Source organism: Hamadaea sp. NPDC050747 (genome assembly GCF_040654195.1).
GTDB lineage: Bacteria > Actinomycetota > Actinomycetes > Mycobacteriales > Micromonosporaceae > Hamadaea.
Window position 1 is genome coordinate 71163 of the sequence record NZ_JBFAHM010000010.1, and the last position, 56782, is coordinate 127944.

Here is a 56782-nt window from a genome sequence, read left to right on the forward strand (position 1 = left end):
GCCCCTCCCCCAGCCCCGGGCCCCGCCCCAATCCGCCCTGGTGTCATCTGGTTTGTGGTTCTAATTTTCAATCAAGATTCGACCGAGAACCCTGATCCAGCCCTGAAGGACTACGGGGAGAGCAGGCTCATCCGGTACTCGATCCGGTCGTCCTCGACGAGGACCGCGGTCGCCGCGCCTGCCGCGACCGCCTCTTTCCAGGTCTGACCCAGCCACGATTCGGCGTCGGCCTGCCCGCCGAACGATTCGGCCGGATGTTCGACCGGCTGGCCGTCCGCGTCCTCGTACCGCCATGTCCACGCCATCGCCGTGCCTCCCTCGCTGCGGGCAAGACCAACAAGCCACTAGATTACGTGCCATGGCACAAGAAGCTGACCGCACTCCTGGCGGCTCGCGCAAGCACTCCCCGGCGTGGCCGGCCGCGCTGGTGCTCGGTGGCATCCGCTCCGGGAAGTCGGACTTCGCCGAGGCTCTCGCGACCGAGGCCGCGTCCGGCGGTGCGGTCCGCTATGTGGCGACCGCGCAGACCGATCCCGCCGACGAGGCGTGGCAGCAGCGCATCGAGGCGCACCGCGCCCGCCGGCCGGCCGAGTGGACCGTCGAGGAGATCGACGATCCGACCGATCTGCTGGTCGCGCTGCGTACGGCGGAAGCGGGTGAGGTGCTGCTGGTCGACGACCTCGGCGGCTGGGCCGCCCGGCTGTTGCCGCTGTCGAAGGAGGAGCGCCGGGAACGGATCGACGCGCTCGGGCGCTCGGTGGCGGCCTGTCCGGCTCAGGTCGTGCTCGTCAGCCCGGAGGTCGGGCTCAGCCTCGTCCCCGCCACGGAGTCCGGCGCCGACTTCGCCGACCTGGTCGGGGAGATCAACCAGATCGTCGCCGACGCGACCGAGCGGGTCGCGCTGGTCATCGCCGGGCAGCCGACCTGGCTGAAACCGCAGGGCGGCCCGGTGGAGGAGACCGCGCCGGCCCGGCCGGTGATCACCTCACAGCCCGCGCAGGCCGTCGAGATGGACGTCCCTGAGGTCATCACGCCGGTCGCCGAGCCGGACACCGCCGGGGGCGCGCTCACCGAGCCGACGATGACCCTCCCGATGATCGCGACGGGGCTGGTCATCCAGGCCAACATGGAGCTGCCGCTGCCGGACGAGGAGGCCGAGCGGGACGCCAAGGCGCGCCTTTCCGCGCTGGACCTGCCCGGCTCGGGCTTCGGCAAGCTGGCCAAGCCGATCCGGTTCGCCGCGGCGACGCAGCGGGCGGCGACGCCGCACCCGTGGCGTTCGGTGCGCATGATGCTTCTGTACGCCGACCACGAGGGCAATATCGCGGCCGGCGTGGACCCCGGCGACTCGGCGCACTGGGCGGCGCAGGCGCGCGCCGGAGCCGGTCCGATCGGGCTGCTGGCCGCGCGTACGGGGGCGACGATTCAGGTCGTCGACGCGGCGACGGCGGGCGACATCGAGTGGGTCGACGCCGCGACCCCGGAGGCGGTGGAGGCCGGGCTGCGCCACGGCTGGCGGCTGGCCGAGGAGGCGGTGGACGCTGGAGTCGACCTCATCGTGCTCGGCTCCTGCGGAGCGGGTGCCGACACCGTCGCGGCGACGCTCATCTCCGCGATGACCTCGGCCGAACTGGCCGCCCTGCTTGGCCGCCGGGTCAGCGCCGACGGCAGTGTAGACGACAACTCCTGGATGCGGCGGTGTGCTGCCGCCCGGGACGCGCTGAACCGACTGCGGGAGGACTCGTTCTCCCCGAAGATGCTGCTGGCCCGGATCGGCGGCGTCGACTTCGCCATCGCGGTCGGCATCCTGCTCGGCGCCACCGCCCGGCGTACGCCGGTTTTGATGGACGGCCCGGTCGGGATCGCGTCCGCGCTGCTCGCCCGGGATCTCGCCGGACAGGTGCGGCACTGGTGTCTGCTGCCCGACGCGGGCGGCGATCCCGCGACGCTGCAGGGCGCCGACGTCCTCGGCCTCGAACCCTTCCTCGACCTGCGGCTGGGCCTCGGCGAGGGGGCGTCGGCGCTCGCGGCGCTGCCGCTCATCCAGTCGGCGATCAGCCTCGCCCAGACCGCGATGATCGCCGGCGCACCCGCTACCGGGCGCGTCGCCGTCGCCGGGGAGGGCTTGACCGAGCCGCCAGAAGTGCGGTCAGCGACCGCTGACGGCGTACCAGTCGAGGAAGAGAAAGAAAAGGCGGACCTGGATGCCGCCGACGGCCTGGCGTGACGCGCTGCGTCTGGCGGTGACCACGTTCACCGTGGTGCCGGTGCCTGACCGCGCTTCTGGCGGCTCGGGCAAGCCCTCCCCGGCGACCGGTGTCCTGGACCGGCGCGCGGCCGGGCGGGCGATGGCGCTGGCGCCTTGGCTGGGCGCGGCGCTCGGGGCGGTGCTGGGCGCGGTGCTCGTGGGTCTGCGCGAGGTCACCGCCGCGCCGATCGCCGGGGCGCTCACCGTCGGCCTGGCCGCGCTCCTGACCCGGGGGCTGCACCTGGACGGCCTCGCGGACACGGTGGACGCTCTGGGGTCCTATGGCGACCGGGAGCGGGCGCTGCGGATCATGAAGTCGCCCGAGGTCGGGCCGTTCGGCGTCGTCGCGTTGGTGCTGGTCCTGCTGCTCCAGACGCTGACCCTGGCCGAGGCGCCGTTCTGGGCCGTGGTCGCGGCGTTCGCGGCCGGCCGCTGCGCGATCACCCTGGCCTGCGCGCGGGGCATCCCGTCCGCGCGGCCCGACGGGCTCGGCGCCTTCGTCGCGGGCTCGGTCCCCCGGGTGGTCGCGCTGCTCACCGCGCTCGCCGTGGCGGCGCTGGCGATTCCCGCGGTGCCGGGCCGCCCGTGGCAGGGGCCGGCTGTCGTCGCCCTCGCCCTGTTCGCGCCGCTCCTGCTGCTTCGCCATCTGGTACGCCGACTGGGCGGCATCACCGGAGACGTGTTGGGCGCGGCCACTGAGCTGGTGGTGACGCTGGTGCTGATCGGCTTGACCCTCTCCTAGAACACGTGTTCTAATCGACGTATGCGATGGCTCGGCCAAGCTGCTTCTTCAGCTGTACCCCCCACTGACTTCCCGGCTGCGTCGGCGACCCCACCCCTGCCGCCGACGCAGCCGGGATTGTTCGACATCCCCGGTGCCATAGCACGGACGTTCGACACGCCGGGCTTCGCCGGGATGACGTTCTACGAGATCAACGCCAAGTCGCTCCTCAACCGAGTGCCCAGTCAGTCCCAGGTCCCGTTCGAGTGGACGGTCAACCCCTATCGCGGCTGCTCGCACGCCTGCGTCTACTGCCTCGGCGGCGACACCCAGATCCTGATGGCCGACGGCCACACCCGCCCGCTGGCCGAGCTGCGGGTCGGGGACAAGATCTACGGCACGGTCCGGTTCGGCTCGCGCCGCCGTTATGCGGTGACCGAGGTGCTCGACCACTGGATCACCTACAAGCCGGCGTTCCGGGTGACCCTGGCCGACGGCACCCAGCTCGTGGCGAGCGGCGACCACCGGTTCCTGACCACCAATGGCTGGCGGCATGTGGCCGAGGGCGACCGGCTGGCCGGGTTCGGCCAGACCCCGCCGAGCGGCCCGCTGGAGGGTGCGTACGTGGGCGCGGCATCGACCCTGGACGTCGTGCACGTGGAACCGCTGGAGAAGCGCCAGAACCTGTTCGACATCACGACCGGCTCCGGCGACTTCATCGCCAACGGCGTGGTCAGCCACAACTGCTTCGCCCGCAACACGCACACCTACCTCGACCTCGACTCGGGGCAGGACTTCGACAGCAAGGTGATCGTCAAGGTCAACGCCGGTCAGGTGCTGCGCCGCGAACTGGCCCGGCCCTCCTGGACCGGAGCGCCGATCGCCATGGGCACCAATGTGGACTGTTATCAGCGGGCCGAGGGCCGCTACGGGCTCATGCGGGAGATCCTGGCCGCGTTGCGCGACTTCGCGAACCCGTTCTCCATCCTGACCAAGGGCACGCTGATCCTGCGCGACGTCGACCTGCTCAAGCAGGCCGCCGAGGTGACCTCGGTCCGGCTCGCCCTCTCCATCGGCTTCCTCGACGAGACGCTGTGGCGCTCGGTCGAACCCGGAACGCCCAGCCCGCAGCGCCGCCTCGACGTGGTGCGCCGGCTGTCCGACGCCGGTTTCGAGGTCAACGTGCTCATGGCGCCGATCCTGCCGGGGCTGACCGACACCGAGGAGTCCATCGCCACCACCGTCGAGGCGATCGCGGCCGCGGGCGCGGCCGGGGTGATGCCGATCCCACTGCATCTGCGTACGGGGGCCAAGGAGTGGTATGCCGCCTGGCTCGCCCGCAACCACCCGCATCTGCTGCCCCGCTACCGATCGCTGTACGGGTCGCGGGCGTACTTGAGTCAGGACCAGCAGCGCGTCATCAGTGCGCGGGTGCGGGCCGCCGCCCGGCGCTGCGGACTCCTGCCGCCCGCCGCACTCCGGACGACCTGACGCAGGTCGCTCAGGCGCGGCGCGGCCAGACGGTGCGGAGTGCGACGAAGACGAGGAAACCGGCGAAGAGGCGGTCCGCCACCGACTGCGGCAGGCGTACGGACAGCTGAGCGGTGGCGAGCGCGGCGAGCATCCCGGAGCAGCCGATCCACAGCGCCTCGGGCACCGAGCCCAGCCCGTTGCGGAGGTTGCGCCAGCTGCCGAGGGCCGAGGTCGGCAGGATCACGAGCAGCGACGTGCCCTTGGCCAGGACCGCGGAGAGGCCGTAGCCGAGCTGCATGAGCGGCACCATGGCCGCCCCGCCGCCGACGCCGGTCAACGCGGCGAGGACGCCGATCGCGACCGCCGCCGGGATCAGCCACACCAGCCGCCAGCCGTGATCCACCGCCCCGGTCGGCTCGGCGGTGCCGAACGCCATGCGGATGGCGATGCCGAAGGCGAAGACCGCGAAGATCCACCGCAGTACGCCGAGCGGCAACTTCGTGAGCAGGTGAGTGCCGATCCACGCCCCGATCAGTGAACCGGCGATCAACGGGAGCGCCACCACGACGTCGACCTCGCCGTGGAGGGCGTACCCGATCATGGCGGCGAGCGACAGCGGGCCGATCGCGAGGAACGAGGTGGCGACCGCCTGCCGCTGATCCCGGCCGCACCAGGCGACCAGGGCGGGCACGACGACCGCACCGCCGCCGACGCCGAACAACGCGGACATCACCCCGGCGAGCAGGCCGATGCCGACGAGCACCGGACGACGAGCCGTCATCGCGCCTGGTCGTACTGCTGGACCAGCTTCTTCGGCGCAGTACGCCGCCACGCCTCGACGACGAGGTCGTGCAGTTCGTCGGGGTCGGCCTTCGCCAGGTCCACCCGGACCCAGCCGAACCGGCCCACGTAGGCGGCGACGGCGTACACGTCGGGTTGGGTGGCGAGCAGCTGCTCCTGCTCGTCCTTGCTCGCCTTGACGGTGCAGTGCGGGCTGTCCGGAGCCCCGGAGGCGAACATCTTGCCGTTGACCCGGAGCGTCGGGTGGCCCCATTCGGCCACCATGACCTCCGCTCCGCCGGGCAGGTCGAGAACCCACTGCTTGAGCTGCTCGTACGTCACCGTCATACCGGCGACCCTAATGATCTCAAGACCCGGGACGAGACGGGGGTTGCCGCTGGGAGCGCTCTCAGTCGATGATGTCCGCCATGGAGAGCGTCACGAAGCGCAAGCTGACGCCGGACGACATCCGGCAGTTCATCCGGGCCGGACTCGGGCCCGACGCCGAGGTCGTCACGCACTCGGAGTTCACCGAGGGCTTCTACGCCGCCGTGCACGCGGTGACGCTCGCCGACGGGCGGCAGGTGGTGCTCAAGGTCGCCCCCGATCCGGCCCTGCGGCAACTGCGGTACGAGGTCGACCTCATGCGGACCGAGATCGAGTTCTACGAGAAGGCGGCGGCGGCCGGCGTGCCGCTCCCCCGGCTCTGGCACGCCGATCCCGACACCGGCTTCATGATCATGGAACGCCTCGGCGGCGGGCTCTTCTCCGAGGTCAAGAAGGACCTGAGCGCGGCGGAGATCCGGGAGGTCCGGCAGCGCATCGGCGAACTCAGCGCGCGGCTGCATCGCGTACGCGGAGAGCTCTTCGGATATCCGCGCCGCGACGGGCGTACCAGATCGGCGAGCTGGCGCGAGTCGTTCCTGGCGATCATCGCCGACATCCTGGCCGACGCGGAGGAGTTCGGCCGCGACCTGACGCGGCCGGTGAGCGAGGTGCGGGCCTTGTTCGACCGGCACGCGGCCGCGCTGGACGTGGTGACCGAGCCGGCGTTGGTCCACTTCGACCTCTGGGACGGCAACATCTTCGTCCGCCGCGAACCGGGCGGGTGGGCGGTCGAGGGCATCATCGACGGCGAGCGGGCCCTGTACGCCGACCCGATCCTGGAACTCGTCTCGCTGATCACGTTCTGCGGGCCGGAAGAGGCGGCGGCGGTCGTCGACGGGTATCTCGGGCGGCCGTTGACCGACGAGGAACAGCTGCGGCTGTGCCTCTACCGCGTCTACCTCTGGCTGATCCTCGTCGTCGAGCTGGCGGTCCGGCTGTACCCGCCGGAGGAGGAGCAGCGCGTGCTCGACTGGGTCCGGCCGAACCTGGCTGCGGACCTCTCCACCCTGGACGCCTGACCCTCTCGGCACCCTGCCTCTCGGCACCCTGCCTCTCGGCGCCCTGCCTCTCGGCGCCCTGCCTTTGGGCGCTGGATCAGGGTTCTCGGTCGAATCTTGGGGCAAGATTCGACCTGGAACCCTGATCCAGCCGCAACGGCAGCCGGTCGGCAGCACCCGACGGAAACGGCGGCGCCCGATGGTGGCGGCTAGCGGACGGACGGGGTGACGAACGGCGGCCGGGTGATGGTCATCGTGGACCGGCGACCCCGGATGTCGACCTCGACGGTGTCGCCCTCGACCAGCCCGGCGGCGGTGTCGATGAGGGCCAGCGCGATGCCGGCCTTGCGGGTCGGCGAGAAGGTGCCACTGGTGATCTCGCCGACGATGTCGTCGCCGACGTAGACGCTCATGTGCGGGCGCGGGATGCCGCGGTCGTTCGCGACCAGGCCCCGGAGCGTACGCACCGAGCCGGCCTCCTTCTCGGCCAGCAGCACCTCACGGCCCCAGAAGGCCGGCTTGTGCCAGCCGACGGCCCACCCGGCCCGGCCCTCGACCGGGCTGATCTCCGGCGACAGGTCCTGACCGTGCAGCGGATAGCCCATCTCCGTCCGCAGCGTGTCCCGGGCGGCGAGGCCACAGGCGCGCGCCTCGATCGGCGTACCGAAGAGGGCGTCCCACACCTCGGCCGCTCGGCCGGCCGGGACGACCAGCTCGTAGCCGTGCTCGCCGGTGTATCCGGTGCGGCACACGGTCAGTTCGACGGGCTGGTCCCCGACGTTCAGCGTGGCCACCTCGAAGCTCATGTACTCGTGGTCCGTCGGCAGGCCCAGCGCGGCGAGCAGCTCGGCCGACTTCGGTCCCTGGACGGCGAAGACGGCGTAGTCGGGGTGCTCGTTCGTGACAGTCAGCCCGGCCGGCGCGGCGGCGGTCAGCCGGCGGACGACCTCGGCGGTGTTCGCCGCGTTCGGGATCAGGAAGACGTGATCGTCGGCGAAGAGGTACGCGATGATGTCGTCGACGACGCCACCGGTCCGGTCGTCGCAGCACAGCGTGTACTGCGCCTTGCCCGGCTTGATGCGGTCGAGGTCGTTGGTCAGGCAGGCGTTGACGAAGGCCGCGGCGCCCGGTCCGGTGATCCGGGCCTTGCCCAGGTGCGACACGTCGAACACGCCGACGGCCTCCCGGACCGCGGTGTGCTCCTTCAGCACGCCGCCCCCGGCGTACTCGAGGGGCATCTCCCAGCCCCCGAAGGGGGCGAACTTGGCGCCCAGCGCCACGTGCCGATCATGTGCGGGCGACCGGAAAAGAGGCTGGTGAGCGGCGCTGGTCACGTCAGACATGGGGACGAACTTACCCGCTGCCCCCGATGTGGTTAGAGTCGCAGGGTCAGGATCTTTGCCGGGGAGCGCTCGCGCGAGCCGCAGGGAGTGCAGTCTGTGATTCGGAGAACCCGGGTGACCACCTCTATCGCACTGAGCTTGTTCGACACCGATCCCGCCGAGCTGGCCGTGGACGCCGTCGTCATCGGGGTGCACAGCCCCGGTGAGGAGGCCGAGTCCCGGGATCTTCTGCTGGCCTCGGGCGCGCAGAGCGTCGCGGCCGCCTTCGACGGCCGGCTGAGCGCCACGCTGAGCCTCCTGGGCGCGACCGGCTCGGCGGGCGAGGTCACCAAGCTGGCCACGCTGGGCGCCATCACCGCCCCGATCGTGGTCGCCGTCGGGCTGGGCCCGGAGCCGACCGGCGCCGCGCCCACCCCGGAGACCCTGCGGCGCGCCGCCGGCAACGCCGCCCGTGCCCTGGCCGGGACGGCCGACATCGCGTTCGCCCTGCCGCTGTCCGACGACGACTCGGTCTCGCACATGCCGTCGCTGCGCGCCGTCGTCGAGGGCGCCCAGCTCGGGGCGTACAAGTTCGCGGGGTACAAGTCGAAGCCGCAGCCCAACCGCAAGGACCCGGTCGACTCGATCGCCGTGCTGGTGCCGGACGCGAAGGACGACGCGGCCCAGGCCGAACTGGACCGTGCCGCGATCGTGGCGGCCGCCGTCTACCGCGCTCGCGACTGGGTGAACACGCCGGCCAACCAGCTCCGCCCGCCGGTGCTGGCCGAGCAGATCGCGGCCGCGGCCAAGGACGCCGGGCTCGAGGTCGAGGTGCTCGACGAGGCGGCGCTGATCGAAGGCGGTTACGGCGGCATCCTCGCCGTCGGCCAGGGGTCGGACGCCGAGCCCCGGCTCGTGCGCATCGCGTACCGGCCGGAGGGGGTCGCCGACCCGGTCAAGGTGGCGCTGGTCGGCAAGGGCATCACCTTCGACACCGGCGGCGTCTCCATCAAGCCCGGCCAGGGCATGTGGGAGATGAAGAGCGACATGGCGGGCGCGGCGGCGGTCGCGAGCGCGATGGTCGCCATCGCCGCCCTGCGCCCGGCCGTCCAGGTCACCGCCTACGTGCCGATCGCCGAGAACATGGTCTCCGGGTCGGCGTACCGGCCGGGTGACGTCGTCACGATGCGCGGCGGCAAGCGCGTCGAGGTGCTCAACACCGACGCCGAGGGCCGGATGATCCTGGGTGACGCCATCGCCCGCGCCTGCGAGGAGGAGCCGGCCTACCTGCTGGAGACCTCGACGCTGACCGGCGGTCAGGTGGTGGCCCTCGGCAAGCGGGTCTCCGGCCTGATGGGCACCGAGTCGCTGACCGCCCGGATCAAGGCGGCCGGCGACGCCGTCGGCGAGGCCGCCTGGCCGATGCCACTGCCCGACGACATCCGCAAGACGATGGAGTCCGAGGTCGCCGACATCCTCCAGGTCAGCGCCGGCATGGAGCGTTCCGGGCACATGCTGCAGGGCGGGATCTTCCTGCGGGAGTTCGTCGCCGAGGGGGTCGACTGGGCGCACATCGACATCGCCGGCCCGGCGTTCTCCGGCGACACCAACGGCTACCTGACCAAGGGCGGCACCGCCGTGCCGCTGCGTACGCTGCTGTCGGTGGTGGACGACATCGCCGCCAACGGCTGACAGTCTCCGGTTTGGCCGCGTTTTCCGGGATAACGTCCTCTCCCGCTGTCGGTGAGGCCGCGTTATCCCGGATAACGCGAAGACCACGCACGCTCAGGCGGTCCGGCGCTGCCGGGCGTTGTAGTCGCGAATCCGTTGCGGGTACCCGGTGAGGTGGACGTCGTAGACCGGGATGTTCAGTGATCGGCCCCACCGCCACGCGACCTGCGGCGATCCGACTCGCCGGCGGGTCCACTCTCCATCGTGGGCGATGAGGATGACCGTGGTCTGAGTCACCGTCGTCTGGGGCTCGATGTACGCCTCGACGCCGTATTTGTTGCGGGCAAACCACTCAAGGTGCGACAAATCCACCGGTTGTTGCCGGGTGACACTCCCCGAAGGCGTCTGGTCGCCGTCGAGAAGCCGCCGAAGCCATCCCACTGACGCTCCTCATCCGTTGTCGAAGCGGGTTCAAGAGTACGCGGGGGTAACGTGTCCTTGGGCACCTCTGTGCGCGGGGTGGGCCGCCGAGTGACAAGATGACCGGCGTGGGGTGTGCTCTCACGAAGGGCCGCCCGGCCGGTAGCGTTGCACTCGGTGGGAGATGACGTGAGCGACACGTTCGATGTGGTGATTCTCGGCGGCGGAAGCGGTGGTTACGCGACCGCATTGCGCGCGGCTCAGCTGGGCTTGAGCGTCGCCTTGATCGAAAAGGACAAGCTGGGCGGCACCTGCCTGCACCGCGGATGCATTCCGACGAAGGCGCTGCTGCACGCCGGTGAGGTCGCCGACCAGACCCGCGAGGCCGCCGCCTTCGGCGTGAAGGCCGAGCTGATCGGCGTCGACATGAGCGGCGTGAACGCGTACAAGGACGGCGTGGTCGCCGGCCTCTACAAGGGTCTGCAGGGCCTCGTCAAGGCGGCCAAGGTGACCTATGTCGAGGGCACCGGCAAGCTCGTCTCGGCCGACACCGTCGAGGTCAACGGCCGGCGCTACACCGGCCGGCATGTCGTGCTGGCGACCGGTTCCTACTCGAAGACGCTGCCCGGCCTGGAGCTGGACGGCGAGCGGGTCATCGCCAGCGAGCACGCGCTGACCATGGACCGCGTCCCGGCGAGCGCGATCGTGCTCGGCGGCGGCGTCATCGGCGTCGAGTTCGCCAGCGCCTGGAAGTCCTTCGGCGCCGACGTGACCATCGTGGAGGCGCTGCCCCGCCTGGTCGCCGCCGAGGACGAGGACATCTCCAAGCAGCTCGAGCGGTCGTTCCGCAAGCGCGGCATCGGGTTCAAGACCGGCAAGCCGTTCGAGAAGGTCGAGAAGACCGACTCCGGCGTCAAGGTCACCATCGCCGGGGGCGAGACCCTGGAGGCCGAGGTCCTCCTGGTCGCCGTCGGCCGTGGCCCGTCGACCGCCAACACCGGTTACGAGGAGCAGGGCGTACGCATGGAGCGCGGGTTCGTGCTCACCGACGACCGGCTGCGGACCAACCTCCCCAACGTCTTCGCGGTCGGCGACATCGTCCCCGGCCTGCAGCTGGCCCACCGCGGCTTCCTCCAGGGCATCTTCGTCGCCGAGGAGATCGCGGGCCTGAACCCGGTCGCGATCGTCGAGTCGGGCATCCCGCGCGCGACCTACTGCGACCCGGAGATCGCCTCCGTCGGCATCACCGAGGCGCAGGCCAAGGAGAAGCACGGCGCCGAGAACGTCGCGACCTACAACTACAACCTCGCGGGCAACGGCAAGAGCAAGATCCTCGGTACGCAGGGCTTCGTGAAGCTGGTCCGGGTCAAGGACGGCCCCGTGGTCGGCGTGCACATGATCGGCGCCCGGATGAGCGAGCAGGTCGGCGAGGCTTCCCTCATCGTCAACTGGGAGGCGTTCCCGGCCGAGGTCGCGCAGCTCATCCACGCGCACCCCAGCCAGAACGAGGCGCTCGGCGAAGCGCACCTGGCTCTTGCCGGGAAGCCGCTGCACGCCCACAACTGAGCTGTCTACGATCGTCACAGAGAAGATCGAATAACGAGGAGTCTGGACTCATGCCGGTATCGGTCACGCTTCCCGCACTAGGGGAAAGCGTCACGGAGGGCACGGTCACCCGGTGGCTGAAGAGCGTCGGCGACCGGGTCGAGGTCGACGAACCCCTGCTGGAGGTCTCGACCGACAAGGTGGACACGGAGATCCCGTCGCCGAGCGCCGGTGTCGTGACGCAGATCCTGGTCGCGGAGGACGAGACCGCGGAGGTCGGCGCGGTTCTCGCCGTCATCTCCGACGACGGGGCCGCTCCGGCCGAGCAGCCGGCGGCTCCGGCCGCCGAGCCGCAGCAGGCTGAGGCGCCCGCGCCGCAGCAGGCCGAAGCGCCCGCGCAGCCCGCAGCGCCCGCCCAGCCGGAACCGGCGCAGCCGGCCGCTCCGGCCGCCGGCCAGAGCGGCACCGACGTGACCCTCCCGGCGCTCGGTGAGAGCGTCACCGAGGGCACGGTCACCCGGTGGCTGAAGAGCGTCGGCGACTCCGTCGAGGTCGACGAGCCTCTGCTCGAGGTCTCGACCGACAAGGTCGACACCGAGATCCCGTCGCCCGTCGCCGGGACGCTGCTGGAGATCAAGGTGGCCGAGGACGAGACCGCTCCGGTCGGCGCGGTGCTCGCGGTCGTCGGTGCGGCCGGTGCCGCGCCCGCCGCCGCTCCGGCTCCGGCCGAGGCCCCGCAGGCGCCGAAGCCGGCCGCGGAGGCGCCGAAGCCCGCGGCTGAGGCTCCGAAGCCCGCCGCCCAGCCCGCCCCGGCTCAGCCCGCGGCGAACGCCCAGCCGCCGGCCCCCGCTCAGCCCGCGGCGAACGCCCAGCCCGCTCAGCCTGCGGCCGGTTCGCAGGTCAACGGCGAGGCCGGTGGCTATGTGACCCCACTGGTCCGCAAGCTCGCGGCCGAGCACGGGGTCAACCTGGCCAGCCTGAACGGCACCGGCGTCGGCGGCCGCATCCGCAAGCAGGACGTGCTCGACGCGGCGGAGAAGGCGAAGGCCCCGGCGGCCGCGCCCGCCCAGCCGAGCGCTCCGGCCGCTCCGGCCGCTCCGGCCAAGGCACAGCCGAAGGCCGAGCCGAGCCCGCTGCGGGGGCGTACCGAGAAGCTGACCCGGATGCGTCAGGTCATCGCCAAGCGCATGGTCGAGTCGCTGCAGGTCTCGGCGCAGCTCACCACGGTGGTCGAGGTCGACGTGACCAAGGTCGCCAAGCTGCGCGAGCAGGCGAAGAAGGACTTCCTGGCTCGGCACGGCGTCAAGCTGTCCTTCCTGCCGTTCTTCGCGCTCGCCGCGGTGGAGGCCTTGCGCCAGCACCCGTCGGTCAACGCGAAGATCGATGTGGAGGCCGGCACGGTCACCTACTTCGACGTCGAGCACCTGGGCATGGCGGTCGACACCGAGGACGGCCTGATGGTCCCGGTGATCCACAACGCCGGTGATCTCAACCTGGCCGGGCTCTCCAAGCGCATCGCCGACATCGCCGAGCGCACCCGGAACAAGAAGCTCACCCCGGACGAGATCTCGGGCGGCACGTTCACGCTGACCAACACCGGCAGCCGGGGCGCGCTGTTCGACACGCCGATCATCAACCAGCCGCAGGTCGCGATCCTCGGCACCGGTTCGGTGGTCAAGCGGGCGGTCGTCGTGGACGACCCGGACCTGGGCGAGCTGATCGTCCCGCGCTACATGGTCTACCTGGCCCTCTCCTACGACCACCGGCTGGTGGACGGCGCCGACGCGGCCCGCTACCTGACCACGGTCAAGGAGCGCCTGGAGGCGGGCAACTTCGAGTCGGACCTCGGTCTGTAGACCGTCGCTCGATCAGCCCCCGGCCCACATGGCCGGGGGCTTTTCTATAGCTTGGTCTCATGAGGATCGTCGTCGCGGGGGCCTCGGGCTTCCTGGGTCAGCCGCTGGTCGCGCACTTGCGGTCCGCGGGTCATCAGGTCACTCAGCTGGTACGCCGCGAGCCCACCCGTCCGGGCCAGGTGCGTTGGGAGCCCACCCGTCCGGTACGCCTGCCCGACGGGACGGACGTGGTGGTGAACCTGTGCGGGGCCGGGGTCGGCGATCACCGGTGGACGAAGGCGTACAAGGATCTGATCTACAGCAGCCGGGTGGTGCCGACGGCCACGCTCGCCACGGCGGTCCGGGAGCAGGGCGTCCCGCTGTTGGTGAACGCCTCCGGCGTGGCGGCGTACGGGGATCGCGGCGACGAGGTGTTGACCGACGGGTCGCCCACCGTCACCGGTGACTTCCTCGCCGATCTCAGCGTGGACTGGGAAGGTGCGGCGATGGCGGCCGCTCCGGCCCGGGTGGCGATCCTGCGGACGGGGCTGCCGTTGCATCGCAGCGGCGGGCTGCTCAAGCCGCTGTTGCTCGCGTTCAAGCTCGGGGTCGGCGGCAAGCTGGGCAGTGGCCGGCAGTGGCTGCCGTGGGTGTCGCGGGCGGACTGGCTGCGTGCGGTCGGGCACGTCATCGCGACCGAGGAGCTGACCGGGCCGGTGAACATGGCCGGGCCGGAGGCGGCCACCAACGCGGAGTTCACCGAGGCGCTCGGTGGGCTGCTGCACCGGCCGACGATCATGCCGATCCCGGAGTTCGGCGTACGCCTCCTGATCGGTGAGTTCGCGAACGAGGCGTTCAAGAGCATTCGGCTCGTGCCGGCGGCGTTGGAGCGTACCGGTTTCGACTTCCAGCACCGGACGGTCCGCGAAGGGCTGGTCGCGGCGCTGCGCGATTGATCCACTCGGGGTCTGGCGCCACCGAGCCGTTAAGAATATTCTGCGGCTTGGCCATTCTCGTGAAACATTCACGAGATCCCCCTCCCCCGAAGGAAACGTTCATGGCACTCACCCCCAGCCGCCGTTCCTTGTTCAAGGGCGGCCTGGTCGCGGGCGCGGGCGCGCTGCTCCCGCTCACCGCGACGACCGCGGCGTACGCGGACGACGCCTCGCTCGACTTCATCATCGACTGCGATGAGTGGGGTGCCCGGCCGCCGTCGAGCGCGCTCGTCATGCGTACCGGCACCACCCGGAAGATCGTCATCCACCACATGGCGTTCCCGAACGTCACCGACTATTCCCGCGAGCAGGCCATCGCCCTGGCGCACCGCTGCCAGGACCTGCACATGGACGGCAACGGCTGGGCCGACACCGGTCAGCACTTCACCATCAGCCGCGGCGGGTACGTCCTCGAAGGTCGCCACCGCAGCTTCGAGGGCCTGAAGTCGGGGCTGGCCCAGGTGCAGTCGGCGCACTGCGTAGGCGAGAACACGCAGAGCATCGGCATCGAGAACGAGGGCACCTACATCACCGAGACGCCGCCGCAGGCGCTCCTCGACTCGCTGGTGAAGCTGTCCTCGGCGATCTGCACCCAGTACAAGATCCACGCGCACAACATGTTCGGCCACTGGGACTGGAACAGCACGCAGTGCCCCGGCATCGCGTTCTACCGGCTCTTCCCCGAGCTGCGCCGCCGGGTCGCGGTGGCGATCGGCACGCCGCTGTCGGAGGTGCCGGACCGGACCTGGCCGGACATCTTCACCAGCTCGGCCGGCCAGACCGTGGTGGCGGCCAAGTACCTGCTGCGCAACCAGGGGTACACCAACCTCACCACCACCGGCACCTTCGACGCCGGTCTGCTCGCCGCGATCCAGGACTGGCAGGGCAAGCACGGCATCACGGTGGAGAGCGACGGCACGATGTCCGACCCGACCTGGGAGACCCTCGCGGCCGGGATCGGCAAGCATGATTCCGGCGAGCACCTCGCGGGCGCCCAGTTCGTGCTGAAGAACAAGGGGTACACCGTGGACGTCACCGGCGTCTACGACTGGAACACCAAGATGGCGATCAAGGAGATGCAGGTCCTGCACGGCCTCGACGACAACGGCAAGATCGACGTCGACACCTGGTGCGCGATCGTCGGCGGCATCGTCAAGGCCGAGTTCGCCACCGTCCTCAGCTGAACCGGCCGAGGTGGGCCTGCCGCTCCCCGGCGGGGCCGCCTCGGACGCAGGCCGCCGTTTTGACCGTGCCCGTCGTGGATGCAGATCAGGGATACGCATGCTTTCGAAGCGTCGGGAAGGCTGCGTATCTCTGATCTGCAGCTGAACGGCGGACGGTCAGCAGTCGCGCAGTTCGGGCGACTGGTTCAGCAGTTGGCCGCGCGGCGAGACGAACGCCTGGTAGGTCGCGCCGCCGACGGCCGAGGGCCGGAACGCCGCCACCCGGTGGCAGTTCTGGAAGGCGAATTTCACGCCGAAGTGGCGGTCGAGACCACCCCGGATCGCGTCGCTGGCCAGTGCCCGCAGCAGCTGACCGCGTTCGGCCTCGCTCGGCGGCGGGACCTCGTGCTGGCCGAACTCGGCGGCCGGGTTCAGCGCGAGGTCCCCGGCGGCGGCGCTCACCACGGACCAGGCGTACGGGAGGGACTGGCGGACGCAGTCGACGAACTCGGCGTCGTCGACCTGGCCGGCCTCCGCCCGCTCCAGCAGCGCGGTAGGCACATCAAGGGACATTGCGTACTTCCTTTCCGAACGGCTCGAGCACCGGTGGCCCGAGCACGAAGGTGGGGTCGACCTGCGCGCCGAGGTCTTCGCCGGTCTTGGCGTTGCCCCAGGCCTGGGCGTTGCGCAGGTGGAACTCGACGGCTTGGGCGGTGTAGCGCGCCCAGTCCTGCACGCAGCCGTCGAGGGTGGTTCGCAGCCGGTCCAGCGCGGCGGCGTTGGCCGGCTCCAGTTCGGCGAGCGGCCGGGCGACGCCGCGTTCGGCCGCCTTCACATACGCCGATCGCCCGAACCAGGTCAGCAGGTCGTCTCCGACGTGCTCCCGAAGGAAGTCCACGTCGGAGTCGTCGTCGACCTTGTTGCCGACCACGTGCACGCGTACGCCGAAGTCCCGGGCGTAGCCGACGTATTGCCGGTAGACGCCGACGCTGCGGACGGTCGGCTCGCAGACGAGGAAGGTGGCGTCGAACCGGGTGAACAGCCCGGAGGCGAAGCTGTCCGCGCCGGCCGTCATGTCCACCACGACGTACTCCCCCGGGCCGTCGACCAGGTGGTTCAGGAGCAGTTCGACCGCGCCGACCTTGGAGTGGTAGCAGGCGACGCCGAGGTCTTCGGTGGCGAACGGGCCGGTGACCGCCAGGCGTACGCCGCCGACTTCGCGGACGGCCGCGTCGTAGATCGGGTTGTCGCCGGTGACCGTGATCAGCCGGGAACCCGACCCGGGCGGTGTCGTCTTCACCATCGCCGCCGCCGAGGAGATCCGCGGATTCGTTCCGCGCAGGTACTCCTTGATCGCCGGGAGCTGGTCGCCCAGGGCGGGCAGCATGACCGCCTCGTCCTCTGCAGCCCCGAGGGCGGCCGCCAGATGCTGGTTGATGTCGGCGTCCACGGCCAGCAGCGGACTGCCGCCGTGGGCCAGGTGCCGGGAGAAAAGTGCGGCCAGCGTGGTCTTGCCCGACCCGCCCTTGCCGACGAATGCCGTCTTCATACTGATAGTGGTAGTCGTTTTCATTTAGCCTGTCGAGGGCGACACTCCAGGCATTGCTAAAGTTCTCCGGTGGCGCGTACGCAGGTCGAGAACCCTCCCGCTATGGCACCGCCCCCAGCTTCGACGCGGCCGTCGAAGAAGGCCGATCTCGCCGTCGCCGTGATCTCGCTGGCGTTGGCGATCTACCTCACGGGCGGGCTCTGGGCCGCCCCGACGCAGCGGGCGATCGACGTCAACTCCGGTGACCAGGCACTGTTCGAGTGGCTGCTGGGCCTCGGCGCACACGCGCTCACACACGGGGAGAACCCGTTGCTGACGACCTGGCTCAACGCGCCCGACGGGGTCAACCTCGCCGTCAACACCTCGATCACGGCGTACGCGGTGGTCTTCGCGCCCGTGACGATCTGGCTCGGCCCGGCCGTCGCCTTCACCGTGATCCTGACGCTGAACCTCGCTGCGACGGCGTACTGCTGGTTCTGGCTGTTCCGCCGCTATCTGCCGGGCTCGACCGCACTCGGCGCCGCGGTCGGCGGCATCTTCTGCGGCTTCGCCCCGGCCCTGGTCTCCCACGCGAACGCGCATCTCAACTGGACCGCGCAATGGCTGGTGCCGCTGATGATCGGCACGGTCGTCCGGCTGGGACAGCGGCGGCGCTGGATCCGGGACGGGATCATCCTCGGACTGCTCATCGCGGCCTGCTTCTCCATCGCGGCCGAGCAGCTGTTCTTCACCGCGCTCGCCGGGGTGGTCTTCGTCGCCGCCTGGGCCGTCACCCGCCGGGCGCAGGCCCGGGCGATGGCGACCCCGGTGCTCAAGGGGCTGGCCGTCGCGGCCGGTGTCTCGGGGGTGCTGCTCGCGTATCCGTTGTGGCTGCACTTCGCCGGCCCCTACGGTTATCACGGGACCGGCTTCGACGCCAAGATCCACAGCGAGGATCTGGCCGCGTACGGGACGTGGCCGGTCCGGTCGCTGGCCGGTGCGCTCGGACTCAACCTGAACCTGGCGCCCAACCCGACCGAGGAGAACTCCTTCTTCGGACTGCCGTTGGTGCTGCTCAGCATCGTCGCGTACGGGGTGCTGCGCCGTGTCTCCGACCGCGCGCTCGTGCGGGCGCTCGCTGTCACCGGAGTGGTCTTCGCGGTGCTGTCCCTCGGCCCGCAGTTGCGCTGGTGGGGTTCGCTGACCCCGATCCCGATGCCGGCCGCGCTGCTCGTCAAGCTGCCGGTGTTCAACGCGGCGCTGCCGTCGCGTCTGGCCCTGGTGGTCGCACCCGTGGTCGGCGCGCTGCTCGCGCTGCTCGTGAGCCGCCTGCGGGCCCTGCCGGGGCCGCGGTGGGTCTGGGTGGTGGGGCTGGTGGCGGCGTTGCTGCCGCTCGTTCCGACTCCCCTGCTGGTACGCGATCGGCCGCCGGTGCCGCACTTCATCAGTTCCGGCACGTGGGAGCAGTACGTGAGCGACCACGGCGTCCTGGTGTCGGTCCCCATTGCCAACGACCTCGTCCCGGACGGGCAGCGCTGGCAGGCCGACGCGCTGGCCCGGTCGGCCGGCGACCGGGGTCCCGTCTTCCGCATCCCGGCCGGGTTCTTCCTCGGACCGGGCGGCCCGGACGGCACCGGGCGCATCGGCCCGATTCCGACATACACCCAGACCCTGCTGGAAGACGTCGCCAAGACCGGGTACGCCCCACCGATCACCGACGCCGAGCGGGCCCGCTTCCGGGCGGACCTGAAGTACTGGGGCGCGGAGGCGGTCGTCCTCGCCGACGACGTCCAGGGCGCGCACTGGGAGACGCACCAGCCTGCCCTGCTCGAGGTCATGAAGCGGCTGCTCGGCGAACCGCAGCGGGTCGACGACGTCTGGCTCTGGCAGCTCTGACCCCCTTTCCGCGCGATCATGAACCTTCGGTCGTGATCAACCGGCGTGTCGTGTCCCGAGCAGCCTGATCAATCCCCTGCAACCTTGATCAACGGGGCTCGGGGCCCTCAGGTGTCGCGGCGTGAGCCACCGCACAGCGGCTAGCGCTCGGTCGGCGTCGGCATACGCTGGGAGCGTGACGACGACTGAACCGTCCACCGTCGCCGGCCCGTCCGCCATCGCGGTCCAGCGGCTTGGTGAGATCGAGTACCTGGCCGCCTGGGATGTGCAGCGCGAGCTGCACCAGAGGGTGGTCGACGGCGAGCAGCCCGACACCGTCCTGCTGCTGGAGCATCCCCCGGTCTACACGGCCGGCAAGCGTACGCAGCCGTGGGAGCGCCCCTTCGACGGCACGCCGGTGATCGACGTCGACCGCGGCGGCCAGATCACCTGGCACGGTCCGGGCCAGATCGTCGGCTACCCGATCATGCGGCTGGCCGCGGTACCGGGCGGGCACGCGATGGACGTGGTGGCGTATGTGCGCCGGGTCGAGCGCATGCTCATCGCGGTCTGCGCCGACCTCGGCGTGGCGACCGAGCGGGTCAAGGGCCGCTCCGGCGTCTGGGTACGCGAGGACGACCGCGGCCCGGATCGGAAGATCGCCGCCATCGGTATCCGCGTGGCCCGATCCGTGACGCAGCACGGGTTCTCGCTCAACTGCAACCCCGACATGACCTGGTACGACCGCATCGTCGCGTGCGGCATCCGCGACGCCGGGGTCACCTCGCTCAGCCAGGAGCTTGGCCGGGAGGTGACCGTCGACGAGGTGCTGCCGATCGTCGAGCGCAACCTTTCCCTGCTGCAGGAGTAGGCCTGCCGCAGGAGTAGCCCCGCAGCAGGGAAGGGCGGCTCAGGTCAGGGCGTGACCCGATGCAGGTCGCGCGGGAAGAAGGTCACCTCACGGACGTTGGCCGTCCCGGTCAGCTGGGCGACGAACCGCTCCAGCCCGATCGCGAAGCCACCGTGCGGCGGCATGCCGAGCTTGAAGACCTCCAGGAACGCCTCGTACGGTTCGAGCTGTGCACCGCGTTCGGTCAGCGTCGAGACGTAGTCGGCGTACCGGTGCAGGCGCTGGCTGCCGGAGACCATCTCGATACCGCGGAAGATCAGGTCGAACGCCCGCGAGTAGGGTTCCCGGCCCGGTTCCGGATGCGTGTAGAAGGCCCGCTTCAGCGTCGGGTAGCCCTCGACGTAGACGAAGTCGGAGCCGTGTACGCGCCGGCCCCATTCGCCGATCGCCCGCTCGTGCGCGGGGGCCAGGTCCTCCTCGTCCGCCGGGGCGCCCGCGATCTTCAACGCCTCGCTGAAGTGCAGGATCGGGATCTCCGCCGGGACCTCCGGCAGGTCGAATCCGGCGGCGGCCACCGACGGCACCGCCTTGGCCTCGGCGATCATTCCGGCGACCACGTCGCGCAGCACCGCCATGACGTCGCGCTGGTTGTCGATGAAGCCGAGTTCGGCGTCGAGGGACACGTATTCCGCCAGGTGACGTGCCGTGTCGCTGGGTTCGGCCCGGAACGCCTGACCGATCTCGTACACCCGCTCGAAGACTCCGACCAGCGTCTGCTTGTAGAGCTGCGGAGACTGCGCCAGGTACGCCTTGCGCCCGAAGTAGTCCAGCTCGAACACGTTGGAGCCGGACTCGGTCGCGATACCGACGATCTTCGGGCTGTGCACCTCGGTGAAGCCGAGCCCGTCGAGGGTGGACCGGAAGCCGCGTACCACCGCCGCCCGCAGGTCGAACAGCGGACGCCGGGCCGGGTGCCGCAGGGTCAGCGGCGCATGGTCGAGCAGCGTCGGCAGGGTCACGTTCAGGCTGGGCCGGAACAGTTCGACCGGCAGCGCCTCGACCTGGTCCGAGAGGACCTCGATGGCCGGGCTGGTGAGTTCGGCTCCGCCGGGGGCGACCTCGTTCGCGGTCACCGTGCCGGTCACTCGGACCACCGTCTCCTCGCTGAGCGCCTCCAGCTCGGCCGAGGTCGTCACGACCTGGGCGAACCCGGAGCGGTCCCGGAGGATGAGGAAGGCGACCGACTTGAGCATGCGGCGGCGGTGGATCCAGCCGGCGATCGTCACTTGCTCGCCGACGTGCGCGGCGAGTTCAGCTGACAGGATGCGTTGCATGGTGTGGACCTCCTTGATCAATCGCAACGCGATCCCCAGGGAGGTGCGGGCGAGCGGGAAGCCTCGCGGTACCACCACACCTTCGCCGCTCGGGGTGAGCGGCCTCTCGATCCGGTTGACGGAGATCATCCCGGCGGGGGTCTACCGGCGCACGCGCCCTCTTCCCCGCAGCTCAGAACCGGTCCACCCGGGCGTCAACCGGTGACTCGGCCCGTCGTCGCTGTTGCCGATCAGGGTAAACGTGACGGAAGAGACGCCGCAACCAGGTTGTGGCGGTGCTTACCTCGGCTGCTCGGCGGGGTCCAGTGAGCGTAGTCTTTGGCTCGTGACCATGGTTGCTCCCGAGGGCCGGCGCATGCTGCGTATCGAGGCCCGAAACGCCGAGACCCCGATCGAGCGCAAGCCCGACTGGATCAAGGTCAAGGCGAAGATGGGCCCCGAGTTCACCCAGCTGCGCGGTCTCGTCCAGCGCGAAGGGCTGCACACCGTCTGCCAGGAAGCCGGCTGTCCCAACATCTACGAGTGCTGGGAGGACCGGGAGGCGACCTTCCTCATCGGCGGCGACCAGTGCACCCGGCGCTGTGACTTCTGCCAGATCGACACCGGCAAGCCGGCCGAGTTCGACGCCGACGAGCCGCGGCGCGTCGCCGAGTCGGTCGCGTCGATGGAGCTCAAGTACGCGACCGTGACCGGGGTCGCCCGCGACGACCTGCCCGACGGCGGCGCATGGCTGTACGCCGAGACCGTCCGGCAGATCCACGGCCTGGTCCCCGGGTGCGGCGTCGAGCTGCTGATCCCGGACTTCAACGCCGACCCCGCCCAGCTGGCCGAGGTGTTCGGCAGCCGTCCCGAGGTGCTGGCGCACAACCTGGAGACGGTCCCCCGGATCTTCAAGCGCATCCGCCCGGCGTTCCGCTACGAGCGGTCGCTCGACGTGATCACCCGGGCTCGCGAGGCCGGCCTGGTCACCAAGTCCAACCTGATCCTGGGCATGGGCGAGGAGCGCGAGGAGGTGTCGCAGGCGCTGCGCGACCTCCACGAGGCGGGCTGCGAGCTGATCACGATCACCCAGTACCTGCGCCCGACGCCTCGGCACCACCCGATCGACCGCTGGGTGAAGCCGGAGGAGTTCATCGAGCTGAAGGCCGAGGCCGAGGAGATCGGCTTCGCGGGGGTCATGTCCGGGCCGCTGGTGCGCTCGTCGTACCGGGCCGGCCGGCTCTACCGCCAGGCCCTCGACGCCCGCAAACTCGCCGCCGCCTGAACCTGATTAGACTTCAGGACATGGCGAAGCCCTCAGAGGAAAAGGTCTCCTTCGGCGGACGGCTGAAGCAGATCGGCATGGTGTTCAAGTTCACCGCAAAGCAGGACAAATGGTTCATCCCGCTTGTGGTGGCGGCCGTGCTCATCCCGATCGCCGTGACCGTGCTCGTCGTCGGCCTCACGAGCAGCTGGATCTGGATCCCGATGGGCGTCCTCGTGACGCTCCTCGCCGTCCTGCTCGTGCTGAACCTGCGCAGCAACTCGGCCATGATGAACGCGCTCGAGGGCCAGCCCGGTGCGGCCACCCAGATCCTGTCGTCGATGCGGGGCAACTGGCGTACCAAGGAGCAGCCGCTCGCGTTCACCGTGAACAACGACTTCGTGCACCTCGTGCTCGGCCCGGCCGGCGTGGTGCTCATCGGCGAGGGTGAGCCGCAGCGGGTCAAGCCGATGCTCGGCGAGCAGAAGCGGCGGCTCGGCAAGGTCATCGGCCAGACCCCGCTCTACGACATCATCGTCGGCAACGGTGAGGGCCAGGTCTCCATCCGCAAGCTGCGTACGCACATCCTGCGGCTGCCGAAGAACCTCTCCGGCAAGGAGATCAACTCCCTGGACCGGGCGCTCACGGCGCTGACGGCCCGGCCGCAGATGCCGAAGGGCGGACTCCCGAAGGAGTTCCGCCCCCCGAAGGGCGCCATGCGCCAGATGCGCGGCCGCTGACCTACTTCCGCAGGCTTCCGGTGTACTGCTTGGTCTCGCTGCCGACGAGGCACGAGACCGAGTGGTCGCCGCGGTTCCAGACCATGGACGTGTGCGGGTAGAGGTAGTAGATCTCCAAGGTGTCGTCCTTCTGCGCGTCCGCGGTCAGCGCGTCGACCCGCTCGGTGCAGCCGTCCTCGGACTGCTTGATCACGGTGTCGCTGCCCGGATAGGTCGAGCCGCTCAGGTTGAAGACGGCGTACACCTCGGCGCCGTGCGGCTGCGAGCAGGGCACGACGTCGACGGCCCGCACGACACCCTCGGCGGGCAGCTTCTTCAGGCAGTCGCCGAGCTTCAGCTCGACCGAGCTGACCGTGCCTTCCTCGGTCACCGTGCCGTTGGCGTCCCGGTCGGCTTCGTTCATGACGGCGATCGCGACACCGGTCCCGCAGGCCAGCAACCACACCAGGGAGAGCACGAGGCCGGCGATGGCCATGCCCTTGCCCTTCTGGTTGCGCTTCTTGATCTGGCCCAGGGCGATGAAGCCGAAGATGACGGCGAACAGGCCGCCACCCAGGAGGCCGAAGATCAGCGAAGCGATGGCGAAGCCGTTGGTGCCGGACGGCGGTGGAGGCTGCGGTTCCCACTGTGAACCGGGCGGCGGGTACTGCCCCGGGGCGCCGTACTGCGGCTGACCGTACGGCGCTTGCCCGTATTGCTGCGGTTGCCCGTACTGCTGGGGCTGGCCCGGCTGGGGTTGGCCGTAGGACTGTGGGGGCTGACCGTACGGCGGTGGATCCTGCGGATTCTGAGGGGGGTATGTCACAAGATCGCAGCCTAACGGCTTCGATCTCTACCCGCTCACGCAGGCGTTATCACGCTGCGTGCGAAGCGGTCGTGGACCCCGCGGCGGTCCGTGTCCATGATAAGTGCGGGGACGACGAGTGCCAGCAGGAATCCCCGCAACGCCGCCCGGGGTACGCCGATCGGCCCACCGCCGTCGACGCTCACGCAGCGGATGCGGGCCAGCCGCATGCCGGGGGTCTGCCCGAACAGGCCGAGGAAGAAGGCGTACTCCAGGATGAGCACGGCGACCGGCTCCCAGGTGGCCGTCCGGAGATCCGGGACGAAGAAGCCGGAGACCAGCAGGCAGAGCAGCCAGTCGACGAAGAGCGCCACGAACCGGCGGAAGAGCGTCGGAACGGCTTCTTGCGAGGTCTCGGTCACGCGCGTCAGAGTACTCGCCTAGGCTGTGGGAAACGCACGGTGGCGCAGCGCACGTGCCATGTAACACGGCCGAAACAAAGCCGACACGGCTGGGCAACGCCACCTCCGTACCGTCGCGACCAGCCAACGGCCACCTGCGCAAGTCGACGAACGCCTTGACCAGTGACCGCGAGCGCACCGATCTAGAGCCATTGCCAGGAGGACGTGTTGTTCGCCAATCCCGAGGAACTCCTTCGGTACCTCAAGGACGAGGACGTCAAGTTCGTCGACGTCCGTTTCTGTGACCTGCCCGGCGTGATGCAGTTCTTCACCGTCCCGGCGGATTCCTTCGACGAGAGCGCCTTCACCGACGGCCTCGCCTTCGACGGTTCGTCCATCCGCGGGTTCCAGGCCATCCACGAGTCGGACATGCTGCTCCTGCCCGACGTGACGACGGCGTTCATCGACCCGTTCCGGATCCAGAAGACCCTCGCGCTCAACTTCTTCATCCACGACCCGTTCACTCGTGAGGCGTACTCGCGGGACCCGCGGAACATCGCCAAGAAGGCCGAGGCCTACCTGGCGGGCAGCGGCTTCGCGGACACGGCCTACTTCGGCGCCGAGGCGGAGTTCTACATCTTCGACTCGATCCGCTACTCGACCCAGGCCAACCAGGCGTTCTACCACATCGACTCGATCGAGGGCGCGTGGAACACCGGCGCGACGGCCGAGGCCGACGGCGGCGCGAACCGCGGTTACAAGCCCGGTTACAAGGGCGGCTACTTCCCGGTGGCGCCGACCGACCACTACGCCGACCTGCGCGACCAGATGGTCACCAACCTGGTCGACCTCGGCTTCACCGTCGAGCGCGCGCACCACGAGGTGGGCACCGCCGGCCAGGCCGAGATCAACTACCGGTTCGCCACGCTGCTCGCCGCGGGCGACCAGATGCAGCTGTTCAAGTACGTCGTGAAGAACACCGCCTGGCACGCCGGCAAGACCGCGACGTTCATGCCCAAGCCGCTGTTCGGCGACAACGGCTCCGGCATGCACACCCACCAGAGCATCTGGCTCGGCGGCGAGAACCTGATGTACGACGAGACCGGCTACGGCGGCCTGTCCGACCTGGCCCGCTGGTACATCGGCGGCCTGCTGCACCACGCGCCGTCGCTGCTGGCCTTCACCAACCCGTCGGTGAACTCCTACCGTCGTCTGGTGCCGGGCTACGAGGCGCCGGTCAACCTGGTCTACTCGCAGCGCAACCGCTCCGCCTGCACGCGTATCCCGGTCACGGGCACCAACGCGAAGGCCAAGCGCATCGAGTTCCGCTGCCCGGACCCGTCGTCCAACCCGTACCTGGCCTTCTCTGCCATGTTGATGGCGGGCCTCGACGGCATCAAGAACAAGATCGAGCCGCCGGCCCCGATCGACAAGGACCTCTACGACCTCCCGCCGGAGGAGGCCGCGAGCGTCCAGCAGGTCCCCGGCTCGCTGGCCGACGTGCTGACCAACCTGGAGAGCGACAACGAGTACCTCCAGGCGGGCGGCGTGTTCACCGGCGACGTCATCGAGACCTGGATCGACTACAAGCGCTCCACCGAGATCGACCCGATCCGGCTGCGCCCGACGCCGCACGAGTTCCAGCTCTACTTCGACGTTTAGGCGTCGAGTCGGCCGGCTCACCGATGTGTGACGCGCGGCGGCGCACATCGAAGCAGTAGGCACAGCGACGTCTCAAGGGGTCCCGGTTCGCCGGGGCCCCTTGATTTGTTTTCCTACGCTCACGCCATGCACGTGACGAGTCCGGGCGGCACGGACTGGTGGGTCGGCCGCGGTTGGCTGCCCTGGCGTCCGCACAACTGGTTCGACGGCGGCGACGGCACCGACTTCGGCGGCGGCGACGACCTGATCGGGCTCCTCATCTCGCTCTTGGGACTGGTCGTGAGCGTCGTACTGCCGATCCTGCTGGGGATCGTGGTCACGATCGGCGAGTGGGTGCTGTTGCTGCTGCTCTTCCCGGTCGGGCTCGTGCTGCGGGCCGGTTTCGGTCAACCGTGGCCGGTCGGCATCCGGGCCGGCCGCGGTGACCACACCTATTGGACGGCGGCCTCCGGGTGGCGCGCCTCCGCCCAGCTCATCGACGACACCGCCCGCGAGCTCGCCGCTTTCGGCGAGCCGCGAACCCTGGAGGCGCACCTTGAGGCTCAGACCGTCCGCAGGTAGGAGTACTGCACTGCGCAGGGCCGATAGCCGAGCCACTCGTTGACCGCCAGCATCGGCTGGTTGACCTCGTCGTTGCTGGTGTACGCCGCAGTCACCCCTGCGGCGGCGGCGCGGCGTACGGCTTCGGACTTGGCGAGCTTGGCCAGTCCACGTCCACGGTGCGTCCGCAGCGTGCCGGTGCCGCCCGACCACATCCGGCCGCCTTCGCGATCCACTTCGACCAGCGTGTACGCCGCCGGAACGTCGCCGGCGAGGACGACGACGCTGGCGTCGAGGTCGGCCGACGGGTTCTGCCAGATCTCGGCGTACCAGTCTTCGTAGGGGACGGCGTCCATCGCGGTGTCGCCCGGTTCGTCGACGACCGTGGCGGCGTCGACTGAGTAGAGCGCTTCCGGGCCGGCTTCGCGGGCGGAGACGAGGACGACGCCGTCCGGCGTGGCGGGCGCGGGCGGCAGTTTCGCGATGTCGGTGAGGTCGAGCTTCGAGTAGCGCAGTTCCGCCGTACGCTCGTAGCCCCGCCGGTGCAGGAAGCCCGCGACGTCCTCGTCGTCGGTGCCCCAGATCTGGATCTTGCGCCCGTCGTGCTCGGTGAGATGCGCGTCGAGGACGGCGTACAGCTGAGCACCGATGCCTTGTCGCCGGTGGTCGGGGTGGACCATGACGAACATCGAGGCCGCGCCCTGCTCCGAGGTCCAGGTGTTGAACGAGGCACGCCCGGCTCCGACGACCTGGCCGTCGACCTCGGCGACGAGCACCTTCGCGTACGCCCGCTCCGGGGTGACCTCCCAGAAGTGCTGGATGCGCTCGGGGCTGAAGACCTGGTACGGCGTGACGACCCGCCGGAGGGCGTTGAAGGCGGCCGCGTCGGCGGCGCCACTGGCCGGACGGAGGAGTGCGTTCATACCCGAAGGTCTACCAGTGCCCGCAACCTCTTTTCTGACCTGCGGGTCAGCAGAATATGCTGCACGCCGTGCCGGAAAACATGAGCCGTTCCCGCGTTTGGCTTCGCCGCGCCCGCAAGATCTCCCTGTGGACACTCGCGGTGGTGATCGTTCTCGGGCTCGTCGGCGCGGGAACCCTCGTCTGGTCCATTCGCCGGGCGCTCCCCCAGCTCGACGGCACGGCGACCCTGCCCGGTCTGTCGGCCGACGTCCGCGTGCAGCGTGACGCGCAGGGCATTCCCGAGGTCTACGCGACCACGTCGGCGGACCTCTACCGGGCGCAGGGCTATGTGCACGCCCAGGACCGGTTCTGGGAGATGGACTTCCGGCGGCACGTCACGGGCGGGCGGCTCGCCGAGTTGTTCGGCGAGGGCCAGCTGGAGACGGACGCGTACCTGCGGACGATGGGCTGGCGGCGGGTCGCCGAACAGGAGTGGGACCTCATCTCGGCCGACTCCCGCGCCAACCTCACCGCGTACGCCGAAGGCGTCAACGCCTATCTGGCCACGCATTCCCCCAAGGCGATCAGCCTGGAGTACTCGCTGCTCAGCCTGCAGAACTCCGGCTACGACATCGAGAAGTGGGATCCGATCGACTCGCTCGCCTGGCTGAAGGCGATGGCCTGGGATCTGCGCGGCAACATGGAGACCGAGATCCGGCGGGCCGCCCTGCTCGCCGAGGGGTTGAGCGTCGAGCAGGTCGAACAGCTCTATCCGGCGTACCCCTATGACCGCAATGTCCCCATCGTGCCCGGCGGCGAGACGACCGGCACGCCCCCCGCGCAGCCGGCGGTAAAGCCGACGAGCGCGCAGGGCGACCTGCTCCGAGGGCTGGCCGACGGCCTGGACCGGATGCCGCAGCTGATGGGCGACGGCGGGCCGGGCATCGGCTCGAACTCGTGGGTGATCAGCGGCGATCTCACCGCGACCGGCAAGCCGATCCTGGCCAACGACCCGCACCTGAGCCCGTCGCAGCCGGGGATCTGGTACCAGATCGGCCTGCACTGCGCGTGCGGTACGCAGTCCCAGGACGTCGCCGGGTTCAGCTTCTCCGGCGTGCCCGGCGTCGTGATCGGGCACAACGCCCGGATCGCGTGGGGCTTCACCAACCTCGACCCGGACGTCACCGATCTCTACTACGAGAAGGTCACCGGCGACCAGTACGAGGTGGACGGTCGGCTCAAGCCGCTGACCACCCGTCAAGAGGTGTTGCGGATCGCCGGTGGCGGGCAGAAGACGATCACCGTCCGGTCCACCGGCCACGGCCCGTTGCTCTCCGACGCCAGTGAGGATCTCCAGAAGCTCAGCAAGGACGGGTACGCCGTCGCCCTGCGCTGGACCGCGCTGGACCCAGGCCGGACCGCCGACGCGTTGTTCGCCCTGAACAAGGCCGGAAACTGGACCGAGTTCCGGGCGGCCGCCGCCCTGTTCGAGGTGCCCGCGCAGAACATGATCTACGCCGACGTGGACGGCAACATCGGTTACCAGTCGCCGGGCCGCATCCCCGTACGCGGCAAGGGCGACGGTCGCTGGCCCGCGCCGGGCTGGGACTCGGCGTACGACTGGACGGGGTTCCTTCCGTTCGCCGAGCTGCCGACCGTCCTCAACCCGAAGCAGGGGTACGTCGCGACCGCGAACCAGGCCGTCATCGCGCCGACCTACCAGCACTTCCTCACCAGTGACTGGAGCTACGGCTACCGGTCGCAGCGGATCAACGACATGATCACCGCGACGGCCAAGGCTGGGAAGATCACCCTCGACGACGTCCAGAAGATGCAGTTCGACAACCGCAACGGGTTCGCCCCGGCCCTGGTTCCGTGGCTGGCCCGGACGGCGCCGGACGCGGCGAAGCAGGCGGTGCGGCTGCTCGACGGCTGGGACTACCAGCAGGGCGAGGACTCGGCCGGGGCGGCGTACTACAACGCCGTCTGGCGGAATCTCCTCAAGGTGGTCTTCGACGAACTCGGCGAGGACTACTTCCCCGACGGCGGCGACCGGTGGTTCGAGGTGGTCCGGAACCTTCTCGATCGCCCGGAAGACGCCTGGTGGGACGTCAAGTCGACGGCCGAGCACGAGACCCGGGAGCAGATCCTGGCCCAGGCGCAGGCGGACGCGGTCGCCGAGCTGACGAAGGACCAGGGCAAGGATCCGGAGAAGTGGCGCTGGGGCACGATGCACACGCTCACCGCGACCCACGCGACCTTCGGCACCAGCGGCATCGGCCCGATCGAGTGGCTGTTCAACCACGAGAAGACCGGCGTCAGCGGCGGCGACTCGATCGTCAACGCCACCGGATGGAGCGCGGGCGAGGGCTACGAGGTCGACGCCGTGCCGTCGATGCGAATGATCGTCAACTTGTCCAACCTGGACGACTCGCGGTGGATTCAGCTGACCGGCAACTCCGGGCACGCCTTCGCCGACACCTACGACAACCAGTACGAGCTGTGGCGTACCGGGCAGACGCTGCGGTTCCGCTTCGCCCGAGCGTCCATCGACGACGCCACGGAGCACACGCTGACACTGACCCCGTGACGCCGAACCCCACAAGATCGCCGGAAGGGATAAGCTGACGCCGTGGCGCTCTATGTCGTCGGCGACACCCACGGGCATCATGCCCAGGTCACCGAGGCTCTCCGCGAGGCCGGCCTGCTCGACGCGGGCGGCTCGTGGGCGGGCGGCGACGCCCGGCTGTGGTTCCTGGGCGATCTGACCGACCGCGGCCCGGACGGGATCGGCGTCATCGATCTGATCATGGCGCTCCAACCGCAGGCCGCCGCGGCCGGTGGCGAGGTGGGCTGCGTCCTGGGCAACCACGACCTGCTCATCTACGGATCGCGGTACATCCCGGACGCCCCCATCACGCCCGAGCGCACGATCATCCAGTCCTGGGCGCTCAACGGCGGCCAGGGCACCGACCTCGACGGTCTCACCGACGCCCACCTGGCCTGGCTGGCCGCACTGCCGGCGGTCGCCCTCGTCGACGACAACCTGCTGATCCACGCGGACACGACGGCATACCTCGAGTTCGGGGACAGCATCGCCGAGATCAACGCGGCGGTCGGCCGGATGATGGCCGACCGTGATCCGGCGACCTTCGGCCCGCAGATGCGGCTGATCTTCCGGCGCTTCGAGTTCCTGGACCCGGCCACCGGTCCCGACCGCGCCCGCCACCTGCTCGCGCGGCTCGGCGGGCGGCGGATCGTCCACGGCCACTCGACCATTCCCGAGACCTTCTCGGTCCCGCCGGCCGAAGTGGACTCCCCCGTCGTCTACGCCGACGGGCTCGTGATGTCGGTCGACACCGGGATCGCGCTCGGGGCGCGCTGCGTACCGTTCGAGCTGAGCGCCGTCCCGGCCTAGTTCTCGAAGAACAGCCGCTCGACCACGGCTCGCGCACGCCGCGTGGCCCGCAGATACTCCTCCAGCACCAGGGTCGGCTCGCCCTCGTGCCCCAGGACCTGCGCGATGCCCTCCAGCTCCGGGCCGTGCCGCGGCAGCTGGTCGGCGGCCCGCCCCCGGACCAGGGTCAGCGCGTTGCGTACGCGGGCCGCGAGGCTCCAGGCCGTCCGCAGGATCTCCGCGTCGGCGGCGGACGCCAGGCCCGCGCCGGTCGCCGCGGCGAGCGCCGTCAAGGTCCGCGTCGTCTTCAGCTCTGCCAGCTCGTACGCGTGACGCAGTTGCCAGAGCTGGACGGTCCATTCGACATCCGCGATGCCACCGCGCCCGAGTTTGGTGTGGGTGAGCGGGTCGGCCGCACGGGGAAGCCGTTCGTTCTCGACCCGGGCCTTGATCCGGCGGATCTCGACGACCTGCTCCCGGGTCAGCCCGCCGTCGGGATAGCGGATCGGCTCGATCAGCTCCACGAACCGGGCGGCGAGCGTCTCCGAGCCCGCGACCGGGCGCGCTCGAAGCAGCGCCTGCGCCTCCCAGATCGCGCTCCACTTCGCGTAATACCGCTGGTACGCCGTGAACGACCGGACCAACGGCCCCTGCCGGCCCTCCGGGCGCAGGTCGGCGTCCACCCCGAGTGGCGGATCCTGCGCCGGCGCGGCCAGCAGCGTACGCAGATTCTCCGCGACGGCCAGCGCGATGCCCTGCGCCTCGTCGTCCCGCAGGCCACCTGGGCCGCCGCCGGGTTCATAGACGAACAGAACGTCGGCGTCGGACGGGTAGCTCATCTCGTATCCGCCGAGGCGGCCCATGCCGATGATCGCGAACTCGAAGTCGGCCGGGGCTCCGGCGGCGGTCCGGGCCACTTCGAGGGCGGCGGCCAGCGTCGCGTCGGTGACGTCGGAGAGCGCCTGCCCGGTCGCCAACTCGGTCGGCCGGAGGAACAGGTCGGCGCACGCGGTGCGGAACAGCTCGCGACGGCGTACGGCGCGGACGGCCCGAATCGCCTCCGGGGGCACCCGGTAGCGGCCGGCGGCCGAGGACATCGCCTCGATCAGGGCCGGCCGTTCGCGGGGAGCCAATTCGGCGTCCGAGGCCATCAGGCGAAGTGCTTCGGGATCGCGGGCGAGCAGGTCGACGGCGTACCGCGAGGTGCCGAGCAACCGCGCGAGGCGCAGCGCCACTGGTCCCTCGTCCCGCAGCAGCCGCAGATACCACGGCGTCGCGCCCAGCTTCTCCGACACCTGCCGGTACGCCAAAAGCCCGGCGTCGGGGTCGGGCGCGTCGGCGAGCTCCTCCAGCAGCACCGGGAGCAGGGTGCGCTGGATCGCCGCCGTACGGGACACTCCCCCGCTCAACGCCTCGATGTGCCGCAGCGCACCGGCCGGATCGGCGTACCCCAGCAGTTCCAGTCGCTGCCGGGCCTGCGTGGGCTGCAACGACAGGCCGTCCGCGGGCACCTGGGCGACCGCGGCGAGCAGCGGCCGGAAGAACAACTTCGCGTGCAGACGCCGGACCTCGGCCGCGTGCGCCACCCAGTCCGCCCGGAACATCTCCTCCGCTGTCCGGGTGCCGCTTCCGGCGTACCCCATGGAGTGCGCGAGCCAGAGGAGGGCCGCGGACCCGGCGCCGCCGTCATTGGCCGGGACGGTGTGCGTGCGCCGCAGTTTCTGCAGCTGGAGCCGGTGTTCCACCTCCCGCAGGAACCGGTACGCCAGCACGAGCGCCTCGCCGTCGTGCCGGCCGACGTAGCCGCCGGCGACGAGCGAGCGCAGTGCGATGAGCGTGTTGGGTGAGCGCAGCGTCTCGTCGGCGCGGCCGTGCACCAGCTGGAGGAGCTGGACGGCGAACTCGATGTCCCGCAGGCCGCCCGGCCCGCGTTTGATCTCGCGGTCGATCTCGCTGCGCGGGATCTGCTCGACGATGCGTCTGCGCATCTTGCGGACGTCCTCGACCGCCTCGGGGCGTTCGGCGGCGTGCCAGATGAGCGGCTGCAACGAGACCAGCCACGAGCGGCCGAGGGCGACTTCACCGGCGACCGCGCGGGCCTTGAGCAGCGCCTGGAATTCCCACGTCCGGGCCCAGCGCTGGTAGTACGCGAGGTGGCTGGCCAGAGTCCGCACCAGCGGCCCGCGCCCACCCTCGGGCCGCAACGCCGCGTCGACCGGCCAGGCGACCTGGCCGCAGATCTCCATCAGCCCGGCCGCGATGGTGGTGGCGGCCGGGAGATCCTCGTCCTCCGCCGCGACGAAAATGACGTCCACATCGGACACATAGTTGAGTTCTGTGCCGCCGCACTTGCCCATGGCGATGACGGCCAGCCGAGGATGCCCGGTGACCCGGGCCGACGCCAGCCGGTACGCCACCCGCAAGGTGGCGTCGGCGAGCGCGGTCAGCTCGGCCATCGTCTGCTCGACGTCGACGTGGTCGGCCAGATCCGCCGCGGCGACGCGCAACAGCCCTCGCCGGTACGCCAACCGCAGCGCCGGGACGTCGGCGATCCCGGCGTGCACCTCGTAGCGGGCGGGCATCGTGTGCCGCAGACACCGCCATTCGCCCGGCTGCGCCGCGAGGTGGTCGCCGAGCGCCTCGGCCGCGCCCAGCACCGTGATCAGCCGATCCCGCAGGTCGTGATCGGCGCCCACGGCTTCGACGACGGCCGGGTCCCGCTCGTGCAGCCGGGCCAGCTGCCGCAGCGCCAGATCGGGGTCGGCGACGCGGCCGAGCTGGTCGAGGATGAGCGCCGCCTCCTCGTCGTACGGCCGCTGCTCGTCGGCGACCCACAGGTTCATGCCGAGCGGGCCGAGCAACCGCACCGGATCAGGCCGGCCGGGAACCGCGGTGAAGCCGTACCGGGCGAGCCGCCCGATCCCCGGCGCCGGGCTGCCGGGGAGGGCTTGACCGAGCCGCCGGGACTGCATCCTGCTCAGCCGAGCAGCGGAAGCGTCGCACGGGCGCTCACCGGCGGTTCGAGCCGGCCCAGCGCGAGATCGGCGAACCGGCGGGCGAACGGCTGCCAGACCTCGAAGAGGTCGTCCATCAGCCCGTCCACCCGTTCGATCAGCTCATCGGGATCGATGCCCTGTTCGACCAGGCTCGCCCGGTTCGGCGCGATCCAGCTCGCGAACTGGTCGGTGTCGCACTCGAAGTGGAACTGGGTGCCCCAGGCGAGGTCGCCGAGGCGGAACGCCTGATGGGGATAGCGGCTGGAGGTCGCCAGCAGGGTCGCGCCCAGCGGCAGTTCGGTGATCTCGTCGTAGTGGTACTGCAGGACGTCCGGCACGAACGGCACCGGCGCCCACAGCGGGTCCCGCTCGGCGGCGTCCCGCCGGGCGACCAGACCCGGGCCGATCTCCGGTCCGGCGGCGGACCGCCCGACGGTCCCGCCGTGCGCCTGGGCGAGCAGCTGGCCGCCGAGGCAGATCGCCAACGTCGGTACGCGATGCCGCACCGCCTTGCGCAGCAGCGCCTCCAGCTGCGGGAACCACGGCGCGGCGTCGCCCTCCGGGTAGGCGTCCTGCGAGCCGCCGAGCACCACGACAGCGGCATGCTCGGCCAGCTCCTCCGGCAACGGATCACCGGCGTGGACACGGCGTACGTCGAGGGCCAGGCCGGCCTCCGTCAGCCAGTCGCCCAGTCGGCGGGCGTCGTCGGTCGGGTCGTTCTCGATCACCAGGGCGGCACTCACGTCGCCCAGTCTAGTGAGTGCCTCCGGCGTGATCATCGCGTCAGCCATGTCGTTTGATCGGACATTCCGACTCGTGAAACAGCATGACTGACGCAATGATCACGCACGCGGGTTATGCGCGCGGGTTATGCGCGGGTTACGCGGGGAGGTTATGCGCGCGTGGGGAGAACGAGGGTGGCGATGATCATGCGGTGGTCGCTGCCTCGGATGGTGAACGCGGCGAAGGAGCGTACGCCGATCCGCCGGTCGGCCAGCACATGATCGATGGTCACCGGCGGCACGGGGTCGCCGTTGTACGGTCCCCACGTCCCCACCAGCCCCTTGCCGACCACCGAGGCGGCGTCCCGGTAGCCGCTGTCGATCAGGTCGCGCAGCAGCCCGTGGTCGAGGGTCGAGTTGAAGTCGCCCATCAGCACCCGAAGCGGCCCGCCCGGCGTCGCGGGCGGCTCCTTGCGCAGGTTCGATCGCCAGGCCGGGGTGACGTCGGCGTTGTAGGGCGAGGCCGGATGCGCCGATTCCAGCACGACCGGGACGCCGTCCACCGTGATCACCGCGTGGACCTGCTGGAACCAGCCGAAGGCCATCAGGTGCGAGCCGCCGTCGGTCAGCGGCCGCCGCGAGAAGACCGCTGATCCCTCGGCCAGGCTCGCGGGCGCCACGAACCGCTGCGGCAGCACCCCGCCCAGCCCCGCGGCGTCGGCTGCCGCGAGCCACTCCGGCGTCATCTCCTGCACCGCCAGCACGTCCACCTGCTCCTCGCGTACCCGCCGGAGGATCTCGGCCGGGTCGGCCCCGCCGATCAGCAGGTTCGCGCTCGCCACGCGCAGCTCCGGCCCGGTCGCCCCGGCCAGCGGGTCCCGGTCGGTCATCGCCCGCGGCAGGACACAAGCCGCGAGCACGAGGGCGCTCACGGCGGCGACCGCGGCTTCCGGCCACTTCTTCCGCCAGGCAAGCGCGGGTACGCCCAGCGCAGCGACCAGCACGGCATAGGGCGTGAAGGCGATCACCTGGACCGCCGGGTACCACCCGTCGAGCCCGAACAGCCGGATCGCGGCCCAGGCGGCGACCCCCACGGCGAAGGCCCAGCCCGCGACGATGCCCGCTTTACGCATGGGCGGCCCAGGTCGCGTGCATCTGGGCGTACCGGCCGTCGAGGGCGAGCAGTTCGGTGTGGGAGCCGCTCTCCAGGATCCCGTGCTCGTCGACGACCACGATCCGGTCGGCTCGCATGGCGGTGCTGAGCCGGTGCGCGATCAGCAGCGCGGTCCGGCCGTCCAGCAGCCGGTCGAGCGCCCGCTCCACGCGCAGTTCGGATTGCAGGTCCAAATTGGACGTAGCCTCGTCCAGCACGACCACCCGGGGCTCGGCGAGGAACGCCCGCGCCAGGGCCAGCAGCTGCCGCTGGCCGGAGGAGACGCTCTGGCCGCGCTCGTGCAGCCGGGCGTCCAGCCCGTCCGGCGTACGCTCGACGAGGTCGCGCAGGCCGACGGCGTCGACGGCGGCCCATATCTCGGCCTCGGACGCGTCGGGCCGGGCGAACGCGATGTTCTCCCGGATGGTGCCGGCGAACAGGAACGGCTCCTGCGGCACGACGCCGATCTGCCGCCGCAGTGAGGAGACGGTGACGTCGCGCAGGTCGTGCCCGTCGATGAGGATCCGCCCGGTGTCCGGGTCGTAGAACCGGGTGACCAGCTTGGCCAGGGTCGACTTGCCCGCACCGGTCGGCCCCACACAGGCGACCGTCTCGCCGGGCGCGATCACGAGGTCCACATTCCGCAGCACCGGCCGGCCCGGCAGATAGCCGAAGGTGACCTGGTCGAACCGGATCTCCCCCTGCACCGGCGGCAGTGCCACGGCATCCGGCCGCTCGGCCACCGTGGGCTGGGCGGCCAGCAGGTCGCGCAGCTTCACCACGGCCGCCCGGCCCTGCTGGTAGCTCGTGTAGAGCTGCACGAGCTGCTGCACGGGGGCGAAGAAGGCGTTCAGGTAGAGGACGAAGGCGGTCAGCTCACCGACGCTGATCTCGTTGCGGAGCACCCGCTCGCCGCCGATGAGCAGGAGCGCGGCCATGCCGAGCAGCCCGATGACGGAGGTGCCGGGGCCGTAGACGGCGTTGATGTGGCCGGTGAAGTTGTTGGCGTCCCGGTACTTCCCGACCACTTCCTCGTGGTCGGCGACGTTGCGGTCCTGCCGGTGGTACGCCGTGACGACCCGGACGCCGTAGATGCTCTCCGACAGGTCGGAGTACATCGCGGCGATGGCGTCGCGCTGACGGCGGTACCCGTGGTCGGCGGCGTGCCGGAACCACAGCGAGGCGGCCGTCAGCAGCGGCACCACCAGCAGCAGCGTGATCAGGGCCAGCTCGACGTCGTAGGAGAACAGCACGACGGTGACCACGACCATGGTCAACCCCTGGATGACGAACTGGGCCAACCCGTCGGAGAGCAGGTTCTGCAGCGCCTCCACATCGGAGGTCATCCGGGTGAGGATCACGCCGGCCTTCTCGGTCGTGAAGAAGTCCAGCGACAGTCGCTGCAACTGAGCGAAGACGCGTACGCGCAGATCGCGGACGGCGTCGGCGGCCAACCGGCCGGTCTGCCGCATCCGGGCCACCGAGGCCGCCCAGGAGAGCACCACCGAGGCGATGAAGGCGCCCGCCGCGATCAACAGCGTCCGCAGATCGCCCCGCATGATGCCGTGGTCGATCCCGACCTGCACGAGCAGCGGACCGGCCTGCAGCAGCACCGTCTCGCCGAGCAGCATCACGCAGGCGAGCCCGAACAGCCGCCACCGGCCGAAGAGCAGGCCGGACAGGGTGAGCCGCCGTTCGCCGGGCACCGCCTGCCGGAAAGCGACCGGCTCGGCCGGCTCCGGCCGCCGGCTTTCGAGCGCCTCCAGCCGGTCGACCCCGGCCTGGAGTTCGGGCGGGATGCCCGCGAACGCCAAGCCCTCCGGCGACTTGTTGAGGCCGCCGCGGCCGGGTCCGCCCAGCCGTCCGCCGCCGCCCGGCCCGCCGAAGCCACCGCCGAACATCGTCATGCCGTCACCGCCCCTTCCTCGGCGTCCGCCGGTTCTCCCGCCGGTTTCTCGTAGCTCGCCAGCACCGCGGCGTACCGGGGGTCGTCGAGCAGCTCCCGATGGGTGCCGTCGGCGACGATCCGGCCGTCCTCGACAAGCAGTACGCGATCGGCGAGCCCGATAGTGGAGAGGCGATGCGCGACGATCAAGGTTGTCCGGCCGACCATCAAATCTCGCAACGCGGTGTGAATCCGCTGCTCGACCGAGACGTCCACGGCGCTCGTGGCGTCGTCGAGCACCAGCACCGGCGGGTTCATGAGCAGCGCCCGGGCGATGGCGACACGTTGCCGCTGGCCGCCGGAGAGCGTGTAGCCGCGTTCGCCGACCACGGTCGCGTACGCCTCCGGCAGCTGCTCGATGAACTCGTCCGCCCCGGCCGCCCGCGCGGCGGCGATCACGTCTTCGTCGGCGGCGTCGGGGCGGCCGAACGCGATGTTGTCCCGGATCGTCGCCGAGAACAGGAACGGCTCCTCCGGCACGATGCCGACCTGGCGACGCAGCTCGGCCAGGGAGTACTCCCGGACGTCCCGTCCGTCGATCAGCACCGTCCCGGAGGCGGCGTCGTAATAGCGGGCCAGCAGGCGGCCCAGGGTCGACTTACCCGAGCCGGTCCGGCCCACGAGCGCCACGGTCTCGCCCGGCGCGACCCGTAGATTCAGGTCCTCCACCGCGACCGTGCCGTCGGCGTACGCGAAGCCGACCCCCCGGAACTCCAGCTCCCCGCGCAGCCGAGCCTCGACCGGGCGGTCCGCCTCGACGATCTCCGACTCGGTGTCGAGGATCTCGTAGATGCGCTGCGCCGACGCCGCGGCCCGCTGGCCGAGCATGATCATCATGCCGAGCATGCGGAACGGCGGCTGCAACATCAGGACGTAGGAGTTGAACGCGACGATCGTGCCGATCGTGGTCTGCCCGTCGATGACCATCCAGCCGCCGACCAGCAGCACGAGGGCGAGCCCGAGCCGGGGCAGGCTCTCCAGGGTCGGCGCCCATCGGCTGCGGATGAGCGCGTCGCGCCGGTACGCCCACCGCACCCGATCGGCGGCGTCGGCGAGCGCCTGCACCTGCCGGGGTTCGGCCGCGAACGCCTTCACCACGCGTACCCCTTGGGTGTTCTCGTCCACGATCGTCGCGACGCGGGCCAGGCGGGCCTGGATGAGCCAGGACACCGGGAAGATGGCCTTGCGCATCCAGACGCCGAGCAGCGCGATGAGCGGCATGGTCGCCATCGCGACCACCGCGAGCAGCGGGTTGATCGACAGCATCAGCCCGAAGGCGACCAGCGCGATGGCGCACTGGACGAGGATCGACGGGCCGAAGGCGAGGTACATCTGGACCGCGCGGACGTCGGAGGCGGCCCGCGACATCAGCTCACCGGACTGCACCCGGTCGTAGAAGCCGTAGGGCAGGCGGACGAGGTGCGAATAGATGAGCGTACGCAGGTCGTATTCGATCTCGTACGCCGTGCGCAGCAGATACTTCCGCGCCCCGAAGTTCAGGATGCCCTGCGCGACGGCCAACGCAGCGACAAGCCAGACATAGGTGGTCAGATCAGATGTACGCGCGACCAGCGCGTCGTCGATCCCCCGCCGCAGCACATCCGGGATCTGCACCTGGACCAGCAGGCCGACCAACGACAGGCCGAGTGAGGTGAACAGCATCCCGCGATGGGCGCGCACCAGCGGGAGCGCCCGCCGTAACCAGGACTTGCTCTTGTCGGGGTCGATCCGGGGGCTCATACTCCTTTCCTATACTAACGACCCCCTGGTGCGCACACCCGTTACGGGCGTCCTACGGGTTGGACGTGCAGCGTGCCCGCGTCGGCGTCCAGCACCGCCGGCACTCCCACGCCGATCGCCACGTGCTGGTCGCCGTGCCCGATCGGCAGGCCGCCCAGCAGCGGTACGCCCAGCGGAGCGAGCCGCTCCTCCAGCACCTCCTCGGCGGCCGGGCCGCCCTCGGCGTCGCACTCGGTGAACTGTCCGATCGCGACACCCGCCAGCCCGGTCAGCGCCCCCGACCGCAGCAGCTGCGTCAGCATCCGATCGATCCGGTAAGGCTGCTCGTTGACGTCCTCGACCAGCAGGATCGCCCCGGCCAGGTCGGGCATGTGCGCCGTGCCGACGCTGCTGGCCAGCATCGCGAGGTTGCCGCCGATCAGGACGCCCTCGGCCCGCCCCGCACTGCGTACGCGGAACGTGCTCTCCGCCTCGTCGGCCTTGACCGTCACCGGGGCGGACGACATGAGGACGGTCTTCGCCCCCAACGCCGTCGGCGACTGCGCGCCCTTGTCGAGCTGTGCGGCCACCGGGCCGTGGACGGTCGCCAGCCGGGCGCCCTGCCACAGCGCCAGGTGCAGCGCGGTGATGTCGGAGAAGCCCATGACCAGCTTGGGATCGGCGCGGACGGCGTCGAGGTCGAGCCCGTCGACGATGCGCTGCATGCCGTAGCCGCCCCGGAGGCAGAGCACCGCGCGCACCTCGGGATCGGCGAACGCGTCGTTGAGATCGGCCAACCGCTGCTCGTCCGTGCCGGCGAGGTACCCGGTGCGGGCCAGAGCGTGCCGGCCCAGCCGGGTCCGCAGCTCCCATCCGGTCAGCACGCCGACCGCGGCGTCGGCGCGGACGGACCGGACCGGTCCGGACGGCGAGACCAGGGCCACCAGGTCACCGGCGACGAGGGCGGCCGGACGGACGGGTTCGATCATGACGGCAGCCTATCCTGCGTCCATGCTTGCGCGGGTGACGCAGTGTTGACAGTCCGCGACCGACAGGCCCGCCGGCCATGGACCGGCCCTCCGCGGCGGACGGGGCGGCCCGGCCGCGCGGCTAGGATCGGGACGTGGCTGCCGTCTGCGTTTTCTGCTCGGGCAAGTCCGACGCCCCCGAATCCTTCTTCGAGCTGGCCCGCGAGACCGGCCGCGGCCTCGCCCAGGAGGGTCATTCGCTGATCTACGGCGGCGGCGGGCTCGGCATGATGGGTGAACTGGCCAAGGCCGCCCACGCGGCGGGCGTATCGGTGACCGGGGTGATGCCGGAGGGACTCGTCGCGCTCGAACGGGCGAGCGCGGAGGTGGACGAGCTGATCGTCTCGCCGGACCTCGCCGCCCGGAAGGCCTTGATGATCGAGAAGGCCGACGCCTTCCTCATTCTCCCCGGCGGCCTGGGCACTCTCGACGAGCTGTTCGAGGTGTGGACGACCGGTCCCCAGCTGCGCCTGCACGCCAAGCCGCTGGTGCTGCTCGACGCCGACGGCTTCTACTCCGGCCTCGTGACCTGGCTGGAGTCGCAGCCGCTCATCAGCCCCACCCTCCTCGGCGCCGTCACGGTCGCCCCGACGCTCGATGACGCCTGGGCGGCTCTGCGATGATCCGCTGGACGTACGCCTTCCTCGACCGTCCCGCCGACCGGTTCGAGGCGGCCGCCGAGTTCTGGACGCGGGCCACCGAGACGACGCTCTCCCCGAAGCGTGGCGAATTCGACGAGTTCGCGACCTTCCTGCCCGCCACCGGCGATGCCTTCCTGAAGCTTCAGGCAGTCGGCGGCCGCGGTGGCGGGCACCTGGACTTCGCCGTCACCGACGTCCGCGCCTTCATCACCAGCGCGCTCCGGGCGGGCGCTGCGATGACGGCCGACCACGACGACTGGGCCGTGCTTCGCTCCCCCACCGGTCACTTCTTCTGCGCCGTGCCGTGGCACGGGGAGCAGACCCGGCCCGCTCCGGCGACCGGGCCGTCGGGCGTACGCGTCCGGGTCGACCAGATGTGCGTCGACGCGCTCCCGGACCGCTTCGAGACCGAGTACGCCTTCTGGGCCGCGGTCACCGGCTTCTCCTCGGAGAACTCGTCGCTCCCGGAGTTCCACCGGGTCGTGCCGCCGGCGGGGCTGCCGATCCGCATCCTCGTGCAGCGGCTCGGCAGCGCCGCCGACCGCCCGGCGATGCACCTGGACCTGGCGTGCTCCGCCGTCCCCGCCGCCGTCGCCTGGCACGTCTCGCTGGGCGCGGAGGTCGTCGACGCCCGTCCGCAGTGGACGGTCATGCGCGATCCCGCGGGCGGCGTCTACTGCCTGACCTCCCGAACCCCTTAGCCGCCGGCGCTATCCGGACGGCCGCGTTATGCGGGATAACGCTGCCTCGGAGCCTTGCTCAGACCGCGTTATCCCGGATAACGCGCCGCCAGCCCAACGCCGACTACCCCGCAGCGGCGATCGTGATCTCGGGGTAGCGCGGATCGGCCCGGTCGAGCAGCGGTTCCGGCCGATGCCGCAGATGCCGGTCGAACATCGCCCGGTTGAGCCGCCGGGTGATCTGCGTGGACCGGGTACCGGTCGTCGTGGCGCCGAAGTCGATGCCGAGTTGCTCGCCGAAGAGCGCCAGGTCGTTGAAGGAGGCGTGTTCCGTCCCGGCCACGGTGATCCACCGCTTCCAGCCCGCCATGTGGTCCCAGTCGCGCTGCCACGATTCGTCCGGGCCGCCCGGCGAGTGGAAGGACTGCGTACCGAGGAGCAGGAACGGCCGGGTCACCGGCGCGGGTGGGACGTAGCCCGAGGAACTGCCGTCCATGTCGATGCCCGCCCGGATCCGCGAGTCGCGGAGAATCGCCGGGATCGCGCTCGCCCCACCGGCCGAGTGGCCCGACATGCCGATCCGGCTCCGATCGATGAGGTGGCCACCGGACCACACCGGCTGCGCGCCCAGGAGCTGGTCGAGCACGAAGGAGACGTCGGCCGCGCGTACCTCGTAGAGACGGGCGAAAAACGTCCGGTCGTCGTCGAACGAGCAGGTGTCACAACCGGCGATCCGCCCGTCCGGGAAGGTCACGGCGTAGGTCTCGTAGGTGTGGTCGATCGCCACGACGACGTAGCCGTGGCTGGCCAGGTCCTCGGCCAGGGCCGACAGCGAATTGCGCGGCTGCGTGTACCCCGGCGAGAGCACCACCAACGGCAGACTCCGCGGCCGGCCCATCGGCTTCGCCTCGGCGTACGCGAATGTCCGCACCGTGCTCAAGATGTCCGGCGGCAGGTCGAAGTACTGCTTGCCCTCGAGGAACAGCCGGGACTCCTCCGCCGTCATGTACTGCCATCGACTGCCCCGCCGATCATGCGTCGGGTACCAGATGGTGATCATGAGTTCGCGGGCGGGCACGCTCGGCACCCACGGATCGGGACGCGCCGTGTCCCTGAGATACCGCGAGGTGGCGCCCACCGGGTAAGGCCCGGTCGGACGCAGCAGGTGCAGGTCGGTCGAGGTCGCCGAGGCAGCGGCCGCAGTCGGGAGCAGGGCCGCCGAGGCGACGGCCGCGCTCCCCAGGAGCAGACTTCTACGCGAGAGGTGAGTCATGCCGCGACGCTAGGCGCGGACAACCCCGGCGGTCGTCCGCCGCTGTGTCTACTTCGGATACCGCCACGGGACGACATCATCCTCCCGATGTACAAACGCGTCCTCCGGGCGGGAGTGATTCGTCGGTGGAACGCCGTATACCTCACCGCCCGTGGGTTAGGTCGATGGCGTCCCACCGACGCTCGCCCCGGCTAGAGCACCCACCAGACGATGCCGCCGAGCCCCGCCAGCGTCAGCACCCCGAGGTAGGTCAGCACGAGCCGCGTGTCCCGCAGGAAGCACTTCGACCGCGTGAGTCCCGCCCGCCGCGCCCGCCAATATCCCGCGAACCCGATCCCGGCGAAGATCACCAGCGCGACCGGGCCGAGCAGCCAGCCCAGGAGCGCGATCGTCGCGTAGATGCACAGTCGCAGTGGGTCGTAAGGCTGCTGGTTCACGAGATCACCGGCAGCATCGCGCGCGGCAACCGCTGCGCCGACAACGCCGGCCAGGCCTGGACCGCGCAGAACGGTGCGCACTGGTCGGCTCCGGCCGAGGAGCGGGTGGCGACGTGGACGCAGCATTGCGTCAGGCGTTCCTCGATCATCGTGTTGATGTCCATGAACGGCTTGATCGTGATCCGCTTGACCCGCTCGGCGAGCAGCTTGCGCAGCCGGTCCTTGCCGCCCGGCAGCGCCGTCGAGGCCAGCGTGAGCAGCGTCGAGATGCCCAGGTCGCAGTTCTCGCAGATGTCCTTCCACAGGTCGCCGACCCGCGGGTGGGACAGCGACGACTGCTCCGAGAGCAGGTCCAGCAGCGACTGCTTCACCACGCCCCGCATGACCGCCGGCAGCTCGGTGTCCGCGATCCGGTTCGCCACCAGGTCCGGCGACAGCTCCAGGAACGCCTTCAGCCGCTCGTGCCCGATCAAAGCGGTCAGCGACCGCCACTCACTCGAATCGTCTTTGAGCAGGTATCCGACGGAACAGCAATGCGGGTGCGAGCACGGCAGTGCGGTCAGATCGCGCCACGTGACCAGTCCGCCGGTCTGCGGCTCCAATCTGGCGAGTACGCCGGTGTGCGTCAACCGGTCCTGCGAGTCGATCGGCGCCGAGCGGCCCGAACCGAACTGGGGCTGAATGGAGACGCCGCCGATGTACGGCGTGTCCAGCGCCCGCTTGACGACCGCGCCGATCTCGTCGTCGTTGACGCCGAGGGCGCACGTCATCGTCAGTGTGGTGAAGATGCCGGCCGCCGACAGCGCGTCGATCGCCTGTTCCTTGAGCCGGGTGAGGTCCGCCCCGCGATGGTGGCGGCTCGTGGCCGCCGAGGGACCGTCGTACTGCAGGTAGACCTCGACCCGTTCGCGATGCTTGGCCAGCAGCGCGACCAGCTCCGGCTCGCGGGCGATCTTCACGCCGTTGGTGTTGATCAGGATGCGGGTGACCGGCCGGGCGATCAGTTCGGCGAGCAGCTCTTCGAGCTGGGGGTAGAGGGTCGGCTCGCCGCCCGACAGCATCAGCACGTCGATGCGGTTGTTCTCCCGGGACAGCCGTGTATCCACACTCGACAGAACGTCGGCCAGCGGGACGACCCCACTGATCTGCGGCGACGAGTCCGCAAAGCAGGTGGGGCACTTGAGGTTGCAGTGATCGGTCAGATCGGCCAGCAGGATGCAGGTGTGCTGGGTCTGCATTTCCGGCAACCCGTCCAGGTACGCCGACGGCACCGGCGCGAAGTTGCCGGCCAAGTCCGGGACGTGGGCCTTCGTGGGGGCGGTCCACTCCTCCAGGTAGCTGAGGATCTCGGGGTTCTCGTCGTAGAGCGTTCGCACGAGGCCGTGCTCCGGGCAGCCACGCTCCAGCCAGATCCGCCCGTCCCGTTCGGCCAGCCAGCCCGACAGCCGCCGGACCTGGGCCAGTTCCGGATCGGTCGCGTGGCAGTGCGGGCAGAAGGCGTTGACATACCGGTGAATCCGGTCGCCCCGCAGTTGCATCCCGACGGTCATGCGGAGACTCCATCCTGAAGGGCTCGGGGGGCGAGGGCGAAGCCGCCCCGGCGGGTACGGCGTACGGCGGCCCAGACGGCGAGCGGAGAGCAGGCCAGCAGGAACCATTGCGGCCGGGTCAGGCCCAGCGCGACGACTTCGTTGCCGCGGACGAACTCCACGGCGAACCGGAAGGCGGCGTACGCCAGCAGGTAGCCCGCGAACAACGCGCCGGGCTGGGCGAACCGGTCCCGGCTGCGGACGAGCACCACGAAGGCGGCGAGCTGAAAGACGATCTCGTACGCGAACGACGGGTGCATCGGCACTCCGGCGACCGCACGTGGGATGGACGCCGCCTCGGCGGCGGTGAGCGTGACGCCCCAGGAGCCGCCGGTCGGCGTACCGGGGAGTTCGGTGAGCAGGCAGCCGATCCGGCCGATCGCCATGGCCAGCGCCACCGGGGCGGCGAAGAGGTCTCCGGTGCTCACCTTCAGTTTGGTGATCCGCTTGGCGATCAGCGCTCCGGCGTACGCCCCGACGAGGCCGGACAGAATGCTCCGGCTGCCGTAGAGCCACTGCTCGGCGAGGCCTGCGTTGTCGCCGGGCGCCAAGTGCTGGGCCCAGGTGCCGAGGCGGGACAGCAGCGCCCCGCCGGTGAGCGCCCCGGCGATGACGCCCCAGATCCGCTCGTCGATCGGGTCTCGCCCGCGTAACTGCCAGAGGAACCAGCTGAGGGCGGCTGTCACGCCGAGCCCGACGAAGAAGTCGTGGGTCGGTACGCCGAACGGCCCGAGGTGGAACAGGACGGGGTGCAGCATCAGAACGACGAACTGCCCAGCATCGGGCCGAAGCAGGCGCCCGCCATGACCAGTACGCCGATGGCCGAGCCGATCAGGAAGCCGACGCCGAACGGGCGGGTGTTCGGCACCGCCGTCAGCACGATCCCGGTGACGATCTGGACCGGCCCGACGAGCACCAGCCCGGCCGCCATCACGAGCATCAGACCGATCCAGCGATCCGACCCGGTGCCGGAGGCGGTCAGCGCGATCACGATGCCCACCGCCACGATGAGCAGCGGGATGCCGAGGCCGACGACGGCGCCGACGATGCCGAGTCGCATGCGGCGCTTGCGGTCCACCGGGTCCACGAACGCGTTCGGAGCGACCGGGCGCATCGGCGGTACGCCGAACTCAGGCCGGATCGGCGGTTCCGGGGGTGGCTGCGTCATGGCGACTCCGATGAATCCGGGCGGACCGGGGACTGACGTCACGATAGACGGTCGCCGCCCCCGGCCCGTTCCACCACTCGGTCGGGGTCAGGCCGGTACCCGGACGAGGCCGTAGGCCAAGGCGTCGACGAGCGCCCGCCAGCTCGCCTCGACCACGTTCTCGTGTACGCCCACAGTGGTCCAGTCGCCGCCACGGGAGTCCACCGTCTCCACGAGGACCCGGGTGATCGCACCCGTGCCGTGCGAGCCTTCGAGGATGCGCACCTTGTAGTCGGCCAGTTCCAGGGTCGCCAGCGACGCGTAGTGCCGCGTCAGGGCCTGCCGCAACGCCTCGTCCAAGGCGTTGACCGGGCCGTTGCCCTCGGCGGTGGCGATGACCCGTTCGCCCTTCACGCGTACCTTCACCGTGGCCTCGGAGACGACGGCGCCGTCCTCGCGGTGCTCCACGATGACCCGGTAGGACTCGAGGGTGAACGGGGCGGCGGCGCCGCCGAGGGCGTCCCGGACGAGCAGCTCGAAGCTCGCGTCGGCGGCCTCGTAGGACCAGCCCGCCGCCTCCCGCTGCTTGACCTCCTCCGTGACCTTGGTCGCGACGTCCGGCCGCCCGGCCAGATCGAGCCCGAGCTCCTTGCTCTTCAGCTCGATGCTGGCCCGGCCGGCCATCTCGGTGACCAGGATCTTCATATCGTTGCCGACCACGGCCGGGTCTATGTGGTTGTAGAGGGCCGGGTCGTGCTTGATCGCGCTCGCGTGCAACCCCGCCTTGTGGGCGAAGGCCGCGCTCCCCGTGTACGCCTGGTGGGTGTCGGGTGCGATGTTGGCGATCTCGGCGATGGCGTGCGAGACGCGCACCATCTGTTCCAGGCAGCCGTCCGGTAGGACGGGCATGCCCAGCTTCAACTGGAGGTTGGCGACGCAGGCGAACAGGTCGGCGTTGCCGGGCCGTTCGCCGTAGCCGTTGGCGGTGCCCTGGAAGTGGCGTACGCCCGCCTCCACCGCGGCGACCGTGTTGGCCACCGCGCACGAGGTGTCGTTCTGGGTGTGGATGCCGAGCCGCTCCGGGCTCACGCCGAGCCGGGCGCAGACCTCGCCGACGGCCCGGGTGACCTGGGAGGGCAGCATCCCGCCGTTGGTGTCGCACATGACGGCGATCTCGGCGCCGGCGTCGAGCCCGGCCTTGACCACGCTGGCGGTGTAGTCGGGGTCGTGCCGGAACCCGTCGAAGAAGTGCTCGCAGTCGAGGAAGACACGGCGCCCGTTGGCCACGAAGTACGCGACGCTGTCGGCCACCATCGCGAGGTTCTCCTCCGGCGTCGTACGCAGTGCGCGCAGCACGTGCCGGAGGTCGGACTTGGCGACGAGGGCGACCGCCGGGGTCTGCGCGTCGATCAGGCCTTTGATGAGGGCGTCGTCCTCGACGTGGATCCCGGCCTTGCGGGTCATTCCGAAGGCGACAAGGATCGCGTGCCGGAACTCCAGCTCCTCGCGCGCCCGCCGGAAGAACTCGACGTCCTTGGGCATCGCGCCGGGCCAGCCGCCCTCGATGAAGCCCACGCCGAACTCGTCCAGGAGCTTGGCGACCGCCAGCTTGTCGGCGACCGAGTATGTGAGGCCCTCCCGCTGTGCGCCGTCGCGCAGCGTCGTGTCGTATACCTGCATCCGCGCCTTCTTCCCACAAAACAAAACGACCCCCCGCGGATGCGGGAGGTCTGCGCGCCGGCCTGCGAAAACGGCCTGCGCGCTAGTCGCCAATAATGAGGGCGAACTGCGTCACGAGCGTGACTATGCCACTACGCGCCAAGAAGTGGAAACACCGTCTCGGCATGTGGGCGAAACTGGCTGCCGGAATGTCGCACCCGCCCGCTAGTCTCGGGGGCGTGACGATCGAGGCGACCGGCAGTTTCATCCCCTTCCAGGCCGTCTTCAACTTCCGGGAGGTGGGCGGCCTGCCCGCCGCCGACGGCAGCCGCGTGCGCGCCAGGGCGCTGTATCGCTCGGACACGCTGTCCCGGCTCTGTGACGCCGATCGGGAGACCTTCGCCGAGCTGGGCGTGGGCGCAGTGATCGATCTCCGGCGGCACGAGGAGGTCACGGCGGGCGGGCGCGCGCCGGAGTGGGCCGCGCCGGCGTACCACCACCGGCACCTCGACCACCCCTATTGGCGGGCCGAGGACTACGACCCCGAGCGCGGCGTCGCCCGGTTCCTCGCCGACCGTTACGCCGAGCTGATCAAGCACGGGGCGGCCGACATCGCGGGGGTGATCTCCCTGGTGGCTCAGGCCGACACTGGGGCACCGGTCGTCCACTGCGTCGCCGGCAAGGACCGCACCGGCACCGTGATCGCCATGATCCTGGCTCTCCTCGGAGTCGACCAGGAGACCGTCGCCCACGAGTACGCGCTCACCGAGCTGGCCGACCCGGCCTACGTGGCCTGGGCGAACGTGCACGTGCCGGGGTTCGCCGAGAAGCCGCCGGTCCCCTATTACGTGTCGACGCCGCCCGAGGCGATGCTGTTGACGTTGCGTGAGCTGGAGGTGGCATACGGGTCGGTCGAAGCGCTGCTCACCGCCGCCGGGCTGACCGCCGACGACCTCGCGCGGCTGCGTACCAAGCTGCTCGAATAGACCGGCTGGACCAGGGTACTCGGCCGGGTATGAACCTCCGATTCCTGAGGCCGCTGTACGACACGCCGGGCCCGTGGGCCACCGTCTACCTGGACGACTCGCTCGACACCGAACGCGGGCGGTCGGAGGTGGGGCTGCGCTGGCGCGCACTCCGGGAGGCGCTGCGTCGTCAGGGTGCGGCCGAGCCCACAGTGGCCGCCATCGAGGAGGCCGTACGCGACACGACGCCCGAGAACGGGCAGCACGGACTGGCCGTCTTCGCTCATGATCCCGAGCTGGTGCACACCGAGACGATGGCGGCCCCGCCGCCGGCCGACAGCGCCGAGTACGGCGTCCTGCCCCATGTCGCGCCGCTGCTGGCCCAGCGCGGTCAGCGGATCAACTGGCTCCGCGTCGTGGTGGACCGCACCGGCGGGACCATCGAGTCGGCCGACAGCAGCAGCATCGACGTCTCGGGCAGCGAGACTTTTCCGATCCGGAAGATCGCCCCGGGCGGCTGGGCGAATCCCCGGTTCCAGCGCGAGGCCGAGGTCACCTGGCAGCGCAACGCGAAGGACGTCGCGGAGGAGCTGACCGGGCTCGCCGACACCATGGGCCCCGAGGTGATCATCGTGGCGGGCGACGTCCAGGCACGGCGACTCCTCGTCGAGCAGCTCCCCGTACGCTGGCAGAGCAAGACCGTCCTGACCGACGCCGGCTCCCGGGCGCCGGGCGCCGACCCGGAAGCGCTGGACGACGTCACGACCCAGGTCGTCGCACAGACCGCCCAGCAGCACGCCGATGAGGTTCTGGACCGCCTCCGCAGCGATCACGGCGAAGAGGCCGCCATCGGCATCGCGCCGGTCGTGACGGCGTTCAACCGGGGCCAGGTGGAGACGCTGCTCCTCGACCCCATCGGGCTCGCCGGGACGATGCTCTGGCTCGATCCGGCCAGCGGGCAACTGGCCGGCGACCAGGCGGAGCTGCCGGACGGCGGCCCGTCGGCGCAGCGGGTGCTCGCGGAGGACGCCCTGATCCGGGCGGCCGCCACCACCGACGCCGACCTGCTCATGGTCACCGCGGCCGGGACGGACGGCAGCCCGCTCGAGCTACGCGACGGAGTCGGCGCGGTGCTGCGGTACAGCGATCCGGCCACTCCTCACGAGTGACTTGCGCCCTGCGGGGGCGTGATCATTGCGTCAGCCATGCTGTTTGAACGGGCAATTCGCCTCGTGAAACAGCGTGGGTGACGCAATGATCACGCGAGCGGGATCCGTGCGAGGATGCCGTCGACGTCCACACCGGACGGAAGAGTCCCGAAGGCCAGCCCGCCCTCGCCGCTCAGCCGGGCGGCGCAGAACCCGTCGGCGACCGCGGCGGGGGCGTACCGGACGAGCAGCGCGCCTTGCAGGACCAGGGCGGCCCGTTCGGCGAGGTGCCGAGCGGTCGCCTCGGACGGCGCGGTGAGGAGCTTCGACACCGATGCCCAGGCATCGTCCAAAGCTGAGTAGACGCCGAGGGCCGGCGACACTTCGGCCGCCAACGCGGAAGCGGTCGACGGAGACGTCCGCAGCGCGCGCAGCACATCCAAGGCGGTGACGTTGCCCGAGCCTTCCCAGATCCCGTTGAGCGGCGCCTCCCGGTAGAGCCGGGGCATCCCGGAGTCTTCGACATATCCGTTGCCGCCCAGGCATTCCAGCGCCTCGGCGACCATCACCGGCTGCCGCTTGCAGATCCAGTACTTGGCCAGCGTGGTCGCGATCCGCTGGAAGTCCGCCTCGCCGGAGTCGCCGCGCGACGCACGGTCGACCGCGCCCGCGACCCGCATCATCAACGTCGTCGCGGCCTCCGACTCCAGGGCCAGGTCGGCGAGGACCGATCGCATCAGCGGCTTGTCGATCAGCAGCCCGCCGAACGCCGACCGATGCCGAGTGTGGTGCACCGCCTGCATCAGGGCGGCCCGCATCCCGGCGGCCGAGCCGAGACCGCAGTCGAGCCGGGTCATCGTCACCATCTCGATGATGGTGCGTACGCCGCGCCCCTCCGGACCGACCAGCCAGGCGACGGTGCCGTCGAACTCCGGCTCGCTGCTTGCGTTGCTGCGATTGCCGAGTTTGTCCTTCAGCCGCTGGATGCGGAACGTGTTGCGCGATCCGTCGGGCAGCACCCGGGGCACGAGGAAGCAGGACAGCCCGCCCGGCGCCTGGGCCAGCACGAGGAACAGGTCGTTCATCGGCGCGCTGGTGAACCACTTGTGCCCGGTCAGCCGCCAGGTCCCGTCGGGCTCGGCGACGGCGGTCGTCGTGTTGGCGCGTACGTCGGATCCGCCCTGCTTCTCCGTCATCCCCATTCCGGCCAGCAGTCCGGCCTTCTCCGTGGGCACGCGCAGGCCCGGGTCGTAGACCCGCGATGTCAGCAGCGGCTCGTAGGCCGCGGCCAGGTCGGGCTGCGCGCGTAGGGCGGGGATCACGGCGTAGGTCATCGAGATCGGGCAGATGTGCCCCTGCTCGACGGTGCCCCAGACGAGCATGTCCGCCGCTCGCGCGACGTGCGCGCCCGGTCGCGGATCGGCCCACGGCGCACCCGCGAGCCCGTGCTCCACCGCCACGCGCATCAGCGAATGCCAGGCCGGATGGAACTCCACCTCGTCGATCCGGTGCCGTACCGATCGTGGGTGCGCAGCACCGGCGAGTACCGGTTCGCCTCGTTCGCCCAGCGCTGCGCCTCTTCGCTCCCGGCCCGGCGGCCCAGCGCGTGCAGGTCGTCGCGATGCCACTCCGCGCCCTCGCGTACCAGACCTTCGAGCAGAGCGGGGTCCGCGGCCGCGTCGTGGCCGATCAGCGGCGGGGCCTGGTTGAAAACCTCGTGCGTCATGCCCGCTCCCGGAAGGGGCGGGCGCCAGGTCCGGGGCGGGTCGCGGCCTCGCGCGGCGACTTCAGCACGTGTCCCTCCGAGCAGACGAGTTGTACGCCGACAGTCCCGCCGCAGTCGCGATGAGCGACCGTCACGGGTGAGCCGTCGGGGTCGGCCAGGTAGCGGTCGCCCCATTCCCAGACGGCGACGAGGACCGGATAGAGATCGAAGCCCTTCTCGGTGAGGCGGTACTCGTGGCGCAGCCGCTCGCCGGGCTCGCGGTAGGGCTCGCGACGTAGGATCCCCTGCTCGACGAGGGTCGTGAGCCGGTTGGTGAGCACCTGCCGGGGAATGTCGGTGTGCCGCCGCATGTCCTCGAACCGCCGTACGCCGTTGAAGACCTCCCGCAGCACCACGAACGTCCAGCGTTCGCCGAGGATCGCCATGGCGCGCCCGACCGTGCAGTTCTCCACGGACCAGTCCAGCGCAGCAGGCCTCATGTGACCCAACCTAAGTCTTCTTGACAGACTCAGCAAGCGTTGCCAGGCTGAGGCTATGAAACTGGCCGCCGGCTCTTCGTCCTCACTCTCGGCTCGAGCGTTCAAGCCGGCGGAGACCGAGACTCAGCAGCGCACGCGCACGTTCGAGTGGGACGACCCCGGCGTGTACGCCACCGCCCCGGCCGGGCTGACCGGGTTGGAGCTGCTCCAGCTCATGGTCGCGGGCGAACTGCCCCCGCCGCCGATCATGCGGCTGCTGGACATGCAGGACTTCACCGCCGAGTTCGGTCGCGTCGTCGTGACCATGAAGGCCCAGGAGTTCCACTACAACCCACTCGGCACGGTGCACGGCGGAGTGATCTCGACGCTGCTCGACACCGGTGCGGGGTGTGCCGTCCACTCGACGCTGCCGGCCGGGATCGGCTACACGAGCATGGACCTCACCGTGAAGTACCTGCGCCCGGTGACGGTGGAGTCCGGGCTGGTCACCTGCGAGGGCACGGTCCTCTCGCAGGGACGGCGGACGGCGCTGGCCCAGGCCACGTTGACCGACGAGGCCGGTCGGCTCGTCGCCCACGCGACCTCGTCCTGCCTCCTCTTCCCGGTCGGCTGACCCCCGGGTCAGCGGACGGCGGCGGCTGCGGCGCGACCGGCCACCCGGCCGGAGAAGAGGCAGCCGCCGAGGAACGTGCCCTCCAGCGACCGGTAGCCGTGCATGCCACCGCCGCCGAAGCCGGCGGTCTCGCCGGCCGCGTACAGGCCGGGCAGGGGTTCGCCGTCGGCGCGGAGCACCCGGCCGGACAAGTCCGTCTCCAGTCCGCCCAGCGTCTTGCGGGTCAGGATGGTGAGGCGTACGGCGATCAGCGGGCCAGCCTTCGGATCCAGCAGCCGGTGCGGCGTGGCCACCCGGACGAGCTTGTCGCCCCGGTACGCCCGCGCCCCCCGAATCGCGGTGACCTGCAAGTCCTTGGCGAACGGGTTCAGGATCTCCCGGTCGCGCGCGACGACCTGGCGCTCGATGTCGGCGTACGCCAACGCCGGGCCGCCGACCTCGGCGGCGAGGGCGTTCATCTGCTCGACGAGGGCCGGCAGCCGATCGGCGACGGCGAAGTCGGCGCCGTGCTTCTTGAACGCCTCGACCGGTCCGGGCGCGCCCGGGAGCACGCGCTGCAACACCTGCTTGACGCTCTTGCCGGTGAGATCCGGGTTCTGCTCCGAGCCGGAGAGGGCGAACTCCTTCTCGATGATCTTCTGCGTCAGGACGAACCAGGTGTACTCGTGCCCGGTCCGCATGATGTGCTCCAGCGTCCCGAGCGTGTCGAAGCCCGGGAACAACGGGACCGGCAGCCGGTGACCGGTCGCGTCGAGCCAGAGCGACGACGGGCCGGGCAGGATGCGGATGCCGTGCTGCGGCCAGATCGGCGACCAGTTCGCGATGCCCTCGGTGTAGTGCCACATCCGGTCACGGTTGATCAGGTTCGCCCCGGCGTCCTCGGCGATCCCGAGCATCCGTCCGTCCACATGGGCCGGTACGCCGGACAGCATCCGCTTCGGCGGCGTACCGAGGCGGGCCGGCCAGTTCTGCCGGACGAGGTCGTGATTGCCGCCGATCCCACCGGACGTGACGATCACCGCCTGAGCGGTGAACGCGAAGTCGCCGGTGACCTCCCGCGAACTCGACTCGCCCCGGGCCGCGTCACTCGGCGCGAGGATGCTTCCGCGTACGCCGTCGATCGTGCCGTCGGTGCTGGTCAGCTCGTCGACCCGATGCCGGAAGCCGATCCGGACCAGACCGCGGCGCTGCGCCTCGCGTACGCGGCGGACGAAGGGTTCGAGCACGCCCGGCCCGGTCCCCCAGGTGACATGGAACCGGGGTACGGAGTTGCCGTGCCCGTCGGCGAGATAGCCACCCCGCTCGGCCCAGCCGACGACGGGGAACCACCGTACGCCCTGCGCATGGAGCCAGGACCGCTTCTCCCCGGCCGCGAAGTCGACGTACGCCTCGGCCCACCGGCGCGGCCAGTGGTCCTCCTCGCGGTCGAAGCCGGCGCTGCCGAGCCAGTCCTGCAGGGCGAGCTGAGCCGAGTCGCGGATGCCCATCCGGCGCTGTTCCGGCGAGTTCACCAGGAACAGCCCGCCGAACGACCAGAACGCCTGCCCGCCCAGGGACGCCTCGGGCTCCTGGTCGAGCAGGATCACGCGGCGGCCTGCGGCGGCGAGTTCGGCGGTGGCGACGAGGCCGGCGAGCCCGGCCCCGACCACGATCACGTCAGCGTCGGTCACGCGCGGGACTTTACTCGGGCGAGGGCCGCCTCCCGCTTCGCCTCGAACCGGCTCGCCGCCGTGTCCAGCCCGGTCATGAACTCGACGAGCTCCTCGCGGGCCTTCTCGCCTTCGCCGGAGAACCCCTCGCGGTCGAGGACGCGCAGCTGCCGCAGCACCGGCGTGACCACCTCGTCGTGGTGGATCCGCAGGTCGTAGATCCCGGCCATGGCGATCTGGACCGACTTGCGGCCGAAGTTCTCGATGGTGTGGCCGGGCATCTGGAAGTCCTTGACCACGTCGCAGACCGCGCGCATGGTCGCGTCGGGGGCCAGCTCGAAGGCGGCGCTCAGCAGATTCCGGTAGAAGAGCATGTGCAGGTTCTCGTCCGCGGCCACCTTCGCGAGCAGCTGGTCGCAGATCGGGTCGCCGCTGACCTTGCCGGTGTTGCGGTGCGCGACCCGAGTGGCGAGCTCCTGGAAGGAGACGTACGCGAGCGAGGACAGCACGCCGTCGTTGCCGTTGGTGAAGCCGCCCGCCATGTGCTGCATCCGAGCCCGCTCCAGAGCGACCGGGTCGACCGCGCGCGTGGTGACGAGGTAGTCCCGGATGGCGATGCCGTGCCGGCCCTCCTCGGCGGTCCACCGATGCACCCAGGTGCCCCACGCGCCGTCGCGGCCGAACGTCGTCGCGATCTCGTGGTGGTAGCTGGGCAGGTTGTCCTCGGTCAGCAGGTTCACGATCAACGACGTACGCGCGACCTCGGGCAGCCGGGACTGCTCCGGATCCCAGGCCTGGCCGCCCAGGACGCCGTCGAAGTCGCTGCCCTCGCTCCACGGCACGTACTCGTGCGGGAACCACTCCTTGGCCGTGGCCAGATGCCGGTTGAGATTGGTCTCGACCGTCGGCTCCAGCTCCCGCAGCAGGGTCAGGGTGTCGGGCGAAGCAGTCACGCGGGGCTCCCTCAAATCAGGCTACGGTTGCGTAGGTTACGCCACCGTAGCCTGTTCCGCTGAGAGGTCGCTGTCAGGGCACCTCTTCCGGCAGGGGTGCACCCCCGCCCAGGTGAGCGGGCAGCCACCAGTCGTCGCCCGGCCCGTCCGGCTTCTCCGGGTACTCGGTCTGCGCCCGGTCGAGCAGTTCGGCCATCCGCGCGCGCAGTGCGGCGGTGATCTCGTCGGACTTGTCCCGGCGGGCCGGCCGCATCGGCTCGCCGATGAGCACGCTGATCGGCAGGTTCCGCTTGGTGAGGTTGCGTGGGCGGCCCTTGGTCCACATCCGCTGCGTACCCCACAACGCCATCGGGATGAGCGGGACGTCGGCCGCGGCGGCGAGGCGTACCGCGCCGTTCTTGATCTCCTTCACGGTGAACGACTGGCTGATCGTCGCCTCCGGGAAGATGCCGACGACCTCGCCGGCCTTGAGCGCGGCCAGCGCCGCCTTGTAGGAACCGATCCCGGCGTCGCGGTCGACCGGAATGTGCTTCATGCCGCGCATGAGCGGGCCGCCGACGGGATGGGCGAAGATCTCCTGCTTGGCCATGAAGCGGACGAGCCGCTTCGACGGCCGCGCGCCGAAGCCGCAGAAGATGAAATCCAGGTAACTGATGTGGTTGCAGGCGATCACCGCGCCGCCAGTACGCGGAACGTGCTCACCGCCCTCGACCCGCACCCGCATGTCCAGCAGGGTGAACATGGTCCGAGCCAGCGCGATCACGGGGGGATAGACGAGTTCCGGCATCCGGCCAGGTTAAACCCTCGCCCGGTCGCTTTCTCGGGCAAGGCACGGCACAATGCCCGGCATGCCGACGGAGAGCGAGGCGCAGGCGGCGCAACGGCGTGCCCTGCTGGCACCGGTGGCCCGCCTGTGCCTGGAGGCGGGCGTGCCGGTGCGGATGGGTCGCCTGGAACGGCCGGGCGAGGCTTCGGTGGTGGCGCTGACGTGCGCCGCACCCGACGGGACCTGGGACGCGGCGCTCACTGTCGTACGGGCGCGCCCGGTGCCCGACGACTACCGCGACTGGAACGGCCGCTGGGGTCGCGATCCACGCGAGGGCTACGACCTCAGCACGACGGGCACGCTGGTCTTCGAGTTCCAGGTCACCGAGGAGGATGACGGATCAGGCGGGCACGGCCCGCGGCCGACGGTCGTCTTCGAGCTGCTCGACGGCGACCGTGCGGCCGCCGACGCCCTCATCCTCTGGTGGCGGCGGCCGTCGCTCTTCCACACCACGCCGCCCGGTCCGCACCCCCAGGCGGAGCAGCGGCGCGAGCGGGCCGCGGCGGATCGGCTCAAGACCCGGCAAGCTCCACCGGTACGCCGGACGCCGCTCCCGGCAGCGGCGGAGCCGGCCGCCGCCCGGCTCGACGCGAGCGCCCTGAGCGGCAACTTTCCTCGG

50 protein-coding genes and 1 pseudogene (1 of these 51 running past the window's edge) are annotated in these 56782 nt (G+C 70.6%); 23 read left to right on the plus strand and 28 right to left on the minus strand.

What is annotated here, in order from left to right:
* Positions 1–110: 110 nt before the first annotated feature.
* The gene (locus tag AB0H43_RS24025) at positions 111–305 is read right to left on the minus strand and encodes a hypothetical protein (protein ID WP_360002535.1); all 195 of its coding nucleotides are present in this window, start codon (positions 303–305) and stop codon (positions 111–113) included.
* Between the two features lie 53 nt (positions 306–358).
* Here AB0H43_RS24025 and AB0H43_RS24030 point away from each other — a divergent pair, with 53 nt between their 5' ends.
* From AB0H43_RS24030 to AB0H43_RS24040, 3 genes are read left to right on the plus strand one after another with little or no spacing between them, the layout of a single operon-like run.
* Complete coding sequence (locus AB0H43_RS24030) at positions 359–2227, plus strand: bifunctional adenosylcobinamide kinase/adenosylcobinamide-phosphate guanylyltransferase (RefSeq protein WP_360002536.1); 1869 nt, start codon at positions 359–361, stop codon at positions 2225–2227.
* On the plus strand, positions 2205–2990 hold the full coding sequence (locus AB0H43_RS24035) for an adenosylcobinamide-GDP ribazoletransferase (protein ID WP_360002538.1): 786 nt from the start codon (positions 2205–2207) through the stop codon (positions 2988–2990). Before AB0H43_RS24030 ends, AB0H43_RS24035 begins: the two co-directional genes overlap by 23 nt.
* 21 nt (positions 2991–3011) lie before the next feature.
* Positions 3012–4460 (plus strand): Rv2578c family radical SAM protein, encoded by a 1449-nt coding sequence (locus AB0H43_RS24040; protein WP_360002540.1) that lies wholly within the window; start codon positions 3012–3014, stop codon positions 4458–4460.
* Positions 4461–4470: 10 nt separating this feature from the next.
* On the opposite strand, the gene AB0H43_RS24045 is transcribed toward AB0H43_RS24040, so the two are convergent.
* Positions 4471–5223 carry a sulfite exporter TauE/SafE family protein gene (locus AB0H43_RS24045; protein ID WP_360002542.1) on the minus strand — a complete coding sequence of 251 codons (753 nt, stop codon included), beginning with the start codon at positions 5221–5223 and terminating at the stop codon, positions 4471–4473.
* Positions 5220–5570: an MmcQ/YjbR family DNA-binding protein gene (locus AB0H43_RS24050; RefSeq protein ID WP_360002544.1), complete on the minus strand. Its 351-nt coding sequence runs from the start codon at positions 5568–5570 to the stop codon at positions 5220–5222. Before AB0H43_RS24050 ends, AB0H43_RS24045 begins: the two co-directional genes overlap by 4 nt.
* Positions 5571–5650: 80 nt before the next feature.
* Between AB0H43_RS24050 and AB0H43_RS24055 the strand changes: the two genes are divergently transcribed.
* Positions 5651–6628, plus strand: a complete 978-nt coding sequence (locus tag AB0H43_RS24055) for an aminoglycoside phosphotransferase family protein (RefSeq protein WP_360002545.1) — start codon at positions 5651–5653, stop codon at positions 6626–6628.
* A gap of 188 nt (positions 6629–6816) precedes the next feature.
* Here the strand turns inward: AB0H43_RS24055 and gcvT are convergent, their stop codons facing one another.
* Positions 6817–7950, minus strand: a complete 1134-nt coding sequence (gene gcvT, locus AB0H43_RS24060) for a glycine cleavage system aminomethyltransferase GcvT (RefSeq protein ID WP_360002547.1) — start codon at positions 7948–7950, stop codon at positions 6817–6819.
* A gap of 114 nt (positions 7951–8064) precedes the next feature.
* Here gcvT and AB0H43_RS24065 point away from each other — a divergent pair, with 114 nt between their 5' ends.
* Positions 8065–9621 (plus strand): leucyl aminopeptidase, encoded by a 1557-nt coding sequence (locus AB0H43_RS24065; protein WP_360002550.1) that lies wholly within the window; start codon positions 8065–8067, stop codon positions 9619–9621.
* Between the two features lie 93 nt (positions 9622–9714).
* Here AB0H43_RS24065 and AB0H43_RS24070 read toward each other — a convergent pair whose 3' ends face one another.
* On the minus strand, positions 9715–9972 hold the full coding sequence (locus tag AB0H43_RS24070; RefSeq protein WP_360003131.1) for a hypothetical protein: 258 nt from the start codon (positions 9970–9972) through the stop codon (positions 9715–9717).
* A gap of 237 nt (positions 9973–10209) precedes the next feature.
* Between AB0H43_RS24070 and lpdA the strand changes: the two genes are divergently transcribed.
* The 4 genes from lpdA to AB0H43_RS24090 all read left to right on the plus strand — a co-directional run bounded on the left by lpdA (position 10210) and on the right by AB0H43_RS24090 (position 15579).
* Positions 10210–11586 (plus strand): dihydrolipoyl dehydrogenase, encoded by a 1377-nt coding sequence (gene lpdA, locus AB0H43_RS24075; protein WP_360002552.1) that lies wholly within the window; start codon positions 10210–10212, stop codon positions 11584–11586.
* Between the two features lie 50 nt (positions 11587–11636).
* Entirely contained in the window at positions 11637–13421 is a 1785-nt protein-coding gene (gene sucB / locus AB0H43_RS24080; RefSeq protein WP_360002554.1) for a 2-oxoglutarate dehydrogenase, E2 component, dihydrolipoamide succinyltransferase, read from the plus strand.
* A gap of 59 nt (positions 13422–13480) precedes the next feature.
* Positions 13481–14356 carry a TIGR01777 family oxidoreductase gene (locus AB0H43_RS24085; protein WP_360002556.1) on the plus strand — a complete coding sequence of 292 codons (876 nt, stop codon included), beginning with the start codon at positions 13481–13483 and terminating at the stop codon, positions 14354–14356.
* Between the two features lie 101 nt (positions 14357–14457).
* Positions 14458–15579, plus strand: coding sequence for an N-acetylmuramoyl-L-alanine amidase (locus AB0H43_RS24090; RefSeq protein ID WP_360002558.1), 1122 nt, complete (start codon positions 14458–14460; stop codon positions 15577–15579).
* 156 nt (positions 15580–15735) lie between these two features.
* Here AB0H43_RS24090 and AB0H43_RS24095 read toward each other — a convergent pair whose 3' ends face one another.
* Both AB0H43_RS24095 and AB0H43_RS24100 read right to left on the minus strand, forming a co-directional pair.
* On the minus strand, positions 15736–16131 hold the full coding sequence (locus AB0H43_RS24095) for an SCO5389 family protein (protein WP_360002560.1): 396 nt from the start codon (positions 16129–16131) through the stop codon (positions 15736–15738).
* A complete protein-coding gene (locus tag AB0H43_RS24100) occupies positions 16121–17107 on the minus strand; it encodes an ATP-binding protein (protein ID WP_360002562.1) in 987 nt (328 codons plus the stop codon). The genes AB0H43_RS24095 and AB0H43_RS24100 overlap by 11 nt, the downstream gene beginning before the upstream one ends.
* A gap of 102 nt (positions 17108–17209) precedes the next feature.
* Between AB0H43_RS24100 and AB0H43_RS24105 the strand changes: the two genes are divergently transcribed.
* Together AB0H43_RS24105 and lipB are read left to right on the plus strand one after the other, a co-directional pair.
* The gene (locus AB0H43_RS24105; RefSeq protein WP_360002564.1) at positions 17210–18982 is read left to right on the plus strand and encodes a DUF2079 domain-containing protein; all 1773 of its coding nucleotides are present in this window, start codon (positions 17210–17212) and stop codon (positions 18980–18982) included.
* Positions 18983–19157: 175 nt separating this feature from the next.
* Positions 19158–19832: a lipoyl(octanoyl) transferase LipB gene (gene lipB, locus AB0H43_RS24110; protein WP_360002566.1), complete on the plus strand. Its 675-nt coding sequence runs from the start codon at positions 19158–19160 to the stop codon at positions 19830–19832.
* Between the two features lie 44 nt (positions 19833–19876).
* On the opposite strand, the gene aspS is transcribed toward lipB, so the two are convergent.
* Positions 19877–21145 carry an aspartate--tRNA(Asn) ligase gene (gene aspS, locus AB0H43_RS24115; RefSeq protein ID WP_360003133.1) on the minus strand — a complete coding sequence of 423 codons (1269 nt, stop codon included), beginning with the start codon at positions 21143–21145 and terminating at the stop codon, positions 19877–19879.
* 331 nt (positions 21146–21476) lie between these two features.
* Here aspS and lipA point away from each other — a divergent pair, with 331 nt between their 5' ends.
* Both lipA and AB0H43_RS24125 read left to right on the plus strand, forming a co-directional pair.
* Positions 21477–22409 carry a lipoyl synthase gene (gene lipA / locus AB0H43_RS24120; protein ID WP_360003134.1) on the plus strand — a complete coding sequence of 311 codons (933 nt, stop codon included), beginning with the start codon at positions 21477–21479 and terminating at the stop codon, positions 22407–22409.
* 20 nt (positions 22410–22429) lie between these two features.
* Positions 22430–23128, plus strand: coding sequence for a DUF4191 domain-containing protein (locus AB0H43_RS24125; protein ID WP_360002569.1), 699 nt, complete (start codon positions 22430–22432; stop codon positions 23126–23128).
* A 1-nt stretch (position 23129) separates the two neighbouring features.
* Here the strand turns inward: AB0H43_RS24125 and AB0H43_RS24130 are convergent, their stop codons facing one another.
* Complete coding sequence (locus tag AB0H43_RS24130) at positions 23130–23933, minus strand: DUF4190 domain-containing protein (RefSeq protein ID WP_360002571.1); 804 nt, start codon at positions 23931–23933, stop codon at positions 23130–23132.
* Between the two features lie 35 nt (positions 23934–23968).
* On the minus strand, positions 23969–24334 hold the full coding sequence (locus AB0H43_RS24135; RefSeq protein ID WP_360002573.1) for an RDD family protein: 366 nt from the start codon (positions 24332–24334) through the stop codon (positions 23969–23971).
* Positions 24335–24541: 207 nt separating this feature from the next.
* On the opposite strand from AB0H43_RS24135, the gene glnA reads away from it, so the two are divergent.
* On the plus strand, positions 24542–25975 hold the full coding sequence (gene glnA / locus AB0H43_RS24140; protein ID WP_360002575.1) for a type I glutamate--ammonia ligase: 1434 nt from the start codon (positions 24542–24544) through the stop codon (positions 25973–25975).
* A gap of 126 nt (positions 25976–26101) precedes the next feature.
* Positions 26102–26536, plus strand: a complete 435-nt coding sequence (locus AB0H43_RS24145) for a hypothetical protein (protein ID WP_360002577.1) — start codon at positions 26102–26104, stop codon at positions 26534–26536.
* Here the strand turns inward: AB0H43_RS24145 and AB0H43_RS24150 are convergent.
* Positions 26518–27438 (minus strand): GNAT family N-acetyltransferase, encoded by a 921-nt coding sequence (locus AB0H43_RS24150; RefSeq protein WP_360002579.1) that lies wholly within the window; start codon positions 27436–27438, stop codon positions 26518–26520. The two genes, AB0H43_RS24145 and AB0H43_RS24150, sit on opposite strands and share 19 nt — an antisense overlap.
* An 80-nt stretch (positions 27439–27518) precedes the next feature.
* Here AB0H43_RS24150 and AB0H43_RS24155 point away from each other — a divergent pair, with 80 nt between their 5' ends.
* Entirely contained in the window at positions 27519–30008 is a 2490-nt protein-coding gene (locus tag AB0H43_RS24155; protein ID WP_360003136.1) for a penicillin acylase family protein, read from the plus strand.
* 42 nt (positions 30009–30050) lie between these two features.
* Positions 30051–30836 (plus strand): metallophosphoesterase, encoded by a 786-nt coding sequence (locus AB0H43_RS24160; protein ID WP_360002581.1) that lies wholly within the window; start codon positions 30051–30053, stop codon positions 30834–30836.
* Here AB0H43_RS24160 and AB0H43_RS24165 read toward each other — a convergent pair.
* From AB0H43_RS24165 to AB0H43_RS24190, 6 genes are all read right to left on the minus strand, one after another.
* Positions 30833–33787: a bifunctional [glutamine synthetase] adenylyltransferase/[glutamine synthetase]-adenylyl-L-tyrosine phosphorylase gene (locus tag AB0H43_RS24165; protein WP_360002583.1), complete on the minus strand. Its 2955-nt coding sequence runs from the start codon at positions 33785–33787 to the stop codon at positions 30833–30835. The two genes, AB0H43_RS24160 and AB0H43_RS24165, sit on opposite strands and share 4 nt — an antisense overlap.
* A 5-nt stretch (positions 33788–33792) precedes the next feature.
* Positions 33793–34590: a type 1 glutamine amidotransferase gene (locus tag AB0H43_RS24170; RefSeq protein ID WP_360003138.1), complete on the minus strand. Its 798-nt coding sequence runs from the start codon at positions 34588–34590 to the stop codon at positions 33793–33795.
* A 113-nt stretch (positions 34591–34703) separates the two neighbouring features.
* A complete protein-coding gene (locus AB0H43_RS24175) occupies positions 34704–35666 on the minus strand; it encodes an endonuclease/exonuclease/phosphatase family protein (protein ID WP_360002585.1) in 963 nt (320 codons plus the stop codon).
* Complete coding sequence (locus AB0H43_RS24180) at positions 35659–37593, minus strand: ABC transporter ATP-binding protein (protein ID WP_360002587.1); 1935 nt, start codon at positions 37591–37593, stop codon at positions 35659–35661. Before AB0H43_RS24180 ends, AB0H43_RS24175 begins: the two co-directional genes overlap by 8 nt.
* Positions 37590–39371, minus strand: coding sequence for an ABC transporter ATP-binding protein (locus AB0H43_RS24185; RefSeq protein WP_360002589.1), 1782 nt, complete (start codon positions 39369–39371; stop codon positions 37590–37592). Before AB0H43_RS24185 ends, AB0H43_RS24180 begins: the two co-directional genes overlap by 4 nt.
* Positions 39372–39412: 41 nt before the next feature.
* Positions 39413–40339, minus strand: a complete 927-nt coding sequence (locus AB0H43_RS24190) for an LD-carboxypeptidase (protein WP_360002591.1) — start codon at positions 40337–40339, stop codon at positions 39413–39415.
* Between the two features lie 134 nt (positions 40340–40473).
* Between AB0H43_RS24190 and AB0H43_RS24195 the strand changes: the two genes are divergently transcribed.
* The gene (locus AB0H43_RS24195; RefSeq protein WP_360002593.1) at positions 40474–41001 is read left to right on the plus strand and encodes a TIGR00730 family Rossman fold protein; all 528 of its coding nucleotides are present in this window, start codon (positions 40474–40476) and stop codon (positions 40999–41001) included.
* A complete protein-coding gene (locus AB0H43_RS24200) occupies positions 40998–41720 on the plus strand; it encodes a VOC family protein (RefSeq protein WP_360002595.1) in 723 nt (240 codons plus the stop codon). The genes AB0H43_RS24195 and AB0H43_RS24200 overlap by 4 nt, the downstream gene beginning before the upstream one ends.
* A gap of 103 nt (positions 41721–41823) precedes the next feature.
* Here the strand turns inward: AB0H43_RS24200 and AB0H43_RS24205 are convergent, their stop codons facing one another.
* From AB0H43_RS24205 to cimA, 6 genes are all read right to left on the minus strand, one after another.
* Positions 41824–42972 (minus strand): hypothetical protein, encoded by a 1149-nt coding sequence (locus AB0H43_RS24205; protein ID WP_360002597.1) that lies wholly within the window; start codon positions 42970–42972, stop codon positions 41824–41826.
* 191 nt (positions 42973–43163) lie between these two features.
* The gene (locus AB0H43_RS24210) at positions 43164–43409 is read right to left on the minus strand and encodes a hypothetical protein (protein ID WP_360002599.1); all 246 of its coding nucleotides are present in this window, start codon (positions 43407–43409) and stop codon (positions 43164–43166) included.
* A complete protein-coding gene (locus AB0H43_RS24215) occupies positions 43406–44959 on the minus strand; it encodes a radical SAM protein (protein ID WP_360002601.1) in 1554 nt (517 codons plus the stop codon). The genes AB0H43_RS24210 and AB0H43_RS24215 overlap by 4 nt, the downstream gene beginning before the upstream one ends.
* On the minus strand, positions 44956–45756 hold the full coding sequence (locus AB0H43_RS24220; protein WP_360002603.1) for a prolipoprotein diacylglyceryl transferase family protein: 801 nt from the start codon (positions 45754–45756) through the stop codon (positions 44956–44958). Before AB0H43_RS24220 ends, AB0H43_RS24215 begins: the two co-directional genes overlap by 4 nt.
* A complete protein-coding gene (locus AB0H43_RS24225) occupies positions 45756–46166 on the minus strand; it encodes a hypothetical protein (RefSeq protein ID WP_360002605.1) in 411 nt (136 codons plus the stop codon). Before AB0H43_RS24225 ends, AB0H43_RS24220 begins: the two co-directional genes overlap by 1 nt.
* A gap of 87 nt (positions 46167–46253) precedes the next feature.
* A complete protein-coding gene (gene cimA, locus AB0H43_RS24230; RefSeq protein WP_360002607.1) occupies positions 46254–47825 on the minus strand; it encodes a citramalate synthase in 1572 nt (523 codons plus the stop codon).
* Positions 47826–48043: 218 nt separating this feature from the next.
* On the opposite strand from cimA, the gene AB0H43_RS24235 reads away from it, so the two are divergent.
* Both AB0H43_RS24235 and AB0H43_RS24240 read left to right on the plus strand, forming a co-directional pair.
* Positions 48044–48790, plus strand: a complete 747-nt coding sequence (locus AB0H43_RS24235) for a tyrosine-protein phosphatase (protein WP_360002609.1) — start codon at positions 48044–48046, stop codon at positions 48788–48790.
* A gap of 29 nt (positions 48791–48819) precedes the next feature.
* Positions 48820–49938 carry a Vms1/Ankzf1 family peptidyl-tRNA hydrolase gene (locus tag AB0H43_RS24240; RefSeq protein WP_360002611.1) on the plus strand — a complete coding sequence of 373 codons (1119 nt, stop codon included), beginning with the start codon at positions 48820–48822 and terminating at the stop codon, positions 49936–49938.
* 89 nt (positions 49939–50027) lie between these two features.
* On the opposite strand, the pseudogene AB0H43_RS24245 reads toward AB0H43_RS24240, so the two are convergent.
* Positions 50028–51643, minus strand: a pseudogene (locus AB0H43_RS24245) (acyl-CoA dehydrogenase family protein).
* Positions 51640–52122 carry a helix-turn-helix domain-containing protein gene (locus AB0H43_RS24250; protein ID WP_360002613.1) on the minus strand — a complete coding sequence of 161 codons (483 nt, stop codon included), beginning with the start codon at positions 52120–52122 and terminating at the stop codon, positions 51640–51642. The pseudogene AB0H43_RS24245 and the gene AB0H43_RS24250 overlap by 4 nt, the downstream one beginning before the upstream one ends.
* 55 nt (positions 52123–52177) lie before the next feature.
* On the opposite strand from AB0H43_RS24250, the gene AB0H43_RS24255 reads away from it, so the two are divergent.
* On the plus strand, positions 52178–52735 hold the full coding sequence (locus AB0H43_RS24255) for a PaaI family thioesterase (RefSeq protein WP_360002615.1): 558 nt from the start codon (positions 52178–52180) through the stop codon (positions 52733–52735).
* A gap of 8 nt (positions 52736–52743) precedes the next feature.
* Here AB0H43_RS24255 and AB0H43_RS24260 read toward each other — a convergent pair whose 3' ends face one another.
* From AB0H43_RS24260 to AB0H43_RS24270, 3 genes are all read right to left on the minus strand, one after another.
* Positions 52744–54405 carry an FAD-binding dehydrogenase gene (locus tag AB0H43_RS24260; RefSeq protein WP_360002617.1) on the minus strand — a complete coding sequence of 554 codons (1662 nt, stop codon included), beginning with the start codon at positions 54403–54405 and terminating at the stop codon, positions 52744–52746.
* Positions 54402–55337: an acyl-ACP desaturase gene (locus tag AB0H43_RS24265; protein WP_360002619.1), complete on the minus strand. Its 936-nt coding sequence runs from the start codon at positions 55335–55337 to the stop codon at positions 54402–54404. Before AB0H43_RS24265 ends, AB0H43_RS24260 begins: the two co-directional genes overlap by 4 nt.
* A gap of 73 nt (positions 55338–55410) precedes the next feature.
* The gene (locus AB0H43_RS24270) at positions 55411–56124 is read right to left on the minus strand and encodes a lysophospholipid acyltransferase family protein (protein WP_360002621.1); all 714 of its coding nucleotides are present in this window, start codon (positions 56122–56124) and stop codon (positions 55411–55413) included.
* 61 nt (positions 56125–56185) lie between these two features.
* Between AB0H43_RS24270 and AB0H43_RS24275 the strand changes: the two genes are divergently transcribed.
* Positions 56186–56782, plus strand: the 5' portion of a protein-coding gene (locus AB0H43_RS24275; protein WP_360002623.1) for a hypothetical protein. The gene runs 651 nt beyond the window's last position; 597 of the gene's 1248 nt are visible here — the first part of the coding sequence; it begins with the start codon at positions 56186–56188; its stop codon lies beyond the right edge, outside the window.

Bases quoted from the DNA above. Each gene is read 5' to 3' on its own strand.
- AB0H43_RS24025 (WP_360002535.1), bottom strand. From the start codon at position 305: ATGGCGTGGACATGGCGGTACGAGGACGCGGACGGCCAGCCGGTCGAA.
- AB0H43_RS24030 (WP_360002536.1), top strand. From the start codon at position 359: ATGGCACAAGAAGCTGACCGCACTCCTGGCGGCTCGCGCAAGCACTCC.
- AB0H43_RS24035 (WP_360002538.1), top strand. From the start codon at position 2,205: ATGCCGCCGACGGCCTGGCGTGACGCGCTGCGTCTGGCGGTGACCACG.
- AB0H43_RS24040 (WP_360002540.1), top strand. From the start codon at position 3,012: ATGCGATGGCTCGGCCAAGCTGCTTCTTCAGCTGTACCCCCCACTGAC.
- AB0H43_RS24045 (WP_360002542.1), bottom strand. From the start codon at position 5,223: ATGACGGCTCGTCGTCCGGTGCTCGTCGGCATCGGCCTGCTCGCCGGG.
- AB0H43_RS24050 (WP_360002544.1), bottom strand. From the start codon at position 5,570: ATGACGGTGACGTACGAGCAGCTCAAGCAGTGGGTTCTCGACCTGCCC.
- AB0H43_RS24055 (WP_360002545.1), top strand. From the start codon at position 5,651: ATGGAGAGCGTCACGAAGCGCAAGCTGACGCCGGACGACATCCGGCAG.
- gcvT (WP_360002547.1), bottom strand. From the start codon at position 7,950: ATGTCTGACGTGACCAGCGCCGCTCACCAGCCTCTTTTCCGGTCGCCC.
- sucB (WP_360002554.1), top strand. From the start codon at position 11,637: ATGCCGGTATCGGTCACGCTTCCCGCACTAGGGGAAAGCGTCACGGAG.
- AB0H43_RS24085 (WP_360002556.1), top strand. From the start codon at position 13,481: ATGAGGATCGTCGTCGCGGGGGCCTCGGGCTTCCTGGGTCAGCCGCTG.
- AB0H43_RS24090 (WP_360002558.1), top strand. From the start codon at position 14,458: ATGGCACTCACCCCCAGCCGCCGTTCCTTGTTCAAGGGCGGCCTGGTC.
- AB0H43_RS24095 (WP_360002560.1), bottom strand. From the start codon at position 16,131: ATGTCCCTTGATGTGCCTACCGCGCTGCTGGAGCGGGCGGAGGCCGGC.
- AB0H43_RS24100 (WP_360002562.1), bottom strand. From the start codon at position 17,107: ATGAAGACGGCATTCGTCGGCAAGGGCGGGTCGGGCAAGACCACGCTG.
- AB0H43_RS24105 (WP_360002564.1), top strand. From the start codon at position 17,210: ATGGCACCGCCCCCAGCTTCGACGCGGCCGTCGAAGAAGGCCGATCTC.
- aspS (WP_360003133.1), bottom strand. From the start codon at position 21,145: ATGCAACGCATCCTGTCAGCTGAACTCGCCGCGCACGTCGGCGAGCAA.
- lipA (WP_360003134.1), top strand. From the start codon at position 21,477: ATGGTTGCTCCCGAGGGCCGGCGCATGCTGCGTATCGAGGCCCGAAAC.
- AB0H43_RS24125 (WP_360002569.1), top strand. From the start codon at position 22,430: ATGGCGAAGCCCTCAGAGGAAAAGGTCTCCTTCGGCGGACGGCTGAAG.
- AB0H43_RS24145 (WP_360002577.1), top strand. From the start codon at position 26,102: ATGCACGTGACGAGTCCGGGCGGCACGGACTGGTGGGTCGGCCGCGGT.
- AB0H43_RS24150 (WP_360002579.1), bottom strand. From the start codon at position 27,438: ATGAACGCACTCCTCCGTCCGGCCAGTGGCGCCGCCGACGCGGCCGCC.
- AB0H43_RS24155 (WP_360003136.1), top strand. From the start codon at position 27,519: ATGAGCCGTTCCCGCGTTTGGCTTCGCCGCGCCCGCAAGATCTCCCTG.
- AB0H43_RS24165 (WP_360002583.1), bottom strand. From the start codon at position 33,787: ATGCAGTCCCGGCGGCTCGGTCAAGCCCTCCCCGGCAGCCCGGCGCCG.
- AB0H43_RS24170 (WP_360003138.1), bottom strand. From the start codon at position 34,590: ATGATCACGCCGGAGGCACTCACTAGACTGGGCGACGTGAGTGCCGCC.
- AB0H43_RS24175 (WP_360002585.1), bottom strand. From the start codon at position 35,666: ATGCGTAAAGCGGGCATCGTCGCGGGCTGGGCCTTCGCCGTGGGGGTC.
- AB0H43_RS24180 (WP_360002587.1), bottom strand. From the start codon at position 37,593: ATGACGATGTTCGGCGGTGGCTTCGGCGGGCCGGGCGGCGGCGGACGG.
- AB0H43_RS24185 (WP_360002589.1), bottom strand. From the start codon at position 39,371: ATGAGCCCCCGGATCGACCCCGACAAGAGCAAGTCCTGGTTACGGCGG.
- AB0H43_RS24190 (WP_360002591.1), bottom strand. From the start codon at position 40,339: ATGATCGAACCCGTCCGTCCGGCCGCCCTCGTCGCCGGTGACCTGGTG.
- AB0H43_RS24200 (WP_360002595.1), top strand. From the start codon at position 40,998: ATGATCCGCTGGACGTACGCCTTCCTCGACCGTCCCGCCGACCGGTTC.
- AB0H43_RS24205 (WP_360002597.1), bottom strand. From the start codon at position 42,972: ATGACTCACCTCTCGCGTAGAAGTCTGCTCCTGGGGAGCGCGGCCGTC.
- AB0H43_RS24215 (WP_360002601.1), bottom strand. From the start codon at position 44,959: ATGACCGTCGGGATGCAACTGCGGGGCGACCGGATTCACCGGTATGTC.
- AB0H43_RS24220 (WP_360002603.1), bottom strand. From the start codon at position 45,756: ATGCTGCACCCCGTCCTGTTCCACCTCGGGCCGTTCGGCGTACCGACC.
- AB0H43_RS24225 (WP_360002605.1), bottom strand. From the start codon at position 46,166: ATGACGCAGCCACCCCCGGAACCGCCGATCCGGCCTGAGTTCGGCGTA.
- cimA (WP_360002607.1), bottom strand. From the start codon at position 47,825: ATGCAGGTATACGACACGACGCTGCGCGACGGCGCACAGCGGGAGGGC.
- AB0H43_RS24240 (WP_360002611.1), top strand. From the start codon at position 48,820: ATGAACCTCCGATTCCTGAGGCCGCTGTACGACACGCCGGGCCCGTGG.
- AB0H43_RS24250 (WP_360002613.1), bottom strand. From the start codon at position 52,122: ATGAGGCCTGCTGCGCTGGACTGGTCCGTGGAGAACTGCACGGTCGGG.
- AB0H43_RS24255 (WP_360002615.1), top strand. From the start codon at position 52,178: ATGAAACTGGCCGCCGGCTCTTCGTCCTCACTCTCGGCTCGAGCGTTC.
- AB0H43_RS24270 (WP_360002621.1), bottom strand. From the start codon at position 56,124: ATGCCGGAACTCGTCTATCCCCCCGTGATCGCGCTGGCTCGGACCATG.